Genomic DNA, 56,332 nt, shown 5'->3' on the forward strand with positions numbered 1-56,332 from the left:
TCCTGTCCCCGCAACCATTCCGATCCAACAAAACCCCCAAGCTCCCGCTTGCCGGGGCTTGCTTGCGTCCAGGGTGCAGGCCGCCGGTGCGTGCATTCACACCATCACGGGCTGCGCCACCCTGCCGCTATCCCCGAACACGCGCAGATAGCGGGCGATCTCGGCGGGATCGCCGGTCGCCTTGGCGGGATTGTCGGACAGCTTGACCGCCGGGCGACCATTGGCGGTCAGGACCTTCGCCACCAGCGAGATCGGCGCGAGCGCCGCCCCGCCAGCTGGGTCGCAGCCGCGGAAATCGTTGGTGAGATTGGTTCCCCAACCGAAACTCGTGCGCACGCGGCCATGGAAGTGGCGATAGGTCCGCTCGATCGTGTCGACATCCATGCCATCAGAGAAGATCAGCAGCCGGGTCGCCGGGTCGACACCGCGCGCGCGCCACCAGGCGATGATCTGCTCGCCGCCCTCGATCGGGGGGCTCGAATCCGGACGAAACCCGGTCCAGTCGGCCAGCCACGCCGGCGCATCCGCCAGAAAGGCCGTCGTCCCGAACGCATCGGGCAGCGCGATCAGCAGATTGCCGTCATATTGCGTCTGCCATTCGGCCAGCACGCGATAGGGAGCGGCGGCCAGGGCGGCGTCGTCCTCGGCGAGCGCGGCGAGCACCATCGGCAGTTCGTGCGCATTGGTGCCGATCGCCTCCAGATCGGCGTCCATCGCCAGGAGGACGTTGGACGAGCCGATGAAGCGGTCGCCCAGCCCCTCCTTCAGCGCCTCGACGCACCAGCGCTGCCACAGGAAACCATGGCGACGACGCGTGCCGAAGTCGGACAGGACGAGGTCGGGGAGGGCCCGCAGGCGCTCCACCTTCTCCCACAGCTTGGCCTTGGCGCGCGCGTAGAGGATGTCGAGCTCGAATCGCCCGCGTCCCTTGAGCGCGGCGCGCGAGCGGAGCTCGTTGACGAATGCGAGCGCCGGGATCTCCCACATGGTGGTGTGAGTCCAGGGGCCGGGAAAGCGCAGCTCGAATTGCCCGTCGACGGCGCGCAACTCATAGTCCGGCAGCCGGAAGTCGGCGAGCCAGCTCAGGAACGCCGGTTCGAACATCCGCTGGCGGCCATAGAAGCTGTTGCCGGCGAGCCAGATCAGCTCCTTCTTGGCGAACCGCAGGCTGCGGGCATGGTCGAGCTGGTCGCGCAGCTCGCGTTCGTCGATATCGTCGGCGAGCCTTACCGTCCTGGTCCGGTTGATGAGCGAGAAGGTCGCCTGCACGTCGGGATGGAGCCGCCAGATCAGCTGGAGCATCAGCAGCTTGTAGAAGTCGGTGTCGAGCAGGCTGCGGACGATGGGGTCGAGCCGCCAGCCATGGTCATAGGTGCGGGTCGCGATGTCGGTGACGGGCATGATGGCTCCTCAGTCGTGACGAGGGGAGGAAGGCAGACGGCGCGTGCGAGGGTCTTCGTCACGCCAGCCGTGGCGGTCCAGGGGCGATGGCGGATCGGGCCGGTCGGCCCCTACGCTGTTCGTGAGCGGCGCCATTAGCCTTGCCCGACATGACGGTAGAGCTCGGCCGGGCGGAAGGAGGCGCCGGTCTCGCGCTCGCCCGTCGCGGCGATCCGGCCGCTGTCGATCAGGCGTCGGCGAAAGGCCGGCTTGTTGAGCGGGCGTCCGAGGATCGCCTCATGGACGTCCTGAAGTGCGCGGAGGGTGAAGCGTTCGGGCAGCAGCGCGAAGGCGACCGGCGACCAGTCGAGTTTGCCGCGCAGCCGCCGGATCGCGAGATCGAGCATGGCGGCATGGTCGAAGGCCAGCGGCACGGGCTCTCCCGCGATCGAGGCCGTGGCGGTTCCGTCCTCGGGCCGATCGATCTGAGCCAGGGCCAGCGCGGCGGCGGTCATGAAGCGCTCGGCGGGCAGCAGGGCGAAATAGGCGGTGCTGACGATCCGCATTCGTGGATCGCGCTCCACCGCCCCGAACGTGTAGAGCTGTTCCAGATAAGCGCCGTCCATCTGCGCCTTGTCGACGAGGACGCGCCGGGCCGCGTCGTCCAGGCTCTCGCCGATGCCGACGAAACCGCCCGGCAAGGCCCAGCTTCCGGCGAAGGGATGATCGCGTCGCCGATGGAGCAACACCGCCGGCGCCCCGTTGACCACGCTGGTCAGGATCAGGTCGACCGCCAGCGACGGGCGCTCGAACCGGTCGGGGTCATAGCTGTCGAGAAAGGCCGCCTCGTCCATGCCGCTACCTTGAATGCGATATGCATGTTACTTATATGCAGCGTAACAATATGGTGCAAGGGTTAATGGGAGGCACGTGATGCGTTTTGCGATTGTCGTGGACATGCAGCGGGATTTCGTGGCGAGCGACGGGGCGCTCCCGGTGCCGGGGGGCGATGCGATCGTTATGCCGCTCGCGGCATGGCTGGCGGGCTTGCGGGCCGAGGACACGGCCGGCGTGCTGTTCACCGCCGACACCCATGTCCCCGCCGTCTACGCCCTGTCCGAGGAAGCCAAGCAGTTTCCGCCCCATTGCGAAGTCGGCACATCTGGATGGGCATTGGTAGTCGATCCAGCCGTCGTCGATCCCGCGATCCCCTGCTATCGCCTGGAGAAGGGCGTGTTCGACATGTGGGCCGAGCCGGGCCTGGTGATGGAGCGGCTCGGCACCGGCGAGCGGATCGACCGCGACGCCTTCTTCGCCGCGCTGCACCGGTCCGGTGTCGGGCAGATCGAGGTGGTCGGCGTCGCCGCCGATTATTGCGTCCGCTGGGCGGTCGAGGGCCTGCTCGCACGCGATTTTCGCGTCACGGTGCCGGCCGCGCTGACCCGGGGGATCGCGCGCCCGATCGAGGCGGTCGCCACCGAGGAGTGGCCCGGCGCGGCCGTCACCATCGGCAAGCATGGCTGATCGCCATTCCGGCGCCGCCCGCGCATCGGCCCCGTCGGGGCGGCAGGGGATGGCGTCGCGGGTCACCGCCCCCCGGCGGTCTTTCGCCCCCGCGACCGCCTGCCGGTCGATCTGAAAGCGGTGGATCGACCGGTCAGGTCGCACCCTCCTCATCGGCACCGGCGGTGAGGGCCGCTTCGATCGCGGTCATGATGGCGGGCGGGCGGGCGAGCAGGGGTTCGGCCGAGGGCGTGACGGCCCAGCCCAGGGTCCGCGTCAGGCCGAAGCCGGCGAGCGACGGCCGCACCACCCCGGCGTGCCGGTGGCCGCGCGGCATGACGGTGATGCCCAGGCCCGCCGCCACCATCTGCAACACCCGCTCGTCATGGGTCGAGCGGAGCGCGAAATGCGGGCGAACGCCGCGTTCGGTGAAATGGCGGCTGGTGTCGGCCAGCGCCTCGCAATGGCGGCGCACGATCATCGTCTCGCCAGCCAGCCGCTCCGCCGCGATCACCGACTCGCCCGCCAGCTCATGGGTCGCGGGCAGGGCGAGCGCATAATCCTCGGTTGCGACGGCATGCTCGACGAAACGGTGGGCGCCGCGTCCGACCAGCGTCAGCGCCAGGTCGATCCGCCCCTTGGCGAGATGGCCGGCGAGTTCGCGCTCGCTGCCGAACATCAGTTCGAAGCGATGCGTCTCGCCCGGCCGGGCCCGGGCGATGGCGGTGGCGATGCGGTCGCTGGCGATGCTCGCCAGCACCCCGAGCCGCAAGGCAGGACGCTCGCCGGGCATCCCGATCGACTGGAGCGCGGCGTTGAACTCGCGCTCGATCCGTCGGGCGTGGACCAGGAAGCGCGCGCCCGCCTCGGTCAGCTCGACCCGCTGGTTGGAGCGGACGAACAGCGCCTGGCCCAGTTCGCGCTCCAGCTTGGCAATTCCGATCGACAGCGTTGGCTGCGAGACGTTGCAGGCTGCCGCCGCGCGCGAGAAATTGCCCTGCTCGACCACGGCGATGACATAGCGAAGCAGATAGCGGTCGAGCATCGTGCATAGATAGGATCAATGCAGTCCCGCCGCGACTTTCAATTTTCGCCGGCGGGCGCGGGGCGGTACAAGGGGGCGACAGGAGAGAGGCATGACCCAGTTCGACTTCGCGCTCGGCGAGACCGCCGACATGATCCGCGACAGCACCGCGCGCTTCGCGGCCGAGCGGATCGCGCCGCTCGCCGCCGAGATCGACGCCCGGGACTGGTTCCCGCGCGAACTCTGGCCCGCAATGGGCGAGCTGGGCCTGCACGGCATCACCGTGGACGAGGCGGACGGTGGCCTGGGCCTGGGCTATTTGGAGCATGTCGTGGCGCAGGAGGAGGTGGCGCGCGCCTCCGCTTCGATCGGGCTCAGCTACGGCGCGCATTCCAACCTCTGCGTGAACCAGATCCGCCGCTGGGCTTCGCCCAAGCAGAAGGCGCGTTACCTGCCGAAGCTGATCTCCGGCGAGCATGTCGGCAGTCTGGCGATGTCGGAGGCCGGGGCGGGGTCCGACGTGGTGTCGATGAAGCTGCGCGCCGAGAAGAAGGGCGACCGCTATATCCTGAACGGCACCAAGTTCTGGATCACCAACGCCCCCTATGCGGATACACTGGTCGTCTACGCCAAGACCGGCGAGGGGTCGAAGGGCATCACCACCTTTCTGATCGAAAAGGATTTCGCCGGCTTTGCGATCGGGCAGAAGATCGACAAGGTCGGGATGCGCGGCTCGCCGACCGCCGAGCTGGTGTTCCAGGACTGCGAGGTGCCGGAAGAGAATGTCATGGGGCCGCTGAACGGCGGCGTCGGCATTCTGATGTCGGGGCTGGATTATGAGCGCACCGTGCTGGCGGGCATCCAGCTCGGCATCATGCAGGCCTGTCTCGACGTGGTGCTGCCCTATGTCCGCGAGCGACAGCAGTTCGGCAAGCCGATCGGCGCGTTCCAGCTGATCCAGGCCAAGGTCGCCGACATGTATGTCGCGCTCAATTCGGCGCGCGCGTACGTCTATGCGGTGGCGAAGGCGTGCGATGCCGGGCGGACGACGCGGTTCGACGCCGCGGGCGCGATCCTGCTGGCGTCGGAAAATGCGATGCGGGTGGCGCTGGAAGCGGTGCAGGCGTTGGGCGGGGCGGGCTATACGCGCGACTGGCCGGTCGAGCGGTTCATGCGCGACGCCAAGCTGCTCGACATCGGCGCCGGCACCAACGAGATCCGCCGGATGCTGATCGGCCGGGAGCTGATCGGGGCATGAGCGGGCCGGTGCTGGACAGCAAGGTCTCGCCCGAGGATGCCGGGTTCCGCGCCAATGCCGCGCACAATCGCGCACTGGTCGAGGCCTTGCGCGCACGCGTCGCGGCGGCGGCGGCGGGCGGGCCGGAGGCGGCGCGCGCCAAGCATGTCGCGCGTGGCAAGCTGCTGCCCCGCGAGCGGGTGGAGCGGCTGCTCGACCCCGGCAGTCCGTTCCTAGAGATCGGGCAATTGGCGGCAAACGGCCTGTATGACGATGCGGTGCCGGGCGCGGGGCTGATCGCCGGCATCGGCCGCGTGTCGGGGCGGCAGGTCATGATCGCCTGCAACGACGCGACGGTGAAAGGCGGCACCTACTATCCGCTGACCGTCAAGAAGCACCTCCGCGCGCAGGAGATCGCGCAGGAGAACCGGCTGCCGAGCGTCTATCTGGTCGACAGCGGCGGCGCGAATCTGCCCAACCAGGCCGAGGTCTTTCCCGACCGCGAGCATTTCGGACGCATCTTCTTCAACCAGGCGACCATGAGCGCGCTCGGCATCCCGCAGATCGCCTGCGTGATGGGCAGTTGCACGGCGGGCGGCGCCTATGTGCCGGCCATGTCGGACGAGACGGTGATCGTGCGCAACCAGGGCACGATCTTCCTCGCCGGCCCGCCGCTGGTGCAGGCGGCGACCGGCGAGGTGATCAGCGCCGAGGATCTGGGCGGCGGCGACCTGCATGGCCGGCGCTCGGGCGTGGTCGATCATGTCGCCGAGGACGACGATCACGCGCTGTCGATCGTGCGCGACATCGTCGCGACCCTGCCGCCGCAGACCGGGGCGGCGCTGAACCGGCAGACGCCCGAGCCGCCCCGCTACGACCCCGCCGAACTCTACGGCATCGTGCCGCAGGACGTGCGCGCGCCCTATGACGTGCGCGAGGTGATCGCACGGATCATCGACGGCTCGGCCTTCCACGAGTTCAAGGCGCTGTACGGCACCACCCTGGTCTGCGGCTTCGCGCATATCTGGGGGATGCCGGTCGCGATCCTGGCGAATAACGGCGTGCTGTTCAGCGAGAGCGCGCTGAAGGGCGCGCATTTCATCGAACTGGCCTGCCAGCGCCAGATCCCACTGCTGTTCCTCCAGAACATCTCGGGCTTCATGGTCGGCGGCAAATACGAGGCGGAAGGGATCGCCAAGAACGGCGCCAAGCTGGTGACGGCGGTCGCGACGGCGCAGGTGCCCAAGGTCACGGTGCTGATCGGTGGCAGCTTCGGAGCGGGCAATTACGGCATGTGCGGCCGCGCCTATCAGCCGCGCTTCCTGTTCAGCTGGCCCAATGCCCGGATCAGCGTGATGGGCGGCGAGCAGGCGGCGAGCGTGCTGGCCACCGTGCACCGCGACGCCGCGACCTGGACGCCCGAGCAGGCCGAAGCATTCAAGGCCCCGGTTCGCGCCAAATATGAGGAGGAGGGCAATCCCTATTACGCCACCGCCCGCTTGTGGGACGACGGCGTGATCGATCCCGCCCAGACCCGTGACGTGCTCGGCCTGGCCTTCGCCGCCGCGCTGAACGCGCCTGTGCCCGAAGCCGCGCGCTTCGGCCTGTTCCGGATGTGACCCGATGATCGCTTCGCTCCTGATCGCCAATCGCGGCGAGATCGCCTGCCGCATCATTCGCACTGCGCGGGCGATGGGCATCCGCACCGTCGCCGTCCATTCGGATGTGGATGCCGACGCGCTGCATGTCCGCATGGCCGATGCCGCCGTCCCGATCGGCGCGGGTCCGGTGCGCGAATCCTATCTGTGCGGGGATCGGATCATCGCCGCCGCGCTGGCCACGGGGGTGGAGGCGATCCATCCGGGCTATGGCTTCCTGTCCGAGAATGCCGGATTCGCGCAGAGCGTGATCGATGCCGGCCTGGTCTGGGTCGGGCCGGACCCCCGGTCGATCACCGCCATGGGGCTGAAGGACGCGGCCAAAGCGCTGATGCAGGCGGCCGGCGTGCCGACGACCCCCGGCTATCTGGGCGAGGACCAGTCGCCCGACCGGCTGGCGGCGGAGGCCGGGACGATCGGCTATCCCGTGCTCATCAAGGCGGTGGCGGGCGGCGGCGGCAAGGGGATGCGCAAGGTCGACGCGCCCGCCGACTTCGTCGAGGCGCTCGCCTCGTGCCGGCGCGAGGCGGCGTCCAGTTTCGGCAACGACCAGGTGCTGCTGGAGAAATGGGTCACCAACCCGCGCCATATCGAGGTGCAGGTGTTCGGCGACCGGCACGGCAACGTCGTCCACCTGTTCGAGCGCGACTGTTCGCTGCAACGCCGCCACCAGAAGGTGATCGAGGAGGCGCCCGCACCCGGCATGGACGACGTCACCCGCGCGGCGATCTGCGAGGCGGCGGTGCGCGCCGCGCGGGCCGTCGATTATGTCGGCGCGGGCACGATCGAATTCATCGCCGACGCCTCGGAGGGGCTGCGCGCCGACCGCATCTGGTTCATGGAGATGAACACCCGGCTCCAGGTCGAGCATCCGGTGACCGAGGCGATCACCGGGCAGGATCTGGTCGAATGGCAGCTCCGCGTCGCCGCGGGCGAGCCCTTGCCGCGCTCGCAAGCCGAGCTGGCGATCACCGGCTGGGCGATGGAGGCGCGGCTCTATGCCGAGGACCCGGCGCGCGGCTTCCTGCCGTCGATCGGCCGGCTCGACCGGTTCGAACTGGGCGAGTCCTGGCGCACCGATACGGGCGTCGAGCGGGGCGCGACCATCTCGCCCTATTACGATCCGATGATCGCCAAGCTGATCGCCTGGGGCCCGGACCGGGAGGCGGCGCGGCGGCGACTGGCGTCGACGCTGGACGGCGCGGCGATCTGGCCGCTCAAGACCAATGCCGGCTTCCTGCTCCGCGCGCTGAACCATCCCGCCTTCGTCGCCGCCGAGCTCGATACCGGTCTGATCGCGCGCGAGGGCGAGGCGCTTGTCCCGCCGGCCGACCCCTCGGCCGCGACCCTCCAGGCGGCGGCGGCGGCGCTTGCCGCGCCGGGGCCGCTCGCCGGCTTCCGCCTCAACGCGCCACCTTGGCGAGAGGGGCGGTTCCTGCTCGACGGCGTGGCGGTGACGGTGCCGCTCGCGCCGACGCCGGACCGCGACCGGCAAGGCGATGGGCTGATCGCCGAACAGGGCCAGGTCTGGCGGCTCCAGCCCTGGCGCGCGGCGGGCGCGGCGGGGGGCGAAGCGGCGGACGGCGCGATCCTGTCGCCCATGCCCGGCCGGATCATCGCCGTCGCGGTGGCGGCGGGCGACCGGGTGACCAGGGGGCAGACGCTGCTGACCGTGGAGGCGATGAAGATGGAGCACAGCCTGGTCGCGCCGTTCGACGGCGAGGTCGCGGCGTTGACGGCGGAGCAGGGCGGGCAGGTGACCGAGGGGTTGCTGCTCGCCCGCATCGCCCGGACCGAGGAGGCGGCCTGATGGCGGGGCGGCCCTATGACGGCTGGAACGTCGGCGACCGGCTGGAGCACGAAATCCGTCGCACGGTGACGGAGACGGACAACCTTCTCTTCTCGACCATGACGCACAATCCGCAGCCCTTGCATATCGACGCCGAGGCGGCGCGGGCCAGCGAGTTCGGGCAGATCCTGGTCAATGGCACCTTCACCTTCGCGTTGATGATCGGCCTGTCGGTCGGCGACACGACGCTCGGCACGCTGATCGCCAATCTGGGCTATGACACGCTGGTCATGCCCAAGCCGGTGTTCCTGGGCGATACGCTGCGCGCCGAGACCGAGGTGGTCGCGCTCAAGCCCAGCCGCTCGCGGCCGGGGGCGGGGATCGTGACCTTCGAGCACCGAATGCGCAATCAGCGCGACGAGATCGTCTGCCAGTGTCTGCGGATGGCCTTGCTGAAGGGGAGCGGCGGGGACGGGGTGAACTGAAGGTCCTTTCCCTGTCGAGGCGAAATCACCGCGGCCGCGTCTATCTTCTCGACACCGGTTCACGCTGTGGCGATCGCATTGTAAAAGACCCGACAAACGAGCGGGTTGGCGCCTGTAGCCCCCCGGAAAGGGAGAGCGATGCGACCGACCCGACGCGAGACGATCGGCCTTGCCGCCGCGACCGGCCTGGCCGCCGCCACTGGTGGCGAGGGCGTAGCCGCGCCCCTTGCGCCTGACGTGCCGATGCTCTGGTATCGCCAGCCCGCCCGATCGTGGACCGAGGCGCTGCCGGTCGGCAACGGCGTGCTGGCGGCGATGGTGTTCGGCGACGCCGCGCAGGAGCGGTTGCAACTGAACGAGGGCACGCTGTGGGCGGGCGGACCCTATGACCCCGTCAATCCGGCGGCGCTCGGCGCACTGCCCGAGGTGCGCAAGCTGGTGTTCGCGGACCGGATCAAGGAGGCGCAGACGCTGGTCGATCGCGCACTGCTCGGCACCCCGCCCAAGCAGATGCCCTATCAGGCGCTGGGCGACCTGACCCTCGACTTTCCGGGCTTGGGCGAGGTGTCAGCCTATCGACGCGACCTCGATCTCGACGCGGCGATAGCCTCGACTCGCTTCCGGACGGGGGCGGGGGAGCATCTCCGCCAGGTGATCGCCTCGCCCGGCGAGCGGGTCATCGCTCTGCGCCTGACCGCGCCGCGGGAGACGCTGTCGGTCGATATCGGGCTGACCTCTCCGCAGGCGGGCGCGACCACCCGCCCGGATGGGGCCGCCGGACTGCTGCTGACCGGTCGTAACGGCGCGTCGCAGGGGGTGGCCGGCGCGATGACCTTCGCTGCGCGGTTGCTGGCGGTGAACGAGGGCGGGCAGGTGAGCGTCGCGCCGGATGGTCGCCTGTCGATCCGCGATGCCGATGCGGTGACGCTGCTGGTCGCGATGGCCACCAGCTTCCATCGGTTCGACGATGTATCGGGCGACCCGCTGGCCGCCACCGCCGGGGCGATCGCGGGCGCGCGGGGGCGGTCCTTCGCCCGGATTGCGGCGGATGCCAGCGCCGCGCACCGTCGCCTGTTCCGCCGCGTATCGATCGATCTTGGCCGCTCCGCCGCCGCATCCCTGCCGACCGACATGCGTATCCGCGCCTCGCAGACGGCGGACGATCCCGCCCTGGCCGCGCTGTATTTCCACTATGGCCGCTATCTGCTGATCGCCTGTTCGCAACCGGGCGGGCAGGCGGCGACGCTGCAAGGCTTGTGGAACGACAGCCTGACGCCGCCCTGGGAGTCGAAATATACGATCAACATCAACACCCAGATGAACTACTGGCCGGCGCAGCCGACCAACCTGGCCGAATGCGTCGAGCCTTTGGTGCGGCTGGTGCGCGAGCTGGCGATCACCGGCGCGCGGACGGCGCGGACCATGTACGGCGCGCGCGGCTGGGTGGCGCATCACAACACCGACATCTGGCGTGCCACTGCGCCGATTGACGGCGCGCCCTGGGGCATGTGGCCGACCGGCGGCGCGTGGCTCTGCACCCATTTGTGGGAGCATTACGACTATGGGCGCGACCGCGCGTTCCTGGCCTCGGTCTATCCGCTGATGGCGGGATCGGCGCGCTTCTTCCTCGACACGCTCCAGACCGATCCGCGCACCGGCGCGCTGGTCACCAATCCCTCGCTCAGCCCGGAGAACGAGCATGGCCATGGCGGCGCGCTCTGTGCCGGGCCGACCATGGACATGGCGATCCTGCGCGACCTGTTCGACCAGACGGCGGCGGCGGCGGCTCTGTTGGGGCAGGACGCCGGGCTGGTCGCGGAGATGCGCGCCGCCCGCGCCCGGCTCGCGCCCTACAAGGTCGGGCGGCAGGGGCAGTTGCAGGAATGGCAGGCGGATTGGGATGCGGATGCGCCCGAGCAGAACCACCGCCACGTCTCGCACCTCTACGGCCTCCACCCCTCGCACCAGATCACGCCTGCGGCGACGCCCGAACTGGCGGCGGCGGCGCGGCGCAGCCTGGAGATCCGCGGCGACCGCGCGACCGGCTGGGCGACGGCGTGGCGGATCAACCTGTGGGCGCGGTTGCGCGAGGGGGATCATGCGCACGACATCCTGCGCTTCCTGCTGGGAGCGGAGCGGACCTATCCCAACATGTTCGACGCCCACCCGCCCTTCCAGATCGACGGCAATTTCGGCGGCACCGCGGCGATCGCCGAGATGCTGATGCAGAGCGTTGGCGACACGATCGACCTGCTCCCGGCGCTGCCCCGCGCCTGGCCGAGCGGCCGCATCACCGGGCTGCGCGCACGGGGCGGGTGCGAGGTCGACCTCGCTTGGGAGAGCGGCCGGCTGGCGCAGGCGACGCTCCGTCCCCGGATCGCGGCGCGGCGCATGGTGCGTGCGCACGGGCGGAGCATGACCGTCGAACTCCAGCCGGGGCGGGTGGTGACGCTCGCCGGCCGCGCCTTCGTCTGAGCCGCGCCATTCGCCTTGCCCCCCGCGCGCTTTCCCGGCAACGAGCGGGCAAACAGGCACGCGAGAGGAGAGTGGCATGGAGACGGTCGGAGTCATCGGGGCGGGGCAGATGGGTGCCGGCATCGCGCAGGTATCGGCGCAGGCCGGCTACCGCGTGCTGCTGTCCGACGTGTCGCGTGACCAGGCGGAGACGGGCAAGGCCGGCATCGCCCGGGCGCTCGACCGGCTCGTCGCCAAGGAGAAGATCGCCGCCGACGCCCGCGATGCCACGCTGGCCCGGATCGAGCCGGTCGCGAGCACCGACGCGATGGGCGAGGCGGCGCTGGTGATCGAGGCGGCAACCGAGCGCGAGGCGATCAAGCGCGCCATCTTCGAATCGGTCGGCAAGGTGCTGGGGCCGGAGGTGATCCTGGCGTCCAACACCTCGTCGATCCCGATCACCCGGCTGGCGCAGGCGACGCCCGATCCGGCGCGCTTCGTCGGCGTGCACTTCTTTAACCCCGTGCCGGTCATGGGGCTGATCGAGCTGATCCGCGGCCTCGCCACCGCCGACGCGACCGTCGCCCGGGTCGAGGCCTATGCCCAGGCGCTCGGCAAGCGGGTGGTGCGCGCCAATGACGCGCCTGGCTTCATCGTCAACCGCGTGCTGATGCCGATGCTCAACGAAGCGTGCTTCGCGCTCGGCGAGGGGGTGGCGACCATTCCAGACATCGACGCCGCCTGCCAGCTCGGCCTCAACCATCCGATGGGGCCGCTGACGCTGGCGGATTTCATCGGGCTCGATACCTGCCTGGAGATCACCCGCGTGCTGTTCGAGGGGACGGGCGACCCGAAGTTCCGGCCCGCGCCGCTGCTGGTCAAATATGTCGAGGCGGGTTGGTACGGCCGCAAGAACGGGCGCGGCTTCTACGACTATACGGGTGCGGAGCCGGTGCCGACGCGCTGACCTGTCGCGGATCGGTCGTCAAAGCGTCACGACGGCGTAACGGCTTTCCTGTCTAGCCAAATGGTTAACAGGGGAGAACCTCATGCGCCGTCCTTCGCTCGCGCCTGCCGCCGTCCTTGCCGTCCTGCTCGCCGCCCCGCCGGCGGGCGCGGCGACGCTCGTGTCCCAGTTCGCCGTGCCGGGCGGCGCCGTGGATCGATCGGGCCTGTCCGGCGCGGGGCAGAACCGCCTCGGCGGCTTCGGCTCCGACCTCAGCTATGATGCCGCGACGGGCACCTTCTACGGCACGACCGATCGCGGACCGGGCGGCGGCGTGCTGTCCTACCAGCCGCGCCTCCAGACCTTCACGCTCGACATCGACCACGCGACCGGCGCGATCCGGGGTTTCGACCTGCAGGCGACGACGCTGTTCACCCAGGCGAACGGCAATCCCTATACCGGCCTGAACCCGACGCTGGCGAGCGGCAGCATGGCGACGCTGGGCGGCTCGCTCGATCCGGAAGGGCTGGCGCGTCTGCCCAACGGGCATGTCCTGGTGTCGGACGAATATGGCCCCTCGGTCATCGAGTTCGACCAGACTGGCCGCGCGGTGCGGACCTTCGCCGTGCCCGCCAATCTGGTGCCGAAGCGCGCCAACGGCAATGTCGACTATACCGGCGACCGCGACACGGTGGCGACCGGTCGCCAGGACAATCGCGGGTTCGAGGGCCTGACGGTCAGCGCCGATGGCAAGACCGCTTATGCGATGCTGCAGGACCCGTTGTTCGAGGAAGGCGCGAACGGCAGCAAGGCCGATGGCCGCTACAGCCGCAACGTCCGCATCGTGCAATATGACGTCGCCACCGGCCAGCCGACCAAGCAATATATCTATCAGCTCGAAAGCCTGTCGGACATCAACAGCCGGATTGACGGCACCGCCCAGGATTTTGAGGCCAAGCATCAGGGCCGTTCGATCGGTATTTCGGCGATCCAGGCGCTGCCCAACGGCACGCTGCTGGTGCTGGAGCGGGACAATCGAGGCCTCGGCGTCGACGACCCTATCGGGGCGAACACCGTTGGCGAAAAGCGGATCTGGCAGATCGACCTGAGCAAGGCGACCGATGTCAGCACCATCAGCCTCAAGGGCACCAACGACCTGCCAGCCGGCGTCACGCCGGTGGCGAAGAGCGCGACGGCCTTTATCGACATCGCCGCCGCGCTGAAGGCGATGGGGCTGACCGTGCCCGAGAAGATCGAGGGCTTCGCCTTCGGCCCGCGCCTGGCGGATGGCAGCTACACGCTGATCGTCGCGACCGACAACGATTATTCGGTCACGCAGAATGGCGGCGGCACGCAGTTCGACGTCTGCACCAGCGGTGTGGGCGGGGCATCGTCGACGGTCGCGCTGGGCGCGGCCTGTCCCGAGGGACAGCATCTGCTCGACAGCTATCTCTACAGCTTCCGGCTGAGCGAAGCGGAATATGCCAGCCTGGCGGGCGTGGTGCCGGAGCCGGCGACCTGGGCGACGATGACGCTGGGCTTCGGCCTGATCGGCGCGGCTGCGCGGCGTCGGCGGCGCCGCGGGGCGGCGGTCACCGCCTGATTGCCGGGCTTTGGCTTGTCAGGGGTAAAGCCAAGGCCCGCACTCCCCTTACAGTCAATCGTTGCGGAACTGTTCATTTTGTCCAAAACTCCGCACTCTCCCCCGGACGGAGGCCGGGGTCCAGTTACGGAGCGGGGGTGATAAGCAACCAGCGCCTCCCAATTGGACCCTGGCCTCCGCCGGGGTGGCGAGGTGGATTGGCAACAATCGCCTCACGGGAACGGGCTCGGGCACATGCCGATTTGCGCGGCCGGCTGTGGCTATTCTATTCCACCCCGGTTTCCCGTCAGTCCGCGAACAGCAGGACCGGTGTCTCCAGCAGCTTCTTGAGCGCCTGGACATAGCTGGCGGCGTCCCAGCCATCGACGACGCGGTGGTCGCAGCTGATCGACAGGTTCATCAGCTTGGCGCGGACGATCGCATCGCCCCGGAAGACGGGGCGCTCGACGATCTTGTTGGGACCGATGATCGCCACTTCGGGGCGGTTGATGACCGGCGTGGTCGCGATGCCGCCGAGCGGACCCAGCGAGGTGACGGTGATGGTGCCGCCGCCCAATTCCTCCGGCTTGAGCTTGGCGGCCCGCGCCGCTTCCGCCAGCCGGCTGATCTCGGTGGCGAGCTGCCAGACGTTGCGGTCCTGCGCGTCGCGGATCACCGGCACGGTCAGGCCGGCATCGGTCTGCGTCGCCATGCCCAGATGGACCCGGCCGGAGCGGGTGACCACGCCCGCCTCGTCGTCATAGCGGGCGTTGAGCATCGGGAAGTCGGGCAGGGTGCGGCAGATGGCGACGATCATCAGCGGCAGCATGGTCAGCTTGGGCCGGCCGCCCCGATTGGCGTTCAGCTCGGCGCGGACGCGCTCCAGCTCGGTCACGTCGATCTCGTCGACATAGGTGAAATGCGGGATGTGGCGCTTGGCGGCGGCCATGTTCTCGGCGATGCGGCGGCGCATCCCGATGACGCGCACCTGCTGGTCGTCGCGCGCGCGGCTGGCGCCGGGGGCGGCATAGCCTTGGGACCCGTGGTAGCGCAGATAGGCGTCGAGGTCGGCATGGCGGACGCGGTCGCCGTCCGTCTTCACCTGGGCCAGATCGATGCCCAGGTCGCGGGCGCGGGCGCGGACCGCCGGGGAGGCGAGGACGGGCGCGGCCGGATCATGCGGCGCGGGGGCCGGCTCGCGCTGCGCCTCGGCGGCCGGCGCGGGTGGCGGCCCCTCTGTCGCGGGGGCGGGGGTGGGGGCGGGCGCTGGCGCGGTCGCCTGCTCGACGCCGGGATTCTCCGCGTCCAGCGCCGGTTGTTCAGTGGCGGGGGAGGCGGATTCCGTTCCCGCGACCTCGCCCTCGGTCTCGATCACCACCAGCGCCGCGCCGATCGCGACCTGGTCGCCGACCGCGCCGGCCAGTTCGACCACGGTGCCGGCGACGGGCGACTCCATCTCCACGGTCGCCTTGTCGGTCATCATGTCGGCGATGTTCTGGTCTTCCTCGACCCGGTCGCCGACCGCGACGTGCCAGGCGACGATCTCCGCCTCGGCGATGCCCTCGCCGATATCGGGCAGGCGGAAGGTGAAGCGAGCCATCAGAAATCTCCGTGGAGGGCGGCCGGGGGCACGGCAGCGGACTGGAACAGGTGGGGGGCGGGCATCACGCGTTGCTCATGATCTTCTTGAGCGCCTGACCGATCCGCACGGGGCCGGGGAAATAGGCCCATTCCAGGCTGTGCGGATAGGGCGTGTCGAAGCCGGTGACCCGCTCGATCGGCGCCTCCAGATGATAGAAGCAGCGTTCCTGCACCAGCGCCGACAGCTCCGCGCCGAAGCCCGAGGTCCGCGTCGCCTCGTGCACGATCATGCAGCGGCCAGTCTTCTTCACCGATTCCTCGATCGTCTCGATGTCGAGCGGCACCAGCGTGCGCAGGTCGATGATCTCGGCATCGACCCCGGCGTCCTCCACCACCGCGCGGCAGACATGGACCATGGTGCCATAGGCCAGGATGGTCAGCGCCTCGCCCGGCCGGACGATCGCCGCCTTGCCAAGCGGAATCCGGTAATAACCCTCGGGCACCGCGCCGCCGGGATGTTTCGACCAATTCTCCGCCGGCCGGTCCCAATGGCCGTTGAACGGGCCGTTATAGATCCGCTTCGGCTCGAAGAAGATGACCGGGTCATTGTCCTCGATCGATGCGATCAGCAGCCCCTTGGCGTCGTACGGCGTGGACGGGATCACGGTCTTCACGCCCGAGACGTGGGTGAAGATCCCCTCGGGCGATTGCGAATGCGTCTGCCCGCCGAAGATGCCGCCGCCGAACGGCGAGCGCACCGTCATCGGCGCGATGAATTCGCCCGCCGAGCGATAGCGCAACCGGGCCGCCTCCGAGACGAGCTGGTCCAGGGCGGGATAGATATAGTCGGCGAACTGGATTTCCGGCACCGGGCGCAGGCCATAGGCACCCATGCCGACCGCGACGCCGATGATGCCGCATTCGGTGATCGGCGTGTCGAAGACGCGGGTCTTGCCATATTTGGCCTGCAGTCCGGCGGTGGCGCGGAACACGCCGCCGAAATAGCCGACATCCTCGCCCATCACGACCACGTCCGGGTCGCGGTCCATCATCAGGTCAAGCGCGGAATTGATTGCCTGGATCATGTTCATGCGGAGGGTGTCGGCGGCCGGATCGGCCGGCTGTGCGGTGGCGGCGGTGTCGGTCATGATGGCAAGCCCATGCGGAACAACGGAGTCCTCCTCGGCGAGGGGAGGGAAACCAGCGAAGCTGGCGGAGGGGTGGAGCGGGTCGCGAGGCGCTGCGCCATCACTTGCGCGCCCAGGGCCGGCCGGAGGCGGCTTCCTCGGCCATCATCTGCGCGCGCTGTTCGCGCAGGTGCCAAGGCATCTCCTCGAACACGCCGTCGAACAGCGAGTCGAGCGGCTGGTGCAGGCCGTGGCCGAGGATGCCGTTCGCCTCCGCCGCCTTCTGCGCGGCGCGGACCTCCTCGGCGCATTCCTTGTCCTGCGCGGCGTGGCGTTCCTCGTCCCACTCGCCGATCGTGACCAGGTGATCCTTCAGCCGGCAAATCGGGTCGCCGAGCGGCCAGGCGGTCGGCTCGCCCGCCGAGCGATATTGCGACGGGTCGTCCGATGTCGAATGGCCCTCGGCCCGATAGGTGAAATGCTCGATAAGCGTCGGGCCCTGGTTGGTCCGCGCGCGCTCCGCCGCCCATTGCGTCGCGGCATAGACGGCGAGCGCGTCATTGCCGTCGACGCGCAGGCCCGCGATGCCATAGCCGACCGCGCGCGCCGCGAAGGTGGTCGACTCCGCCCCGGCGAAGCCGGAAAAGCTGGAGATCGCCCATTGGTTGTTGACGACGTTCATGACCACCGGCGCGCGGTAGACCGCGGCGAAGGTGCAGGCGTTGTGGAAATCGCCCTCGGCGGTCGATCCCTCGCCGCACCAGACGGCGGCGATCCGGGTATCCCCCTTGGCGGCCGAGGCCATCGCCCAGCCCACCGCCTGCGGATATTGGGTGGTGAGATTGCCCGAGATGGAGAAGAAGCCGGCCTCGCGCGCCGAATACATGATGGGCAGCTGCTTGCCCTGCAACCGGTCGGCGGTGTTCGAATAGATCTGGTTCATCATGTCGACCAGCGGCCAGTCGCGCACGATCAGCAGCCCTTGCTGGCGATAGGACGGGAAGCACATGTCCTCATAGTCCAGCGCATGCGCCGCAGCCACCGCCACCGCCTCTTCGCCCAGCGCCTTCATGTAGAAGCTGGTCTTGCCTTGCCGCTGCGCGCGGAACATGCGGTCGTCGAAGGCGCGCAGGCGAACCATATTGCGCAAAATGCGGCGCAGCACGTCCGGCGACAGGCGCGGGTTCCACGGGCCGACCGCCTGGTGGTCGTCGTCCAGCACGCGTACCAGCGTATAGGCCAGGTCGGGGAAGTCGGCGGCCAGCGCGGCCGTGTCGGGCCGGCGCGCGGCGCCCGCGGGGGGGATGTCGACGGCGGTGAAATCCACCGCGTCGCCGGGGCGGAATTTGGGTTCCGGCACGTGCAGCGACAAGCGCGGCAGGTTCGTCGGCAGCTCGTCGCGAGGCTCTTCGGCCACGATCATCTCTCCGGTTTGGCCGCGGTCAGGTCCGCGTGTCACGTTGGAATATGCTTTTGCGCGCCTGTTATAAAATTTCAAGCGGTGATCGTCGCCACCAGGCAGGCATGACGCAAATGCGCGGCTTTCGCCGGCGTGTCTACGCTATGTTAGGAACCCGTCGATATTCGTCCGAGCGAACGGAGTATCGCGAATGTACATGGAGGTGATCACCGCCGCACGACCGTCCAGCGGCCGGGTCGCGCGGGTCGCCATTGGCGTACCGGTGCTGCTGGTTGCAGGCGTGGCGATGATCCCCTGGCTGGCCGGCAATGGGCTGATCGCAGGCGCGGTGCTGGCGGGGCGGACTGTCACCAGGCTGCCACGCCTGATGGCCCAAGCGATCGACTATACGGGAGAGATCGCGATCGGGCGGTGACGGGGCGGCCGGTCGGACCAGCCGCCCCGTCGCGGTCAATCCCCGACGCTCTGCTCAATCACCCCGAAGATCGGATGGTGGCGATCGTCCTCCATCCAGATCCGCACCGTGTCGCCCCGCTTTAGGAACGGGGTGGTCGCCGCGCCGTCCAGGATCGTCTCCACCGTCCGCTGCTCCGCCAGGCAGGCATAGCCGACACCGCCCGCCGCGATCGGCCGGCCCGGGCCGCCATCGGCGTCGCAATTGGACACGGTGCCCGACCCGATGATCGTGCCCGCGCCCAGCGCCCGCGTCTTGGCGGCGTGCGCGATCAGCGTGCCGAAGTCGAAGGTCATGTCCTCGCCCGCCGCGATCCGACCGAAGGGCCGGCCGTTCAGGTCGACCATCAGCGTCCGGTGCAGCTTGCCGGCCTGCCACCAGTCGCCAAGCGAATCGGGGGTGACGAAGACCGGGGAGAAGGCGCTGGCCGGCTTGGACTGGAAGAAGCCGAAGCCCTTGGCCAGTTCGCCGGGGATCAGCGCGCGCAGCGACACGTCGTTGGTCAACCCGACCAGCCGGATCGCCGTCAGCGCCGTGTCGCGGTCGGCGCCCTGGGGCACGTCGCCGGTGACAACCACCACTTCGCCCTCCAGGTCGCAGCCCCAGCGCTCGTCGGCGAGCGGGATCGGGTCGCGCGGGCCCAGAAAGCCGTCCGATCCGCCCTGATACATCAGGGGATCATGCCAGAAGCTGTCGGGCAGCTCCGCCCCGCGCGCCTGCCGCACCAGCGCGACATGGTTCACATAGGCCGAGCCGTCCGCCCATTGATAGGCGCGGGGCAGCGGGCTGGCGGCGTCATGCTCGTGGAACCGGCCGCGCGGGATCGCCTCATGCTCCAGGTCGGTCGCCAGGTTCGCGAGCGCGGGCGCGATGCGGTCCCAATCGTCCAGCGCGGCCTGCAGGGTGGGCACGATATGACCGGCATCGGCATACCAGGCGAGGTCGTTGGACACGACGACGAGCGTCCCGTCGCGGCGGCGACCGCTGGCATCCTTCAGACTGGCGAGCTTCATGGCTTCTCCTCTTCCCAAGCCGTCAGTCTAGGCCGGGCCGTACCGCCGGGCAACGAGGCTGCGCGCGAGTCATCGAACCGTCACCTCCGGTGAACCCGCGGTTTACGGATTTGATCTAAGGCAAGTGGCACGGGGGGTATCATGTCGAGGCATCATGCTGGCGAATGACGAACGCATCGGGCGCGCGGCCGACTGGATCGGCGAACGTCGCATGCTGGGCGTCGACCAGCCGTTGCTGGCGGCGGCGGAGATGTTTCGCCACCATGCCGCGCTGCGGATGCTGGTTGTCGTCGATGCGCAGGATCGGCCGGTCGGGGTGCTGCACGACAGCGACATGCGGGTCCTGCTGTACAGCCCGCACGGCTATGCGCTGCTCAGCAATCCTAGCTTCGGCGCGACGTTGCGATCGATGATGCGGCCCGTGGCGCTGGTCGACGCCGCCGCCACGCCGCTGGCGGCCTTTGCGGCCTTCACCGCCGCGCCGGAGGGGTGCGAGGGGCTGGTGGTGGTGCGGGATGGCCGGTACCTGGGCACGATCGGCCAGCCGACTTTGCTCCGGCTGGTGGCGGAGAGCGATGCGGCGGAAGCGCGTCGTCGCGCCGCGCGCGCGGATCGGATCGATGCCGCCAGCCGCCGCTTCCAGGCGGATGCGCGCGAACTGGCGCGGCGGCTGACCGAGGCGTCGGACCAGGTGGCGACCATGTCCGGGCGGATGGCGGAGCGCGCGGAGCATATCGGCCGCGGCATCGCCCAGGTCGCCAGCGCGTCCGACCAGGCGGCGCGGAACATGCGGCTGGTGGCGGATCGCGGCGAACTGCTCGCCGCTGCGCTGGCGACGGTCGAGGCGCGGACCGGCGACACGCATCACGCCACCTGCGCGGCGGTGCGGCTGGCGGCGCATGGCGCGGACGAGGTCGAGTCGCTGCGCCTGGCGGCCGGGGCGATCGAGGCGGCGGTCAACGAGATCGAGGAGATCGCCCGCCACACCGCAACGCTGTCGCTCAACGCCTCGATCGAGGCGGCGCGCGCCGGCGCGGCGGGGGTCGGCTTCGCGGTCGTGGCGGGCGAGGTGAAGGCGCTCGCCACCAAGACGCGGGCGGCTGCGCGCACCATCCACGACCGCGTCGCGCAGATCGGCGCGGCGGTCAGCGGCGTGCACGACGTCCAGTCCGGACTGGGCGCGGCGGTCGGCATCGTCGAGACGCTGTCCGCCGCGGTCGACGACGCGGTGCGGGCGCAGACGCTGGCCAGCCGCGACATCAGCGTGACCGTGCAGGAGGTCGGCGCCGCCACCCGCCATATCGGCGACCATGCCGTCGGCATCCGGGACGGGGCCAGCGCCGCGCGCGACGACGCCGGCTTCATGCACGGACTGGCCGATGCGCCGGTGGTCCGCGCCCGGACGCTGGAGGAGCAGCTCGGGCGGCTCGTGGACGCGTTGCAAGCCGCGTGACGCGGTGCAGCATTGACCTATGCGGTAACCTGTGGCATAGGCCCGCCATCGAGGCGTCATGCAGCGTGGACGAACCTTCCGGTTCGAGCTCCGCCTCGGTCGTTAAGCCAGGGCTTCCCTATTCACGCGGGGTGTCATTTCTCCCCCGCCACCCGTGCGTTCATCGAACGCATGGTCCGTGGCCTGTTGCAAGGTTACTCATTCTATGTCGTTTCAGACACTCGGCCTGTCCGAGCCGCTCGTCCGCGCGCTCGAAGCCAAGGGCTATACCACCCCCACGCCGATCCAGGCCCAGTCCATTCCCATCCTGCTCGAGGGCGGCGACCTGCTCGGCATCGCGCAGACCGGCACCGGCAAGACCGCGGCCTTCGTGCTTCCGTCGATCCAGCGGCTGGCGGAAAGCGCCAAGCGCGTGCTGCCGACGCACTGCCGGATGCTGGTGCTCGCGCCGACCCGCGAACTGGCCAGCCAGATCGCCGACAATGCGCGCGGCTATGGCAAATTCTCCAAGCTGTCGGTCGCGACCGTGTTCGGCGGCACCAGCCTGAACAAGAACCGCCAGGACCTGTCGCGCGGCGTCGACATCCTGGTCGCGACGCCGGGCCGGCTGATCGACCTGGTCGAGCAGGGCTTCCTGAACCTGTCGACGATCGAGATTCTGGTGCTGGACGAGGCCGACCAGATGCTCGACCTGGGCTTCATCCACGCGCTGCGCCGCATCGTGAAGATGCTGCCGCGCCGTCGCCAGACGCTGTTCTTCTCGGCGACGATGCCGCCGTCGATCCGCGAGCTGGCCGACCAGTTCCTGCACCAGCCCAAGACCGTGTCGGTGGTGCCGCAGTCGACCACCGCCGAGCGCGTCGACCAGTGCGTCACCTTCGTCAACCAGACCGAGAAGCAGGCGCTGCTGACCTTGGTCCTCCAGGACCCGACGATCGACCGCGCGCTGGTCTTCACCCGCACCAAGCATGGCGCCGACCGCGTCGTGAAGCTGCTGGCCGGCAACGGCATTGCGGCGAACGCGATCCATGGCAACAAGAGCCAGGCGCAGCGCGAGCGGGCGCTGGGCCAGTTCAAGTCGGGCGAGGTCCGCATCCTGGTCGCGACCGACATCGCCGCGCGCGGCATCGACGTGTCGGGCGTCAGCCATGTCGTCAATTTCGAGCTGCCCAACGTGCCGGAGCAATATGTCCACCGCATCGGCCGCACCGCGCGCGCCGGCGCCTCGGGCATGGCGATTGCCTTTTGCGCCGAGGATGAGCGTCCCTATCTGCGCGACATCGAGAAGCTGACGCGCCAGAAGGTGCCGGTCCAGCCGCTGCCCGACGATTTCACCAAGAAGGCGGCGGCGATCAAGAGCGCGCGCGTCGCGGCGGTCGGTGCCGATCCCGCCCCGCGCGAGGATCGTCCGCGCGGTCCCCGCCCGCTGCCCAAGCCGCGCGCGACCCATGCGCCCTCGCCGCTGGGTCAGCAGGCGCGCCATCGCGGCCGTCCGGGCCAGCGCGGTCGCGGCGGCCGGCCGGGCGGCGGTCGCCAGCAGGCGGGAGCCTGAACCTGGACCAGCAGGCGGGAGCCTGAGGAAACCAGCGGCCTCCTTCGCCCGTTGACCCGGGTGAAGGAGAGCCGCTGATGGACGTGTCCACTACCCCGATCGCCGAACGCATCGCCCGTGTCCTCGCCGGCGAGCGGCTGAGCGCCAATGCGCAGGGCCAGGAGGAATCCGCGGGTGCGCATGTCGACGCGGTCTGGCGTGACCACCTGCCCGAGGCGCTGGCGGTGCTGCGCACGCTGCGCGAGCCCGACCAGGCGATGGCCGAGGCGGGCGACGTCGCCATCTGGGAAAAGATGGTGCGCGCCGCGATCGAAGGCTCGAAACCGCGGACGGTGGTGTTGTAGGCTCGTCGGGGTGCGATGGGTCGACGATGCGCGTGTGGCGCGATTGCAGTCTGCCCGATCTTCGAGCATTTCACCGTTCCGGCGAAGGCCGCGATCCGATCCCGCGACGCTTGCCCTCCATCATGATCGTTCCGTCATCGCGACCTGGCCTCCGCCGGGGCGGCGGACAATTGCGGGGACGTCCTGATCGCCGAATCGCCCCAATGCGCGACGGGAACGGTGCGCGTCCTCCCGCGCCTCACGCCGTACCGGGCGCCTTCGCCGGCCGGGCGCCGGTCTTTGGCGTGGCGGGCGGCGGCGTGGCGAGCGCCTGCATCGCCGCTTCGCCCCGGTCGATCAGGTCGCCGACGTCGCCCGCCGGCGTGGCCGAGGGCAGGGCGGTCATCGCCTTGCCCAGTCGGGCCGGATCGACCGGCGTGCGCGTATCGGTCAGCATCGCGAAGACGGGCGCGGTCGGCAGGTTGGTGAAGGCGGCGGCATAGCGGCCGCGCAGCCGGTCGAGCGCCGCGTCGCGGCCGAGCATTGACAGGGCGATGGCATGGCACAGCACGATCGCCTGGCCGACATCCGACAGGTTGCGCGGCGCGGGCAGCAGCGGCTCGCCGGTCGCGATCAGATGCGTCCAGTCCCGCTCGCGCCAGTAAATTTCACTGGCGATGCCGCGCGCATTGGGTACGTCCTGCAAGGTCGCCATCGCGTCCGCCGGCTTGCCGAGCAGGGTCAACGCCGCCGCCTCCACCCGGTGGCGATCCGCGGTCATGCCGGCGGGATAGCGGATGGGCGCGGTTCGGCGCAGCAGCCGCACCGCCTGGTCTGGCGTCCTCGCCAGCACCCGCAACGTCGCCACCCGGATCGACAGGGGGCCGGTCTCGATGTCCTGTGCGCGCTGCTGCAACTGATAGTCGAGCAGGTCCGCGGCGCGGCCGTACAGCCCCGCATCCTGCAATCGGTTGGCGAGCACATAGGCCAACGTGTCGCCGCTGTTGCCGGCCGGGGCGAGATCGCGATAGTCCCAGAGCAGACCCGCGGACTGGTCGAGCGGCAGGCCGGAGCCGGGCGACAGCGCCGCCACCAGCATGGATTGCAGCGTGGCGAGCAGCGCGCCCGTGGTCGCGGTCGGCCCGCCATAGCGGAACAGCGCCGCGCCCGCCCGCAAGGCTTGACGCGTGTCGTTGCGCTGCTCGGCCAGATCCATCCACAGGCGCAGCGTCGCGCGTTCGGTCTCGTCGCCGCGCCAGCGAAAGGCGAGCGCCTCCAGCCGCGTCGTCGCGTCGCTCCCCTTCAGCGTCCCCGCCTTCAGCCCCGCCTGGATCAGCCCGAGTTCGGCTTGGGCGCGCTGTCCGGGGTCGCCGCTGATCGTCACGCATTCGAGCCGCAACCGCGCCTCCTGCGGATCGCCCAGCGCCATATGGATGCGGCCGCGCAGCAGATTGGCGGCGGGGTCGCCATCCGGCGCGGCCTTCAACCAGGCGAGCGCGGCGGCGTAGCCGCCCAGCGCCACCGCCGCGCCGGCGGCGGCGTCGACGACCTCCGGCGGACAAATGGATGCCTCCATTGTAGATTGCCGATCGGCCCTATGGTCCGGCGGGCGGCCGACTTTTGCATCCGGGATGAGGAAAATCGCCGCCGCCGCCGGGCACCGAGCACCGCCGCAGCGGTCGCGTTCCTATAGAGAGGGGGTATCAGTTGTTGGAGAGGCCATGTCCCTCAATGCTTACCAGCGCGCGCGCACCATTGCCGAGACGCCGCGCCACACCGAATGCCGCCTGATCCGCGAAATCACCGGCGAGATGATCGCCGCGCGCGATGCCGGGGTGACGGGCGTCGCGCTGATGCCGGTGCTGTCGCGCAATCGCGAGATGTGGGTCGTGTTCCAGACGGATTGTTCGTCGCCGGGCAACGGCTTGCCGGCGCCGGTGCGGGCCGGAATCATCTCGCTCGCCCTGTGGGTCGGGCGTTATACCAGCGATGTGGTCGCGAGTAAGGATGACATCGGCGCGCTGATCGACGTCAACCGCATGATGATCGAGGGACTGGAGGGGACGGTCCACTGATGACCGGCTCGGCCGCCGCAGGGCCGGGCGGGTATCGGAAGCCCCGCCGGGCGGGGCGGGAAACCCCGCCGCCGTTCAGCGACTGGCGGACTGGAAGGCCAGGAACTGGTCCTGCACGTCCTGGGTCATCAGATGCTGCATGACCACCCAATAGCCGGCCACCGCCTCCTCGCCCGCGCTGGTATAGGCGCGGGCCATGTTCTCGCGCAGGTCGGCAAACAGGCGATGTTCCAGCGCGCTGCCGTCGGCGGTCAGGAACAGGTGGCGCTGGCGACGATCCTGCACTCCGGCGCGGCGCTCGATCAGGTTCTGCGCCAGCAGCTGCTTCAGTACCCGCCCGATCGACTGTTTGGTGATCGCCAGCACCGCCAGCAGCTCGCCCACCGTCATGCCGGGGCGGCGCGACAGGCAGTAGAGCACGCGGTGGTGCGCCCGGCCCAGGCCCATCCGCTCCAGCTCCTCGTCCGCCCGTTGCAGGTGCGATCGATGCGCGAAGAACAACAGGTCCATGCCGCCGCGCACCGCATGGTCGCGCAGGAACTGCTTGGCTGGCGGGAGTATAACATCCGTCATGATCGCTGCATGGACAGGAATCGCACCGTCTGCAACGCTTTGCTTATCGTCGTCAGCATATTGTTGCGGCAACGCGCGCCGCCCGGCGAGACGGGCCTTATAGTCCCTCCTCCAGGAAATCGTCGGCGACCGCGCGCGAAGGCCACCCGCAGGGCGTCGGACAGGCTGCGCACCTCCAGCTTGGTCATCATGTTGGCGCGATGCACCTTGATGGTGCGCGGGCTGACCCCCAGTCGATGCGCGATCGCCTTGTTCGATCAACCGCAGACCAGGCCGCGGAACACGTCCATGTCGCGCGCGGACAGGCGGGAGATCCGCGACCGGCGGTTCGCAAGATCGACATCACGAGCTTCAGCCAGCCGATCAAGCCCTTGCCTGCGGCTGCCGTCTTGGCCCTGACGCCGACGGGCAACGACGACGACTGGCAGGAATTCTGATCGTGCCGCCGTCCGTCACGCTGACGCCGGGAGGGCGGCGCGAGCGGACGGCGGACCGATCAGCGGTCGTCGCGGCGGGCGGTGGCAGCACCGCCCGCCGCGACGCATCAGGGATAGGCGGGCGTCCACATGGCAGAGGCCAGCGCGTCCTCCCAGCCGGGCTGGGCGGGCGGGGCGACGCCATCCGCGCGGGCCTGTTCGGCCACCGCCTTGGCGACCTGCAAGGCGACGTCGCGCAGCGCGGCGATCGGCGGCAGCAGTCCGTCGCCAGGGCCGGCCAGTCCGCCCAGCGTGCGGGCGGCGGCCATGAACATGGTCTCGGTCACGCGGGTCGCCCCGGCCGCCAGCGCGCCCAGGCCGACGCCGGGAAAGATATAGACGTTGTTCACCTGCGCCAGCGCCTGGGGCGTGCCGGACAGGTGCGGATAGGGACTGCCGGTGCCGACGATCGCATGGCCGTCGGTCCAGGCGAGCAGATCGGCCGGATTGGCTTCGGATCGCGACGTCGGGTTCGACAGGGGGAAGATCACCGGATGGCGCGTCCCCGCCGCCATGCGCCGGACGATCGCCTCCGAAAAGGCGCCCGGCTGGCCGGACACGCCGATCAGCACGCCCGGCGCGACCCGCTCGACCGTCTCCGCCAGGCTGATCGATCCGGGCGGCGACCAGCCGTCCAGTTCGGCCGGATCGCGCGCCAGCGCCGCCTGTCCGTCGCTGAGGTCCGCCATGCCGCGCACCACCAGCCCGTTGCGGTCGATCGCCCAGATCCGCTGACGCGCCTCCGCCTCGGTCAAGCCGTCGGCGACCAACAGCCGCACCAGCATCCCGGCGATGCCGCAGCCGGCCGCGCCCGCGCCGTACAGCACGACGCGCTGGTCGGTGAGCGGCCGGCCGGTGCGCCGCACCGCCGACAGCAGCGTGCCGACCGCGGTGGCGGCGGTGCCCTGGATATCGTCGTTGAAGGTCAACAGCCGGTCGCGATACCGGTCGAGCAGGCGATAGGCGTTGGTGCCGGCGAAATCCTCCCATTGCAGCAGGACATTGGGCCAGCGCGCCTGGACCGCCGCGACGAACTGCTCGACGAAATCGTCATAATCGGCGCCGCGCACGCGCGCGTGCCGCCAGCCGACATAAAGCGGATCGTCGCGCCGCGCTTCGTTGTCGGTGCCGACATCGAGCAGGATCGGCAGCACCTCGGCCGGGTGAATGCCGGCGCAGGCGGTGTACAGCGCCAGCTTGCCGATCGGGATGCCCATGCCGCCCGCGCCCTGGTCGCCCAGGCCCAGGATACGCTCGCCGTCCGACACCACGATCACCTTGACCCGGTCGAGCGCAGGGTCGGCGAGGATCTGGTCGATATGGTCGCGATTGGGCCAGGATAGGAACAGGCCCCGGGACTTGCGCCAGATCTCGCTGAACCGCTCGCACCCCTCGCCGACCGTCGGCGTGTAGACCAGGGGCAGGAAGCGCGGCAGGTCGCTCGCCACCAGCGCGTGGAAGAGCACTTCGTTGCTGTCCTGCAATTCGCGCAGGAAGGCATAGCGGGCGAACGCGTCCGGCAACCGGTCGAGCGCCCGCATGCGTCGCTCGATCTGGCTGGCCAGCGTGCCGACATGCGGCGGCAACAAGCCGTGCAGGCCGAAGGCGTCGCGCTCCGCCTGGGTGAAGGCGGTGCCCTTGTTCGTCAGCGGATCGGCAAGGAGCGCGCGGGCGGCGATGTGCGAACTGGCGATGGGATCGTCTCCGTCAAAAGCGCAGGCTGATCCAGCCTGCCAGGAAATCCGAGCTCTTGTATCCGGCATTGGTCAGCGCCGGGCCCGCCATCAGATGCTCGTAGCGGCCGGTCAGGCTGACCCGCGGGGACACGGTGTAGACCGCCTGCAAGCGCGCGGTGTCGGCGATCTTGCGCCCGGCGACCAGCTGCGTACCGGCGAAGGCAGTGCCATTGGCGCGGTAGACCGCATCGGTCACCGTGTCGCGCCAGCTCAGCTGATATTCGGCCGACACGCGCAGCTTGGCCAGGGGATTGAAGGTGAAGGTAGGCGCGAAGGCGATCAGATTGGTTGGCGTCGCGTAGAGCTGGTAGCTGTAGTAGATATTGTTGCCGAACGGCGCGAGCGCGTTGCGCAGCTTGCCGGTGCCATAGGCGCCGCCGCCGCTCGCATAGTCGAAATGGAAGCCGACGCGCGGCGCGCTCTTGCTCTTGCCGATGCGGTAGTTCTGGGCGAGCAGCACCAGCCAGGCGTCGATCGAGCGGCCGTTATAGTTGCCGCCCTGGTAATTGACCGTCCAGTCGAGATTGACCGGGCCGATATCCCCCAGCGTGTGCAGGCCGTAGAAGAAGCGCTCCTCACGCGCGGTGCGCGGGCCCCAGGTGGCATTGTCGTTGCGCAGCCGCCAGAAGAAGGGGTCGAGATAGAGCTTCGACCCGCCGAACAGCGTCTTGGGCAGGACGATCCCGCCCGAGATGCCGGAGAAGCGGCGGCCGCGCTCGCTGATGTCGTCGCCGGTGCCGCCGACGCCCAGCCGCGTGGTGCGGAAATCGAACAGGTCGACGCGCACCGACTTGGCCCGTGCCCAGGCGCGGGTGCCGTTATAGACGAAGAAGATCGTGTTGTTGTCGCGCGGCACCACCAGCAGGTTGGGGCCGTCGGCGAAGGTCTGGCGGCCATAACGGATGCCGACATCGGCTTGGGCGACCGTGCCGGTCACGTCGACGAACGACTGTTGCACGACCAGGTCGTTGCGCATCTGCGGCGTGATCGTGCCCAGGTTGCGCCCGGCGAGGCCGCCATGCGCCAGTTCGCCGAACAGGCGGACATGCTGGCCCAGGTGCAGGTCGGCGCCGCCGACGATGCGCGTGATGTCCTGGCGCTGCGCCTCCGCGTCGCGCAGGTTCGGGTTGGTCGTCTCGTTGACCCGGAAGCGAAGCTCGCCCGACAGCGTCAGATAGATGTTGCCGTTCGCATCGAAGGGGATGAACTTCAGCCGGTCGAGCGGATCGTCGCGCTTGGCGGGGTCGCGATAACGGGTCCAGTCCTCGACCCAGCGCGATTGATTGTAGCCGCCCGCGGTCACCCCGTCGCCCACCGCCTCGATCGGATAGGCCTCCTGGACCGGCGAGGCGATGGTCTGATTGCCGCCTTCCTTGGGACCCAGCGCCTGCGGCGCGGGGGCGGGGGCGGTGGAGGCGGTCGGGGTGGGGGGGGCGGATTCCGCCAGCGCCGGCACGGCGGCGATCAGGGCGAGCGGGGCGGTGGCGAGGGCGAGGCGCGTTGCGATCGGCATTGGGGCTTCTTTCACTGGCTGTCGGTGGCGGCGCACGCGCCGCCCATGAATGTCACATGCCCGCATCACTCGGCGGGGATGGCACCGACCCCCATCTGATCCACGCGCAGGCTCTCTCCCTTCATAGCGCGATCGAGCTGCGCATGGTCAAGCACGCCCTCCCACCGCGACACGACGATCGTCGCGACGGCATTGCCGATGAAGTTGGTCAGGCTGCGGCACTCGCTCATGAACCGGTCGACGCCTAGGATCAGCGCCATGCCGGCGACTGGCACGGTCGGCACGATCGACAGCGTCGCCGCCAGGGTGATGAAGCCCGCGCCGGTCACGCCCGCCGCGCCCTTGGACGACAGCATGGCCACCGACAGCAGCAGGAGCTGCTGGCCGAGCGTCAGGTCGACATTGCAGGCCTGGGCGATGAACAGCGCCGCCAGCGTCATGTAGATGTTGGTGCCGTCCAGGTTGAAGGAATAGCCGGTTGGCACCACCAGCCCGACCACCGACTTCGGGCAGCCGGCGCGCTCCATCTTCTCGATCAGGGCGGGCAGCGCGCTTTCCGACGAGGAGGTGCCCAGCACCAGCAGCAGCTCGGTCTTGAGATAGGAGATCAGGCGGAAGATCGAGAAGCCGCACAGCCGCGCGACCACGCCCAGCACCACCACGACGAACAGCAGCGCGGTCAGGTAGAAGGTGCCGACCAGCATCGCCAGGTTGGCGAGCGTGCCGACGCCGTACTTGCCGATGGTGAAGGCCATCGCGCCGAACGCGCCGATCGGGGCGGCCTTCATGACGATGGCGACGACCTTGAACACGGCGGTCGACAGTTCCTCCAGCGCGGCGGTGATGCGCTCGCCGCGCTCGCCGATCATCGCCAGGCCGATGCCGAACAGGATCGCGACGAACAGCACCTGCAGGATGTTGCCCTCGGTCAGCGCCGACAGGAAGGTGTCGGGGATGATGCCGGTCAGGAAGCCGGTGATCGTCGTCTCATGCGCCTTTTCGGCGAATTCGGTCACCTTGCTGGTGTCGAGCGAGGCGGGATCGATGTTCAGACCCGCCCCCGGCTGCACCACATTGGCGACGACCAAACCGACGATCAGCGCCAGCGTCGAGAAGAACAGGAAATAGATGAAGGCCTTGCCCGCGACCCGGCCGACCGAGGCGAGGTCGCGCATGCCGGCGATGCCGGTGACGATGGTCAGGAAGATGACCGGCGCGATGATCATCTTGACCAGCTTGATGAAGGCATCGCCGACCGGCTTCAGCGCGGCGCCGGTGGTCGGGTAGAAATGGCCGAGCAGCACGCCCGCGGTGATCGCGATCAGCACCTGGACATAGAGATGCGCGTACCAGGGCTTGGCGGCCGGTGGCAGGGCGGGTTGGGCAGCGAAGTGCATGGGCGAGCCTTTCATCCTCTCGAACGCGCCGCCGTATTCGGCTTGGGCGGTGGTGTGGGGGGACAGCATCTCCGTTCCGGGACACGGATGCAATGTGGAGCAGGAATCGCGGAAATCCGCCACTTCCTGCCCGGGCGGGCGATGATCTGGGTGAAATCCCGCACAGGACGGGGCAAAGGTTGAGCGAGCTTTCGCCACGGGGCGCGACGCTCCTCCGCCGGCGGGGAAGGGGGCGCGGTCTCCACGCCGGGGATCGCGCGCACCTCATGAGCGGTGACGCCTTCCGTCCAGCCGGTGGCCTGCCCCTGCCCCCGCAAGGGTGGGCTCAGACGCCGCTACTCCACCCGGCGGAAGGCATCGAGCGACAGCCCGTGGCGCGCGACCTTGTCGTAGAAGGTCTTGCGTGGGATGCCGAGCCGCTCCAGCGCCGAGCGCACGTCGCCCTGCACCTCCTCCAGCACGCCCCGGATCACGTCGCCCTCGAACCGCTCGACCCGCAACGGCAACGGCTCCAGCTCCGGCGCGGTGACGCCCTGGTCGGCCAGGCCCAGCGCGACGCGTTGCGCATAGTTGCGCAGCTCGCGGACATTGCCGGGCCAGTCGTGCGTGTCGAGCCGGGCGCTGACGGCGGCGTCGATCGTCGGCACCGGCCGGCCGAACCGATCCGCCGCTTCGCGCAGGAAGGCCGCGAACAGCAGCGGCACGTCGCCGCGGCGTTCGCGCAAGGGAGGCACGCGCAGCCGCACCGCATCGAGGCGATAGAGCAGGTCGGCGCGGAACCGGCCGGCCGCCACCGCTTCGGTCAGGTCGGTCTTGGCGGCGGCGACGATGCGCAGGTCGACGACCCGCGGCCCCTCGCCGCCGCCGCGCACCTCGCGCTCCTCGACGACGCGAAGCAGCCTGCCCTGCAACGCGGGCGACATGCTGTCGATCTCGTCCAGGAACAGGGTGCCGCGATCGGCGGCGACGATCCGCCCTTCCGCCCCGCGCCGGCCGGCAACCGCGCCCAAACCGAACAATTCCTCTTCCGCCACCGCATCGGGCAGCGCGGCGCAGTCGATCGCGACGAAGGGCCGCGCCCGTCGCGCGCTGGCGCGGTGGAGCAGGCGCGCCACCAGTTCCTTGCCGGTGCCGGTCTCGCCCTCGACCAGCACATCCACCTCGGCGGGCGCGACCTGGCGAATGGTGGCGCGCAGCCGATCGATCGCGGGCGACTGGCCGATCAGCGGCGAGGCATGGTCGGCATCCTCGGCCAGTCGCCGCAGCCGGCGATTCTCCAGCACCAGCCGGCGCAACTCCAGCGCGCGATGGGCACTGGCGACCAGCCGTTCGGGCGCGAAGGGCTTGGCGATGAAGTCGAACGCCCCCTCCTTCAGCATCGCCACGGCCATCGCCACATCGCCGTGCCCGGTCATCAGCAGCACCGGAATCTCGCTGTCGATCGCGGCGGTGCGCTGGAACAGCTCGGTGCCGGTCATGCCGGGCATCCGGACGTCGGTGACGAGGATGCCGGGAAAGTCCGCACTCAGCCGCGCCAGCGCGCTGTGCGGATCGGGATGCGCCTCCACCTCCAGCCCCGCCAGTTCGAACGTCTGGACCAGCGCGGTGCGCAACGCGTCGTCGTCATCAACCAGCAGGATCTGAAGCTCGCTCATGCGGCGCTACTATCGCAAGCCCGGGGCAATATCACGCGAAAGGCCGCCCCGCCCAGCGGCGAAGGGACGAGGTCGAGCGTGCCGCCGAACTCCACCACGATGTCGCGCGCGATGCCCAGGCCCAGGCCCAGGCCGTCGGGCCGACCGGTGACGAAGGGGGTGAAAATCTCGCATTCGCGATCTGCTGCGATGCCGGGGCCGTTGTCGGCGACGGTCAGCCCGACGGTGTCCGGCCCGGCGGACACGATCAGCGCGACGCGCGGGGCCGCATGGCCGGCGAGCGCGTCGACCGCGTTGGTCAGGAGGTTGACCAGCACCTGTTCCAGCCGCACCCGGCCCGCCACCACCATCGGCAGGTCGTCCGGGTCCGGCAGGTCGAGCGCGATCCCGGCGGCGCGCAGCCGGTCGCCGACCAGCAGCATCGTGCCCTCGATCACCTCGGCCAGCGGGATCGGCCCCAGGCTGCGGCTGCCGCGCCGGGCGAAGCGGCGCATCTCGCTGACGATGCTGCCGATCCGCTCGGTCAGCGCGGCGATGGTGGCCAGGTTCTCGGCGGTCCGCTCCGGCCGGGCGCGGTCCAGGAACAGGCGGCCATTCTCCGCCAGCGTGCGGATCGTCGCGACCGGCTGGTTGATCTCATGCGCGATGCCGGCGGTGATCTGGCCGAGTGAACCGAGCCGGTTGGCCTGAGCCAGTTCCTCGCGCGCGGCGCGGAACCGCTGGTCGGCGGCCATCCGCTCGGCGATCTCGATGCGCAGCCGGTCGTTGGCGAGGCGCAGGTCGACGGTGCGCTCGGCGATCTCAGCCTCCAACGCCTCGCGCCGCGCCGCCGTCCGCTCGCCCCGGCTGGTGCGCCATAGCCAGGCGCCCGCCAGCCCTGCCGCGATCAGCGCGAAGGACAGCGTCGCGGTATGCGACCAGGCGTCCGCCGAGCGCAGCGCGGGCGCGAGCGGCTCGACATGCAGCAGGCGCCAGCCGGGCAAGGGGGCGGGCAGGGTCGCGCTCGCCATCGCCGTGCGCAGCGCCGTGCCCTCGCGCAGGCGCGACAGCGGCAGCGGCTGGTCGGCGAACTGCCGGTCCGCGCGGATCACCTGCCGCTCCGCGGGGGTCAGCGGCCGCATGGTGGTGAAACGGTCGGCCGGGTCGCTCGCCACCACCGAGACGCCGGTCGCATCGGTCAACACCGTGCTGCCGGCATCGCCGCGCCAGGCGCGCGCCAGCCCGTCGAATTCCATCTTCACCACGATCACGCCATCGGGACGGGCGGGCGATCCGATCCGGCGCGCCAGGAACAGGCCGGGCCGGTGGCTGGTGGTGCCGATCGCGAAATATTCCGCCGCGCCGTCGCGCCGGGCCTTCAGGAAATAGGGACGGAAATCGTAGCGCTGTCCCGCGAAGCTGTCCGGCTCGGCGGCATTGGAGGCGGCCACCGCCAGGCCGTTGCGATCGATCAGGTAGATGACCGGCGCGCCGGTCCGCTCAGCGAGCAGCTTCAGCTTGCCGTCGAGCCGTGTCGCCGCCGCGCCGCCCCCCGAGGTGAGTGCCGGGCGCAGCTCGGCGAACTCGCGCAGCACGATCGGCAGCAGGCGGAATTTGCGCAATTCGCTGTCCAGCAGCCGCAGTTGCTGGCGTGCGGTGCGCTCCACCTCGACCGCCAGCGTCGCCCGCGCTTGATCGCGGGCGTAGCGGCCGGCGATCAGCGCGAAGACGATCGTCGCCGCCACGACCAGCAGCACCGCAACGATCGCGCGGCGCGCGGCGGGGCTGGCGAACGGGCTGGCGGGGGCAGACACCCCAGCGGAGTGCCGCAAGGCCGGGTGGCTTGGCAAGCGAATCCCCCATGGGCCGCCCGGGCCTGTCGTCGGCGGCTCGACCGCCATGGCTGGAGGCGCCGACCCCGTATGCGAACGGGGCGGGGGATTGCTCCCCCGCCCCGACGGCGCAACTGGTCGCCCTGTCGGCCGTTCAGGCCGCGATGGTCGCCCGGCGGCTGCGACGGCGCAGGCCGATCCCCATCAGGCCGAAGCCGCTCAGCATCATCACCCAGCTCGACGGCTCAGGCACCACGCTGGCGAGATAGCTGTTGATGAAGCCGGTATAGGGCTTCACCCAGGTGTCGCCCATGATCTCGCCGACCGAGGAGTTGGTGCAGCGGCCCTGGGCACTGGCATAGGGGTCGATGCTGTCCGCCCCGCCGCAGCCGCCGCCGAACACCGCGCCGGTCGCGCCGAACGAGGTGATGCCGACGATCTTGCCGTCGATGAAGATCGGACCGCCCGAATCACCCGGCGACGAACCGCTCTCGTTGGCGACACCGGTCTGCCGCTTGCCCATGCCGCGCCCGAACACGTCGTGCGTGGCGGTGCCGTCGTCGAAGTCGGACAGCAGGACGTTGTGACTGACGTCGGTGAAGATGTCGTCGCCATAATATTCGTAGAGGTTGTTGCCTTCGCGCTGCTTATAGTCATTGGCGACGCCGCCCGTGCCCGTCCCGGCGGGGCCTCCGACAGTGCCCGTGCCGACCCGCGTATAGGCCTGCAGCGGATCGCCTTCGTATATGCCGTAGACATCATGGCCGGTCGCCTCGCGCGACAGCGCGAACATCGCGATATCGTTCCCTGCGCCGATGTTGTCGGAGTCGTAGCCCTCGTGCACCTTCCACGAGCCGGCGACCGCCGTGAAGGTGTTGTCGACGGTCCGTTCCCCGCGCGAAGGGAGATAGAAGGTGACCGAGGTCACCTTGTCGAGCTTGCCGTTGACCGTTTCGTCGGCCAGGCAGTGACCTGCGGTCAGCACCGCACCGCTCGACACCAGCGCGCCGGTGCACAGCGAGCCGAAGCCGGTCGTAGCGGTCGACTCATAGCTGACGAACAGCGAGCCGACGCCGGTATAGGAGCCGCCAGTCAGTCCCTTGGCGACTTGGTCGACCGTGGTGTAGGTCATCACCGGCACGGCCTGGCCGGCCAGGGAAATGGCGGCCTGCGCGGGCATCGCGCCAGCCACCAGCGCCAGCGTCGCCGCAGCGAGCATCGTCCACGTCTTCGTCATCATTCCCCCTTGTCCTGGTCAGCATGTCCCATGGGCCTGCCGCGATCTCGCGTGCGTCCCGGAAGCAAATCTGTCCGGATGGAAGACGCTTAGCAAGATGCTGGTTCATCCATCATTCACGATGAACGAATTTTCATTGATTGGCATCGGCGGCCGGAATCGAGCTCTCCGCCAATTGTAGCTGAGGATAAATTTACATCGAAATTTCAACTTATTGAGCAAATGCGTCGCTGCCATCGAAGCGTCATCGCGGTGAGACATGGGCGTCATCCGCAGCGGCTACCGCGTCCCGATACGAGACAGGGGATGCATGCATGCGGATCGCGATCGTCACCGATGCCTGGACGCCACAGGTCAACGGGGTGGTCCGCACGTTGGGCGCGACGCGGGCGCAGCTGGAGGCGATGGGCCATCAGGTGCTGGTGGTGTCGCCCGATCGCTTCCTGTCGCTGCCCTGTCCGGGCTATGCCGAGATCCGGCTGGCGCTGGCGGGCGCGCGCCGGGTCGGCCGGATGATCGCCGGTTTCGCGCCGGAGGCGGTGCATATCGCCACCGAAGGGCCGCTGGGCTGGGCGGCGCGCGCCTGGTGCCGGCGGCAAGGACTCCCCTTCACCACCGCCTATCACACCCGCTTTCCCGAATATGTCGCCGCGCGCACGCCGCTCAGCGCCGAGCGGATCTGGTCGGTCATCCGCCGCTTCCACGCGCCAGCGCACGCGATCCTGGCCGCGACGGCCAGCGTCGAGGGGGTGCTGGCCGACCGCGGCCTGACCCGGGTGCGGCGCTGGGGGCGGGGCGTCGACCTGGACCAGTTCGACGCGATCGGGCCGGTCGACGCATCGATCCGGTCGCTGGGCGGCGAGGGGCGGCCCGTGCTACTCTATGTCGGACGCGTCGCGGTGGAGAAGAACATCGCCGCCTTCCTGTCCGGACGCCATCCGGGGGTGCGGGTCGTGGTCGGTGACGGGCCGGCCCGCGCCGGGCTCGCGCGGCGGTTCCCGGACGCGCATTTCCTGGGCGCGCGCCATGGCGCGGCGCTGGCAGCCGCCTATCGCGCCGCCGACGTGCTGGTCTTTCCCAGTCTGACCGACACGTTCGGGCTGGTGATGGTCGAGGCGCTGGCCTGCGGTACGCCCGTCGCCGCCTTTCCGGTGACGGGGCCGGTCGATGTGCTGGTGCCGGGTGTGGGAGGAATGCACGACGATCTGGACCGCGCGATCGCCGTGGCCCTGCCGTGCGATCGCGGTGCCTGTGCCGTTTATGGCCAGGGATTTACCTGGGCCGCCAGCGCCCGGCAGTTCCTGTCCGCGCTGGCCCCGATCCCGGTCGAGCGATGGCCCGCGACCATGGTTCCGGCGCTCGCCTGACGATTCGGCATGGACCCGGAGCCTCCGCGCCCTTAAGCGGCGCGCGGACAGCGAAGGAAGAACTGTGGCGAACGTAGCGGTCATCGGCGCGCAATGGGGCGACGAGGGCAAGGGCAAGATCGTCGACTGGCTGGCAAGCCGAGCCGACATGGTCGTGCGATTCCAGGGCGGACACAATGCCGGGCACACGCTGGTGGTGGGCGACAAGACCTATAAATTGTCGCTCCTCCCATCCGGCCTGGTGCGCGGCACGCCGTCGGTGATCGGCAACGGCGTGGTGCTGGACCCCTGGGCGTTGAAGGCGGAGATCGAACGGCTGGGCGAACAGGGGGTGGTCGCCACGCCCGACACGCTGCGCATCGCCGACACCTGCCCGCTGATCCTGCCCTTCCACCGCGACCTGGACGGGTTGCGCGAGGATGCCAGCGGCGCCGGCAAGATCGGCACGACGCGGCGCGGGATCGGCCCGGCCTATGAGGATAAGGTCGGCCGCCGCGCGATTCGCGTGTGCGACCTGGCGCATCTGGGCGCGCTGGAGCCGCAGCTCGACCGGCTGCTGGCGCATCACGACGCGCTGCGCGCCGGCTTCGGCGTCGGCCCGATCGACCGCGCCGCGCTGGTCGCCGAGCTGGAGGCGATCGCGGGCTTCGTCCTGCCCTTCGCCAAGCCGGTTTGGCGCGACCTGAACGAGGCGCGCAGCAACGGCAAGCGCATCTTGTTCGAGGGCGCGCAGGGCGTGCTGCTCGACGTCGACCACGGCACCTATCCGTTCGTCACCTCGTCCAACACCATCGCCGGCGCGGCGGCGGGCGGTTCGGGCCTGGGCCCGTCGGCGGTCGGCTTCGTGCTGGGCATCGCCAAGGCGTATACGACCCGCGTCGGCTCCGGCCCGTTTCCAACCGAGCTGGAGAACGAGACGGGCGAGCGGCTGGGCACGCGCGGCCATGAGTTCGGCACCGTCACCGGACGCAAGCGGCGCTGCGGCTGGTTCGACTCGGTGCTGGTGCGCCAGTCGGCGGCGGTGGGCGGCATCACCGGCATCGCGCTGACCAAGATCGACGTGCTCGACGGCTTCGAGGAAGTGAAGATCTGCACCGGTTACCGGCTGCGCGGTGAGGTGCTGGACTATTTCCCGTCGCATGCCGCCGACCAGGCGCTGGTCGAGCCGGTCTATGAGACGATGGAAGGCTGGAGCGAATCGACCGCGGGCGCGCGCAGCTGGGCTGACCTGCCGGCGCAGGCGATCAAATATATCCGCCGCATCGAGGAGCTGATCCGCTGCCCGGTCGCGCTGGTGTCGACCAGCCCGGAACGGCTCGACACGATCCTGGTTCGCGATCCTTTCGCGGACTGATCGCATGGCGCGGCGATATGGCCGCGCGTCAAGGGTGATGACCGCCGACGGGGCCTTGCGCCTCTACGGCGGTCGCACGGCCCGCGGAAGCTGGTGGCGATCTACCCCGTGCCGCTGGACCCGGCGCGCATCGGCCGATCGGCCTTTTCCTCGGCCAGCCCGTCCTGCCCCCCCCAGGTGGAGAGATGCGGTTGTCGCCCGTATGGGCCAGGCGGGCATGGCCCGGCCGCACCACCGTCCCAGGCCATCGGGGTTTCCCGCGGCGCGGCCGACCGGTAACAGGGGCGACGTCGATATCCGCCGACGGGGAGCCGCCATGCCGACGCCATTCCGATTATTCTACAGCAACGGCGCCTGCTCGCTGGCGCCGCATATCGCGCTGGAGGAGACCGGCGCGCCGTTCGAGCCGGTCCGCATCGACATGGCGTCGGGCGAGCAGCGCGGCTCCGACTATCTCCGCATCAATCCCAAGGGGCGGGTGCCAGCTTTGGCGGTCGGGGACTGGGTGCTGACGGAGAATCCCGCCATCCTCCAGTTCATCGCCCGGTCGCATCCCGATGCCGGGCTGTGGCCGGAGCATCTGCGCGACCAGGCGCGGGTGGTGGAATGGCTCGGCTGGATCGCCTCCACCGTCCATGTCGCCTATGCCCATGTCCGCCGTGCGGAACGCTATGCCCAGAGCGATGCCGGCCTGGCGGAGGTGCGCGCGAAGGGGCTGCAGACGTGTCGCGATCTATGGCAGGCGGTCGACGCCCGCCTGGGCGACGGGCCTTGGGCCATTGGCGACCGATATAGCGTCGCGGACCCCTATCTGCTGGTGTTCTGGACCTGGGGCGGCGGCTCGGTGCTCGGCTTCGACATGGCGAAGCAGTGTCCGGGCTGGACCGCGCATGCGCAGCGCATGGCGCGACGGCCCGCCGTGCAGCGAGCCTTTGAGCGCGAGGGTCTGGTCCTGCCCGCGACGACGTGATCCGGCCATCGGGCGTTCGCCGATACCGGCTTGATGCCTGGGCGGGATCGTCTGGAACAGGGGCCGGCCATGGCCGGCCCCGGTCGGTCAGGCGAACGCGACTCGACGCCGCCGCAGCGCGTAGCCGGTCATCGCGAAGCCGGCGAGCATCAGCGCCCAGCTAGCCGGTTCGGGGATCGCCGACGGCTCGAAGCTGGCCTGGCCACCATAGGCGCCGTTGCCACGTGAGAACCCGGTGACGGTGATCGTGTTGAGCTGCCCGGCGGTGATGGGGATGAGGTTCTGGAACGCCGATTCGAACACGCCGCCACCCGCAACAAACAACTGGGCGGCCACGCCATTGATCAGGACCGAAGTAAAGTCGAGATCGTTTGCGTTGCCCAAGAAGTTTGCGCTCGTCGTCACGGTGCCGCTGCCAAAGCCGTCGGCAGGCAGCGTGAAGGTGAAGGTGTCGGTAAATTCACCTGCGGCAATGCCGGTGTTGAAAAAGGCGCCGGCAAAGGTGCCATTCGGCCCGGCAGAGGCTTTGAAATTTGCGCTGCCCACCGGGAAGGTTGCCGCTTGCGCCGACGAGGCGGCAATAAAGCCGCTCATCGCAATCCCTGCGGCGAGTAGAACCGTTTTCATTTCAGATGCCCCTGCTGGCAAAATTGCCATCGGGCCTGTGAGCGCAAACGCTCTGATAACCAAGGAAGATTTTCGTAATTAACCGTAGGTTAATGCGATTTAACCTAGTCCCCCGCTGCCGCTCGGGCCCACAGGGTGAGCGATGCCGGGATTGCGCGCCGTCAGCCCCCCCCCTGGCGAATGACGCGACGGCCCCCGCCACCGGTTCGCGGTAACAATGGCCTGTCGGCACAAGCGGTTAGGCAGGCCGGAGCCTTCGCGGGAGGCCGGCGTTCGCCGCGTGGAACGACAAGGGATGCGCCATGACGGGGATGTGGGCCGCAGGCTTCTGGGGCTTAATCGGAGGATCGGCATTGGTCCTTGGCGCATGCGTCGCATGGTTCGCGACTCTGCCCCAACGCCTTATCGCGTCGGTGATGGCGATCGGCGCGGGCGTGCTGATCTCCGCCGTTGCGTTCGACCTGATGGACGAGGCGTTCCACCAGGGCGGCTTCGATGCCACGGCGATCGGCTTCCTTGGTGGAGCGATCGCCTATACCGCCGCCAACATCGTCGTCTCCAGGCGCGGCGCCCGGCATCGCAAGCGGTCGGGCTCCAACCCTGCCGAACGCCAGCCCGACGCGCAGGGCGACTCCGGTGCGGCCATCGCGATCGGCGCACTCCTCGATGGCATTCCAGAGTCGGTGGTCATCGGCGTCAGCCTGCTCAGCGGTGGCGGCGTCAGCGCGGTGACGGTGGCGGCCGTATTCCTGTCGAACGTGCCGGAGGGGCTGTCCAGCGCCGCCGGCATGAAGGCGGCCGGTCGCTCGCCCGGCTATGTGTTCGGCGTCTGGGGTGGCATCGCCATCGCCTCCGCCATCGCCGCCATGATCGGCAACGTGGCGCTGGCGGGCAGCAGCCCGGACCTGATCGCCGGGGTCACCGCCGTCGCAGCCGGCGCGATCCTCGCCATGCTGGTCGACACGATGATCCCCGAGGCGACCGAAGCCACGCATGACTATTCCGGCCTGATCGCCGTTGTCGGCTTCCTGCTGGCGTTCGTCCTGACGAAGAGCGGCTGAACGGGGGCGGCATTTGCGCCGGTGGCGAAGCACCCGCGCGTCATGGCGGACGGGAAGGCCGCGTCCCGCTCGCCATGGCGGCCGGGGCGTCACTCCACCGAGCCTGTCGTCGTGCCCGCCCGCGAAGTCGATCGCCTAGTCGGTGGCGGGAACGGGACGCGCAGGCGGGGAGGATCCTGCCGTTCGATCCTCACGGCGCTTCCGCCGCCGGCCCTGGTAAATTGACGTGCCATTCGCCGCGCCGACGATCGACGGCATAGAGGCGTCATCGTCCGCGATCATGATCGCGATCTGGGACCGTGCGATGCGTTCCGGCATCGCCGTCCTTGAACGGCCGTTCGATGCCGGCGATCGGCGAGTCACGCCCGCGATCATGGCATCCCAGATGCCGGGTGCTGCAGGGGCCAAAACTGAATGGAAATGGCGCACCCGACAGGATTCGAACCTGTGGCCTCTGCCTTCGGAGGGCAGCGCTCTATCCAGCTGAGCTACGGGTGCCTGGAGGGCTCGCCTAGCAAAGCCTTTGGCGGAGCGCCAGCCCTAACGTGCAGGGAATCGACGCGTTGGCGCGAGGGTGACGGGCTGGAAGGGGGCGAGGCCGCAGGCGGCGCCGGTCTGGATCGGCGCGGTGGTGACGACCGTCAGGATATCGGTCGAGCAGAGCCGGTTGCCGATCGGGCGATAGCTGATCCGCCGCTCGTACCCCAGGCCGGGACAGCCCTGCGCCAAGGTGGTGCGGAAGACGCGGCGGTCGCGCATCAGAAAATCGATCACCCGGTCGCTGCGCACCTGGCTTTCGCGGATGAGGTTGGCCGGGATGCAGTCCACCGCCGCGCCCGCCGGTTCGGCCGGGGGCGGGGTGCCATGGTCCCGCCCATGGTCGCGATCCGGAGTGGCGGCGATCGGTGGCGCGACCGTTAGCATCAGGGGAAGCAGCAGCCAGGATCGCATCGTCGCATCGCCTCCGTCAGGCCGCCGCGCGCGCCGGGGCGGCGGGCGGCGGGGTCTTGGGCTTGAACGCGCAGAGATCGGCGACGATGCAGCGCCAGCATTCGGGCCGCCGCGCCTTGCACACATAGCGGCCGTGCAGGATCAGCCAGTGATGCGCGTGCTGGCGGAACGGGGCGGGGGTGGCCTTGTCGAGCTTCAGCTCAACCGCCAGCGGCGTCTTGCCGGGGGCGAGGCCGGTGCGGTTGCAGACGCGGAAGATATGCGTGTCGACCGCGAAGGTCTCCGCGCCGAACGCCACGTTGAGCACGACATTGGCGGTCTTGCGCCCGACGCCGGGCAGCCGCTCCAGCGCCTCGCGGGTGGCGGGCACCTGGCTGCCGAAGTCGTCGATCAGCATCTGCGACAGCGCGATCACGTTCTTGGCCTTGGCATTGTACAGGCCGATCGTCTTGATGTGCGCCTTCAGCCCCTCCTCGCCCAGCGCCACCATCGCCTCCGGCGTGTCGACGGTCTCGAACAGTGCGCGGGTCGCCTTGTTGACCGATACGTCGGTCGCCTGTGCCGACAGCGCCACCGCGACGACCAGCGTGAAGGGGTTGCGATATTCCAGCTCGGTGACCGGATGCGGATCGGCCTCCGCCAGCCGGTGATAGAAATCGACGACGGCAGCGCGCTTCACGGTCAGAGGCCCAGCACGTCGCCCATGCGATAGCGGCCGGCGGGCTGCCCGGCGAGCCACAGCGCCGCCTTCACCGCGCCGCGCGCGAAGATGCTGCGGTCCTGCGCCAGATGGCTGAGCTCGATCCGTTCGCCCTCGGTCGCCAGGATCACGCTGTGGTCGCCGACCACCGATCCGCCGCGCAGCGCCGCCAGGCCGATCGTGCCCTCGCTGCGCGCGCCGGTCAGGCCGACGCGGCTGTCGACGCGCAGTTCGGACAAGGTCGAGCCGCGCCCCGCCGCCGCGGCCTCGCCGAGCAGCAGCGCGGTGCCGGAAGGGGCGTCGACCTTGTGGCGGTGGTGCATCTCGACGATTTCGATGTCCCAGTCGGGCCCGAGCCGGCTGGCGGCCTCCTGCACCAGCATCGCCAGCAGCGTGACGCCCAGTGAGGTGTTGCCGGTCTGGAGGATGGCGATGCGGGTCGCGGCGGCGTCGATTGCGGCATGGTGCGCGGGCGACAGGCCGGTGGTGCCGATCACGATCGGCGTGCCCGCCGCGATCGCCGCGTCGAGATGCGACTCCAGCGCGGAAGGCGTGGAAAAATCGACCAGCACGTCGGCGGCGCGCGCCACAATCGCCGGATCGTCCTTCGCCTCCGATCCGCCGGCCAGCCGAGCGCCGGCCTCGACCAGCGCGTCGGCGATGGCGCGGCCCATCCGGCCGGCGCTGCCATAGATGCCGATGGCGGTCATGCGAGCGGGGTCTGGTGCTGGGAGTGCGGCATGGGCTCCCCTTCGCACGAAGCGCAGCCGGCCGGAACCGCAAATCGCCAGGGCCGGCAACGCGGCAACGCCGCCGGCCTCGCGACCGACGGCGTTGCGACATGGCCGGGGCGGGGGCGATGGTCCCGCCGCCCCGCCCGGCTTCAGGCGAAGCGGACGGCCGTGTTGCGGCGGCGATAGCGCGCCGCACCGGCGACCATGCCGAAGCCGAGCAGCATCAGCGCCCAGGTCGCAGGCTCGGGCACCGCCGAAATGGTGACGGTCGCGCCGTTCACAGTCGGCAGGACGTAGCCGCCGGGGGTCGCCAGGTCGGCATCGGTGATGTTCAGCTTCAGGCCGCCGGTGTAGAGCGGCTGGGCGGCGGTGAACTGGTCGTCGAACCACGGCTCGACCGAGTCCTGGCCGTCACGCTTGAGGCCGACGCCGAAGTTATAGGCGCCGAAGCCGGCATCGGCATTGCCGAAATACGCGGCATTGTTGCCGTTCAGGCTGTTGGAGATGGTGAAGAAGACATAGTTGGCGATGCTGTTCTGGATGCCGGCGTCCGAATCCAGGTCGAAGGAGTCGACCAAGCCCGAATTGTCCGTGATCTTGAAGTTCAGAATGGCGGCCGAAGCGGGAGCGGCGGCCAAAACAGTCAGAGCGGCGGTGCCGGCGAGCAGGGTCTTGATGATCTTCATTTAGGCCTCCGTGTATGACGATTACTTGAGTTCGCCTTTGATCTATCGGTCAGAACCTATCAACAGACAGCCTAGGTTAATAATGTCCTGAAATGGGACTTGTCGTCTGAGTCTACAATAATCATAGGTGAATCATGATGTTAGGCATCTAACCTAATTTCCTCCATCGCCCGTATTGGCCGGATTCCACGGGCGGACCGGCAAAGGCGTCGGTCTGGCCAGCGCCGCTCGCCGCCTCTATCCTGACGTCATGGACCAGCATGGCGCGATCGTCGTCCTGACCGGCGCGGGGATTTCGGCCGAATCGGGAATCGCCACCTTTCGTGGGCCGGGCGGCCTTTGGGAGGGGCACCGCGTCGAGGATGTGTGCACGCCCCAAGCTTTGACGGCCGATCCGGCGCTGGTGCATCGCTTCTACGACGGGCGCCGCGCGGCGCTGCCCGACGTCCGGCCCAATCCGGCCCATGAGTCGCTGGCGCGGCTGGACCGGGCATGGCCGGGCGACGTGCTGATCGTCACGCAGAATGTCGACGACCTGCACGAGCGGGCCGGAACGCGTCGTCTGCTGCATATGCACGGCGCGCTGACGTCCGCGCTGTGCGCCGCCTGCGGGGCGCGGGCGCCCCATGCCGGGCCGCTGCCGCCGGGCAGTCGCTGCGATGCCTGTGGTGCGGCCGCGCTACGGCCCGACATCGTTTTCTTCGGCGAATATCCGTACGAAATGGAGCGGATCGAGGCGGCGCTGGCCGCCTGCGACCTGTTCGTGTCGATCGGCACGTCGGGGGCGGTCTATCCGGCGGCGGGGTTCGTCGCGCTGGCCGCCGCCTATGGCGCGCGCACGTTGGAGCTCAACCTGGAGCCCTCCGCCGGCAGCGACCGGTTTGACGAGACGCGGCTCGGCCCCGCCAGCCGGCTGGTGCCCGAATGGGTCGATTCGCTGCTTCAGTCGACCCAGTCAAGCCCGATGTCGCGATAGAGCGTCCGGTCCTCGTCCCAGCCGGGCCGGACCTTGACGTGAAGGTAGAGATGCACCGGCCGGTCGAGCAGCACAGCCAGTTCGGTGCGCGCGCGGGCGCCGATCTCGCGGATGCGGCTGCCCCCCTTGCCCAGCACGATCGCGCGCTGGGTCGGGCGCTCGACCAGGATCTGCTGGTGGATCTCGACCGACCCGTCCTCGCGCTCCTTGAACGCCTCGGTCTCGATCGCGCTGGCATAGGGCAGCTCGGCGTGGAGCTGGAGATAAAGCTGTTCGCGCGTCACCTCGGCGGCCATCGCCCGCTCGGTGGCGTCGGACACCTGGTCCTCCGGATAGTGCCAGGGGCCGACCGGCATCGCCCGGGCCAGCGCCCGCTTCAGCTCGGGCAGACCGTCGCCGGTCTGGGCAGAGACGAACCAGGTCTCAGCAAAGGGCAGCAGCGCGTTCAGCCGCTCGGCATGGATCAAGAGCTTGGCCTTGTCGGCGAGATCGACCTTGTTGAGGATCAGGTGCTTGGGCTCGGGCCGGTCGCGCAGGGATTCGGCGATGTCGGTCACCTTGCTGCCCAGGCCGCCCTTGGCGTCGACGACCAGCGCCAGCACGTCGGCCCCCTCGGTCCCGCCCCAGGCGGCGGCGACCATCGCCCGGTCCAGCCGGCGCTGCGGCTCGAAGATGCCGGGCGTGTCGACCAGGAGAAGCTGCGCGTCCTCCTCGATCGCGACGCCCATCAGGCGCGCGCGCGTCGTCTGCGCCTTGGGGCTGACGATCGCCACCTTCTGCCCGACCAGGGCATTGACCAGAGTGGACTTGCCCGCATTGGGCGCGCCGAGGACGGCGACGAGGCCGCAACGTTGTTCGCTCATGCGCGTGGCGTAGAGGCGGGACGGGGGGCGGGGCAAGCCCCGAGCTTCCGCACGGCAAATGGCGGCGCGCTGCTTGGCCCCGGCCCCCTGCGGTTGCGGGAGCACGAAGGCGTGCCCCCTCCCCGAGCCGGGAAGGGGGCCGGCCGTCTTACAGGAAGCGGTTGATCAGGTTCTCGATCCGCTCCTGCCGGCCGGAACGCGGCTTGGGGTCGATGTTCCGCTCCACCGCCAGGTCAGCGATGCCCGCGAGGTCGAGGCCGCCGACCTGCTGGCCGAACGCGCCGTCCCAACCGGCATAGCGCTCCGCCTTGATCGAATCGAGCCGACCGTCCTCGATGATCGCGGCGGCGTTGAGCAGGCCCTTGGCGACGACGTCGATGCCGCCGACATGGCCGTAGAACAGGTCGACCGGCTCCATCGACTGGCGGCGCACCTTGGCGTCGAAGTTGAAGCCGCCGGTGGTGAAGCCGCCCGCCCGGATGATCTCGATCATCGCCAGCGTCAGTTCCTCGACCGAGTTGGGAAATTGATCGGTGTCCCAGCCATTCTGCGGATCGCCGCGATTGGCGTCGATCGAGCCGAAGATGCCGAGCGCGGCGGCCGTCGCAATCTCATGCTCGAAGGTGTGGCCCGACAGCGTGGCGTGGTTCGCCTCGATGTTGACCTTGACCTCGTTCTCCAGGCCGTAGCGCTTCAGGAAGCCGTACACGGTCGCGGTGTCGAAGTCATACTGGTGCTTGGTCGGCTCGTGCGGCTTGGGCTCGATCAGGATCGTGCCGGTGAAGCCGATCTTGTGCTTGTGCTCGACCACCAGGCTGAGGAAGCGGCCGAAATTGTCCAGCTCGCGCTTCAGATCGGTGTTGTGCAGCGTCTCATAGCCTTCGCGGCCGCCCCACAGCACGTAGTTGCTGCCGCCCAGGCGATGCGTCGCCTCCAGCGCGTCGCGGACCTGGAGCGCGCCGAACGCATAGACCTCCGGATCGGGATTGGTGGCGCCGCCGGCGGCGAAGCGCGGATGGCTGAACAGGTTGGCGGTGCCCCAGAGCAGCTTGCGGCCCGACGACGCCTGGAGCTTCTCCAGATGGTCGACGGCTTCGGCGAAATAGCGGCGATGCTCGGTGACGTTGGCGGCGTCCGCCATCACGTCGACGTCGTGGAAGCAGTAATAGGGCACGTCGAGCTTCTGGAAGAAGTCGAACGCCACCTCGCGCTTCTCGGCGGCCGCCGCGCTGTCATTGGCGCCGCGATGCCAGGGGCGGTTGAAGGTGCCGCCACCGAACACGTCGGAGCCGGGCCAGCAGAAGGTGTGCCAGAAGCAGGCGGCGAAGCGGAGATGCTCCTCCATCGTCTTGCCCAGCACGACGCGGTTCTTGTCGTAGTAGCGATAGGCCAGCTCGTTGGTCGACTCCGGACCTTCGTAGCGGATCTGGGGAATGTCGGCGAAGAAATCGGACATCAGGCGTTCCTGTCGAGGGGGGTGGGGGTGATGCGGGAATAGGCGTCGCGGAAGGCGGCCTTCTTGGCGGCGAGCCGGTCGACCAGATCGGGTTCGGGCGCGATGCTGCGCGCCACCGGCGGCGCGGCGCAGACGCTGGCGGGATCGCCGCCGTCGACGGCGAGCTGCGCCAGCCGGGCGGCGCCCAGCGCCGGGCCGACCTCGCCGCCCTGGAGATAGACGAGTTCGACCTCCATCGCGCTGGCGAGGATGCGGCCCCAATAGCCCGAGCGCGCGCCGCCGCCGATCACCGCCATGCGGTCGATCCGCGTGCCGGCATCCGTCAGCGCGTCGAGGCCGTCGGCGAGCGCGAAGGCGACGCCCTCCAGCACCGCCTGGGCCAGCCGGCCGCCATCGGTGTCGTGGTCGAGCCGCAGGAACGCGCCGCGCACCTCGGCATCGTTGTGCGGGGTCCGCTCGCCCGACAGATACGGAAGGAAGAGCTCGGGGCCGCAGGCCGGGCCCGCCGCCTCGGCGCGCGCGAACAGCTCCGCCGCGCCGCCGGCCCCCGTGATCCGCGCCACCCAGTCGATGCAGGACGCCGCGGACAGGTGGACCGACATCTGGTGCCACAGGCCGGGCAGCGCATGGCAGAAGGCATGGACGGCGCGCGCCGGGTTGGGGCGGAATTCCTTGGTCGCGACGAAGATCACGCCCGAGGTGCCGAGCGACAGCAGCGCGTCGCCGTCCCGCACCACGCCGACGCCGACCGCGCCCGCCGCATTGTCGCCGCCGCCGGCCGCGACCGGCACGGGCGGCACGCCCCACAGCTCGGCGACCTCGGCCAGCAGCGTGCCGGTGACCGCCGAGCCTTCGTGCAGACTCGGCATCTGCGCCTCGGTCAGGCCGCAGGCGTCCAGCACCGCGTCGCTCCAGCGCCGGCCGGCGACGTCCAGCCAGATGGTGCCGGCGCTGTCCGACAGGTCGGACGCCTTGTCGCCGGTCATCTTCAGCCGGACATAGTCCTTGGGCAGCAGCACGGTGCGCACCGCCGCGAACACGTCCGGCTCATGGTCGCGGACCCACATCAGCTTGGGCGCGGTGAAGCCGGGCATCGCGAGATTGCCGGTGATCGCATGGAGATCGGGCACCGCCGCCTCCAGCGCCCGGCACTCGGCGGCGCTGCGGCCGTCGTTCCACAGGATCGCCGGGCGCAAGGGGCGGTCGTCCGCCCCCAGCAGCGTCGCGCCGTGCATCTGCCCGGCGAGGCCGATGCTGCGCACCGCGCGCCGCACCGCCGGATCGATCGCCTGGACGGCGGCGGTCGTCGCCTTCCACCAGGCGTCCGGGTCCTGCTCCGACCAGAGCGGGTGCGGACGCTGGACGGTCAGCGCGGCCGTGCCCTGTCCGGCGACCGCGCCGCTGTCGTCGAGCACCACCGCCTTGACGCCGGAGGTGCCGATATCGATGCCGAGGAACATGGGCGGGTCAGTCCTTGAACGGGTTGATCGTCTGGATCGTGCCGTCCGGGTTGAAGCGCAACTCGGTCATCTTGGCGGAGCGGAGGTGATTCTTCCCGGACAGTTGCGTGTCATGGTAGAAGAGATACCAGCGACCCTTGAAGTCGATGATCGAATGATGCGTCGTCCAGCCCTGCACCGGCTCCATGATCCGGCCGGTATAGCGGAAGGGACCATAGGGATTGTCGCCGATCGCATAGGCCAGGTAATGCGTGTCGCCGGTCGAATAGGTGAAGTAATATTTGCCGTTCCGCTTGAACAGCCAGCTCGCCTCGAAGAAGCGATGGTCATGGTCGCCGCCCAGCACGGGCTTGCCCTGCTGGTCGAGGATCTGCACGTCGCGCGGCGCCTCGGCGAAGCTCTTCATGTCGGGCGACAGGCGGGCGACCTTGGCGGACAGCGCCGGCTGGTCGTCGCGCTTCAGGTCGGTGTCGCCGCCGTTCGGGTCGTAGCGGCCGGTCGCCCAGCGCTGGAGCTGCCCGCCCCAGATGCCGCCGAAATACATGTAGCTCTGGCCGTTGAAGTCGGTGAACACGGCCGGGTCGATCGAATAGCTGCCGGCGATCGGGGTCGGCTCGGCCTTGAACGGGCCGGTCGGCGACTTGGAGGTGGCGACGCCGATCCGGAACACGCCCTGTTTGTCGCGCGCTGGGATATAGAGATAATAGGTGCCGTTCTTGTACGCGGCGTCGGGCGCCCAGGTCTGCTTGGAGGCCCAGGGGATGTCCTTCACGTCGAGCGCGACCGGGTTCACCGTCACCGGGCCGCCTGGCCGGTCCATGCTCAGCACCTGATAGTCGTGCATCGCATATTGGTTGCCCAGATCGTCGTCAGGGATGCCGGCGTCGACGTCATGGCTGGGATAGACATAAATCTTGCCGTTGAAGACATGCGCGGACGGGTCGGCGAAATACAGGTTCCGCACCAGTGGCTGCGCCAGGTACCGCTTGCCGTCCGGGCTGCGCGGCTCGGAGCCCCCCTGGCCGGCCTGGCCGGCCTGGCCCGTGGTGCCCTGGGCGATCGCATAACCGCCGCCGGCGAGCGTCAGCGCGGCCGCGGCGAGGAGGGTGGAGAGATGGCGTGGCACGACCTTTGCGATCCTTTCCTGTTGTTCGAACGCCTTCTGATGAGGCATTTCTGCGGCCCAAACCGCGTCGATAGCGCTACCATATGGAAGCCGGGGGGCGGGGGCAAGCGCTGTGGCGTCGAAATCGCCCTGTCCGGTGAAATGGTTTGCGATCCTAGGTCCTTAACCTTCTCCTAAGCGCGTGGCCACTAGAGGTGGCCGCGCGTTGCAACGGAACCCTGGCGTGCTGTCATCCCATCCCCGACCCACCCACGACCGGCCGCCGTCCCGGGGGAGCAAGATGGCGATCGCCGCCGCGGTGTTCGGCGCCATCGTGGGCGGCCATGTCGCGATCGCGCAGGTGCAGGCGGCGCGCGCGCCGCTGCCGGGCGCGGGCGAGCCGACGGGTGCATGCAGCCTGTGGTTCATCGGCAGCTCGACCGTGTACAAATGGTCGACGTTGGCGCGCGACATGGAGCCGTGGCAGGCGCATAATCGCGGCATCGACGGCGCGCTCATTCCCCGCATCGTCCAGGCGCTCCGCCACGAGCCGCCCGGCCCGGCCCCGGCCGGCATCGTCTATTATTCGGGCGAGAATGACATCGCGCGCGGCGCCAGCGCCGAACAGACGCTGTCCGATTTCCGCGACTTCCTGGCCGCGAAGACGGCGCGCTACGGGGCGCTGCCGGTCGTCGTGCTGGCGCTCAAGCCCAGTCCGACGCGGTGGAGCAACCGGCCAACGCAGACCCGGTTCAACGCCGATCTGCGCCGACTGGCGGCGACGCGTCACGATCTCCACTATCTCGATCTGCGGCCGCTGTTGCTGGTGGATGGCCGGCCCGGCCCGTTCTACGTCGAGGATGGCGTGCATCTGAACGCGGAAGGCTATGCGCGCTGGTCGGCCCGGCTGCGGCCGGCGCTGGCGCACATGCTGTCGCCCGCGCGGGTGCGGCACTGCGTCGGCGACCAGCCGGCGTGACGGCGCCAGGCCTCGACCGCATCGGGTCCGGAGGGGCGGCGCGAATCGAGGGCCTGTCCGTGTGGCGGGCGCTGCTCATGCTGGCCGGCATCGCGCTCCACGCGACGATGGGGCGGGAGGATTATCCGCCCTTCGCCGCGATCAACATCGCCTCGGGCGCGTTTCGCATGGGCACCTTCTTCATCATCTCGGGCCTGCTGACCGGTTTTGCGCTCATCCGCCAGCCGGCGGCCGGGGCGTGGCTGCGGAGACGGGTGGTCCGCCTGGTGCTGCCGCTGATGGTGGGGCTGGGGCTGGTCTTCCCGGCCGTGGCCGTGGTTTCGGGGACCCGAGCGGGCGCGTGGTGGACGCGCAATCCGCATCATCTCTGGTTCCTGGGCGCGCTGATCCTCTACACGATGATCGGCCATGTTCTGTGGCGCAGCGCGCTGGCCGCGCGCCTGCTCGGCCGGATCGAGCGAGCGGCCGCGCGGAGTGACGGGCTGCAGGCCCGGATGGTGCTGGTGGCGGGGTTGCTGTCCTTCCTGCTGATCACGCTGACCCTGCCGGTTCGGATCGCCGCGCCGCCCGCCTGGCAGCCCTTGGCTCGGCCGCTGCCGCTGATTGCGGGCTATGCACCCATGTTCCTGCTGGGACTGGCGATGGCGCGCATGCCGGTGCTGCGCCACGCGCTGACCCGCCGGTCGCGGCTGCCCGTGGCGGTCCTGCTCGCCGCCGCGACGATCGCCCTGGCCTCGCACCAGCGGCTCTGGCCCGCCATGCCGGCGGCGCGGCTGAACTGGTGGGGCGACCTGATCGACCTCGCCTGCGCCGCCTGGTGCCCGCCCGCGGCGGCGGCGCTGGTCCTGCGCTCCGCGCTGGCGATCCGGCGCGTGCCGCCGCTGCTCGTGCGGCTAAGCGACGCCTCGTTCACCATGTACCTGCTGCACTATCCGGTCATCCTGGCGGTCAAGACGGTCGCGAACCCCTGGCATCTCGGTCCGTGGACCGACTTCGACCTGGCGCTGATCGTCGGCGGCGGCCTGTCCTATCTGGTCCACCGCCTGGGGGTGGAGCGATCGGCGACGCTGGCCTGGCTGCTGAACGGCCGGCCGCTGCGATCGCGCGCCGCCGCCACCCCCATGTTCGCGCCGAAACCGGTCTAGCCCTTCCCCAAGGGCCGGCGAGCGCGTACCCACGGGAACATGGCTGCCGAACCCCCTTCGCCGATCGCTGTCCCCACCCCGTCCAAGCCGTCCACCCGCACCGCCCGCCGCGCCCGCTCCGCACCGACGATCAGCGACGTCGCGCGCCAGGCCGGCGTGTCGCCGATGACCGTGTCGCGCGTCATCAACGGCGAGGCGAGCGTCCGCCCGACGACGCGCGAGACGGTGAAGGCGGCGATCGCCGCGCTCAACTATGCGCCCAATCCGGCGGCGCGCAGCTTGGCCGGTGCGCGCCAGCTCCGCGTCGCGATGCTGTACAGCAATCCGTCCGCCGGGTTCCTCAGCGAGTTCCTGCTCGGCAGCCTCGACCAGGCATCGCGGTCCGACGTGCAGATCGTGGTCGAGAAATGCGAACTGGGCGACCATGAGGTGGAGGTGGCGGCCCAGGTGGTGGCCAGCGGCATCGACGGCGTCGTCCTGCCGCCCCCCTTGTGCGAATCGGAAGCGGTGCTGGAGCTGTTCGCCAGAGCCGGCGTGCCCACCGTCTCCGTGGCCACCGGGCGACCGGCCGCCGACATGCTGGCGATCCGCATCGACGACCGCGCCGCCGCGCTGACCATGACGCGGCACATCATGTCGCTCGGCCATCGCCGCATCGGCTTCATCATGGGCAATCCCAACCTGACTGCCTCGTCCCGGCGCTTGTCCGGCTACACGGCGGCGCTGGAGGAAGCGGGACTGGCGGTGGACGAGGCGCTGATCGTGCAGGGCCTCTATTCCTATCGCTCCGGCCTCGACGCCGCCGAACAATTGCTCGACCTGTCCGACCCGCCGACCGCGATCTTCTCGTCCAACGACGACATGGCGGCCGCCACGGTCGCGGTCGCGCACCGGCGCGGGCTGGACGTGCCCGGCGACCTGACGGTGTGCGGCTTCGACGACACCACCTTGTCGACCGCGATCTGGCCCGAGCTGACCACCATCCACCAGCCGATCGCCGACATGGCCCGCGCGGCGGTCGAGCTGCTGGTCGCGGTGCTGCGCCACAAGGACGGCGAGGTGGCGGACCGGCACCTGTTGCTCGACTATACCTTCATTCGCCGCCAGTCGGATGCACCGCCCCGGATGCGGCCCAAGGCGCTTCCGGCTTGACCAGAAACCGGTAACTGATAGCGATAACAATATTGGGGGCGGGCCGGTTGTCGGCGACGCGCCAGCAGGAGAGGGTCCCATGACCGATTATATGCGGGGGACGGGGAACGCGAGTGACGCCGCCACCGTCAACCATGGTTTCATCGCCGCGATCGTCGCCGTCGCGACCATCGGCGGCTTCATGTTCGGCTATGATTCGGGCGTCATCAACGGCACGCAAAAGGGGCTGGAAGCGGCCTTCGACCTCGGCCGGCTCGGCATCGGCGTCAATGTCGGCGCGATCCTGGTCGGCTCGGCGATCGGCGCGTTCGGTGCGGGCCGGCTGGCCGACCGGATCGGCCGGCGCAACACGATGATGCTGGCGGCGGCATTGTTCCTGGTCTCGGCGCTGCTGGCCGGCGCGGCGAGCAGCTCGGCGGTGTTCATCCTGGCGCGCATCATCGGCGGCCTGGGCGTCGGCGCGGCGAGCGTCATCTCGCCCGTCTATATTTCCGAAGTCACCCCGGCCTCGATCCGCGGCCGCCTGACCAGCGTGCAGCAGGTGATGATCATCACCGGCCTGACCGGCGCGTTCGTCGCCAATTTCGCGCTCGCCCGCTATGCCGGCGGCTCGACCGCGCCCTTCTGGCTGGGCTTCCCGGCCTGGCGCTGGATGTTCTGGCTCCAGGCGATTCCGGCGCTCATCTATCTGGTCGCGCTGTTCGTCATTCCGGAAAGCCCGCGCTTCCTGGTCGCCAAGGGCCGCGAGCAGCAGGCGCATGACGTGCTGACCCGGCTGTTCGGCCGCGCCGAGGCGGACCGCAAGGTCGTCGAGATCCGCAACTCGCTCGCCGCTGACCACCACAAGCCCAAGCTGTCGGACCTGGTCGACAAGACCACCGGCAAGATCCGCCCGATCCTGTGGGCGGGCATCGGTCTCGCCATCTTCCAGCAGCTCGTCGGCATCAACGTCGTCTTCTATTACGGCGCGACCCTATGGGAGGCGGTCGGCTTCTCGGAGGATTATGCGCTTCAGACCAACATCCTGTCGGGCGTGCTGTCGATCGCGGCCTGCCTGTTCACGATCGCGACCGTCGACAAGATCGGCCGAAAGCCGCTCCTGCTGATCGGCTCGGCCGGCATGGCGGTGACGCTGGCGCTGGTCGCCTACGCCTTCTCCACCGCCGTCACCGGCGCGAACGGGGCGGTGTCCCTGCCGGGCAACAACGGCATCCTGGCGCTGGTGTCGGCCAATCTCTACGTCATCTTCTTCAACGCCAGCTGGGGCCCGGTGATGTGGGTGATGCTGGGCGAGATGTTCCCGAACCAGATCCGCGGCTCGGGCCTGGCGGTGTCGGGCTTCGCGCAGTGGATCGCCAACGCCGCCATCTCGGTCAGCTTCCCGGCGCTCGCCGTGTCGCCCGGCCTGGCGGTGACGTACACGGGATACGCCTTCTTCGCGGCGATCTCGTTCTTCTTCGTCAAGGCGCTGGTCAACGAGACCAAGGGCCGCGAGCTGGAGGACATGGCCGGCTGATCCCCGGTCCGTCATCGACGAAAAGAAAACGGCGCGGGGAGCGATCCCCGCGCCGTTTTGCCATGTGCGGCGATGGGAACGCTATTGGCAAAGCCCGGCCGGCGGTCCCTTGAGCACGTTCGGCCCGTTCAGCGTCGCGGTCGGCCCCGGCCGGCGCGGGTGGAGGGCGGCGGCGTAGAAGGGATCGGCCTCCGCCTGGTCCAGCGTGGTGAAGCGGAAGCCCATCGCGCGATATTGCGCCAGGATCCGGGGCAGGAGCTGCGCATCGAACGCGCCGACATGCATCAGCAGCACATAGGGGATGTCGTGCCCGACCTGCGCCTGCGCCCGCGACCGGGCGGCGAGCGCGGCGGCGCGGGCGTCGGCCAGCATCCCCGTCTCCAGCCGTGCGATCGCGGCCCGGTCGCCCTTGGCGGCGCAGGCGGCATAGACGGGGTTCCAGGCGAAATCGTCGAAGCTCATCGTCACGCCGGCGATGCGATAGCCGTCCGCCGCCAGCCGCGCGCGGACCGCGTCGCGCGCCGCCGGGTCGCGCCCCTCCGCCAGGAAGGGATAGCGGAACCAGTGCCAGTCGCTCCGCCCGGCGGCGGCCGCCAGCGGCGCTTCGTTCGCCTTCACCGAGGCGAGAAAGGCGGGCGCCCCGACCTGGTCCAGATTCTCGTGCGCGAAGCTGTGGTTGCCGAGCGGGAAGCCCGCCGCCCGCCACGCCCGGATCGCCGCCGCCGAGGTCGGATCGTCCAGCCCGAAGCCGGCATTGAGGAAGCCATGCGCCGGCGCGCCCGCGTCGCGCAGCGCCTTGGTGATGCGGCGGATCACGTCCAGCCGGGTCATGCCGGGCGGCAGGGGGCCATGCGCCGGGATATCGTCGAAGGTGATCGCGATCGTCGGGGCGGGGGCGGGGGCGGCTCGTGCGGGGGCGGGGGCGACCGGGACGGGAGCGACGGCCGCCGCGACCGCGACTGGCCGCCGACGCGCGGTGAACAGCGTCAGCGGCACGGCGTCGCCCATGGCCTTGTAGCCCGCCTCGGACGGGTGGAGATGGTCGCCGGAATCATAGGCAGGCAACAGCCGCTCGGGATGCGCGGGGTCGCGCAACAGCCGGTCGAAATCGACGACGGCATCGAACGTGCCGCTGGTGCGGATGAAGGCGTTGATCGCCTGCCGGTCCGCCTCCGTCGCCGCGCCGGGATGGTAATAGGTGTTGCCGCCAAACGGCGTGATCGTGCCGCCGATCAGCGTGATGCCATGCGCATGGGCGCGATCGGCGAGTTGGCGGTAGGCGGCGGTGATCCGCTGCACGATCGCGCGGTGCTGGTCCGGCGTGGCGGGGGCCTCGCGGGTCAGCACGCCCAGATCGTTGACTCCCTCCAGCAGGATCGCCCAGCGCACATCGGTGCGCGCGATCACGTCGCGGTCGAAGCGCGCCATCAGATTGGGGCCGTTGCCATCGAGCAGCACGCGCCCGCCGCCGATGCCGGCATTGACCAGCCCGATCCCCCGCGTCGGCGCATCGCCGCGCAGCCGTCCGGCGAGGATGTCGGTCCAGCGCGTGTTGCGGTTGCCGGTGACGCCGTATCCGTCGGTGATCGAATCGCCGATCGCGACCAGCGTTCCCTGCGTTGCCGCGTCCGCCACCTCGACATCGGCGATGCCGTACCAGCGGGTCATGGTCGTGGCGGCGGGCAGGTCGGGATCGGCGACGTGATTGCCGGCGAGGACGAAGTTCGCGCCGCGCGCGCCGGGGTGGCCGGTCTGCACGCTAGGCAGGTCGGGCCA

The 56,332-nt window shown here is 69.6% G+C and carries 48 protein-coding genes, 1 tRNA gene and 1 pseudogene (1 of these 50 cut by a window edge); 23 read left to right on the forward strand and 27 right to left on the reverse strand.

Annotated features, from left to right (window positions below; all coding sequences use genetic code 11):
* Positions 1-96 precede the first annotated feature (96 nt).
* Together pncB and GGQ96_RS07655 are read right to left on the reverse strand one after the other, a co-directional pair.
* The gene (pncB, locus tag GGQ96_RS07650; RefSeq protein ID WP_184113273.1) at positions 97-1,401 is read right to left on the reverse strand and encodes a nicotinate phosphoribosyltransferase; all 1,305 of its coding nucleotides are present in this window, start codon (positions 1,399-1,401) and stop codon (positions 97-99) included.
* Between the two features lie 134 nt (positions 1,402-1,535).
* Complete coding sequence (locus GGQ96_RS07655) at positions 1,536-2,234, reverse strand: NUDIX hydrolase (protein WP_184113275.1); 699 nt, start codon at positions 2,232-2,234, stop codon at positions 1,536-1,538.
* Between the two features lie 79 nt (positions 2,235-2,313).
* Between GGQ96_RS07655 and GGQ96_RS07660 the strand changes: the two genes are divergently transcribed.
* Positions 2,314-2,904 (forward strand): cysteine hydrolase family protein, encoded by a 591-nt coding sequence (locus tag GGQ96_RS07660; protein ID WP_246360326.1) that lies wholly within the window; start codon positions 2,314-2,316, stop codon positions 2,902-2,904.
* A gap of 133 nt (positions 2,905-3,037) precedes the next feature.
* Here GGQ96_RS07660 and GGQ96_RS07665 read toward each other — a convergent pair whose 3' ends face one another.
* Entirely contained in the window at positions 3,038-3,928 is an 891-nt protein-coding gene (locus GGQ96_RS07665; protein ID WP_184113279.1) for a LysR family transcriptional regulator, read from the reverse strand.
* A gap of 91 nt (positions 3,929-4,019) precedes the next feature.
* On the opposite strand from GGQ96_RS07665, the gene GGQ96_RS07670 reads away from it, so the two are divergent.
* The 7 genes from GGQ96_RS07670 to GGQ96_RS21365 all read left to right on the forward strand — a co-directional run bounded on the left by GGQ96_RS07670 (position 4,020) and on the right by GGQ96_RS21365 (position 14,079).
* Positions 4,020-5,165: an isovaleryl-CoA dehydrogenase gene (locus GGQ96_RS07670; protein ID WP_184113281.1), complete on the forward strand. Its 1,146-nt coding sequence runs from the start codon at positions 4,020-4,022 to the stop codon at positions 5,163-5,165.
* Positions 5,162-6,763, forward strand: a complete 1,602-nt coding sequence (locus GGQ96_RS07675) for a carboxyl transferase domain-containing protein (RefSeq protein WP_184113283.1) — start codon at positions 5,162-5,164, stop codon at positions 6,761-6,763. The genes GGQ96_RS07670 and GGQ96_RS07675 overlap by 4 nt, the downstream gene beginning before the upstream one ends.
* A gap of 4 nt (positions 6,764-6,767) precedes the next feature.
* On the forward strand, positions 6,768-8,612 hold the full coding sequence (locus GGQ96_RS07680; RefSeq protein ID WP_184113285.1) for an acetyl/propionyl/methylcrotonyl-CoA carboxylase subunit alpha: 1,845 nt from the start codon (positions 6,768-6,770) through the stop codon (positions 8,610-8,612).
* A complete protein-coding gene (locus tag GGQ96_RS07685; protein WP_184113287.1) occupies positions 8,612-9,076 on the forward strand; it encodes a MaoC family dehydratase in 465 nt (154 codons plus the stop codon). The genes GGQ96_RS07680 and GGQ96_RS07685 overlap by 1 nt, the downstream gene beginning before the upstream one ends.
* Positions 9,077-9,214: 138 nt before the next feature.
* Entirely contained in the window at positions 9,215-11,551 is a 2,337-nt protein-coding gene (locus GGQ96_RS07690) for a glycoside hydrolase family 95 protein (protein WP_184113289.1), read from the forward strand.
* A gap of 76 nt (positions 11,552-11,627) precedes the next feature.
* Positions 11,628-12,497, forward strand: coding sequence for a 3-hydroxybutyryl-CoA dehydrogenase (locus GGQ96_RS07695; RefSeq protein ID WP_184113291.1), 870 nt, complete (start codon positions 11,628-11,630; stop codon positions 12,495-12,497).
* An 82-nt stretch (positions 12,498-12,579) separates the two neighbouring features.
* Positions 12,580-14,079, forward strand: a complete 1,500-nt coding sequence (locus GGQ96_RS21365; protein WP_184114142.1) for an esterase-like activity of phytase family protein — start codon at positions 12,580-12,582, stop codon at positions 14,077-14,079.
* A 286-nt stretch (positions 14,080-14,365) separates the two neighbouring features.
* Here the strand turns inward: GGQ96_RS21365 and GGQ96_RS07705 are convergent, their stop codons facing one another.
* The 3 genes from GGQ96_RS07705 to GGQ96_RS07715 all read right to left on the reverse strand — a co-directional run bounded on the left by GGQ96_RS07705 (position 14,366) and on the right by GGQ96_RS07715 (position 18,189).
* Positions 14,366-15,658 carry a dihydrolipoamide acetyltransferase family protein gene (locus tag GGQ96_RS07705; protein WP_184113293.1) on the reverse strand — a complete coding sequence of 431 codons (1,293 nt, stop codon included), beginning with the start codon at positions 15,656-15,658 and terminating at the stop codon, positions 14,366-14,368.
* A 64-nt stretch (positions 15,659-15,722) separates the two neighbouring features.
* Positions 15,723-16,730, reverse strand: coding sequence for an alpha-ketoacid dehydrogenase subunit beta (locus GGQ96_RS07710; protein WP_184114144.1), 1,008 nt, complete (start codon positions 16,728-16,730; stop codon positions 15,723-15,725).
* 157 nt (positions 16,731-16,887) lie between these two features.
* Positions 16,888-18,189 carry a 3-methyl-2-oxobutanoate dehydrogenase (2-methylpropanoyl-transferring) subunit alpha gene (locus GGQ96_RS07715; RefSeq protein WP_184113295.1) on the reverse strand — a complete coding sequence of 434 codons (1,302 nt, stop codon included), beginning with the start codon at positions 18,187-18,189 and terminating at the stop codon, positions 16,888-16,890.
* Positions 18,190-18,376: 187 nt separating this feature from the next.
* Between GGQ96_RS07715 and GGQ96_RS07720 the strand changes: the two genes are divergently transcribed.
* Positions 18,377-18,601, forward strand: coding sequence for a hypothetical protein (locus tag GGQ96_RS07720; RefSeq protein ID WP_184113297.1), 225 nt, complete (start codon positions 18,377-18,379; stop codon positions 18,599-18,601).
* A 35-nt stretch (positions 18,602-18,636) separates the two neighbouring features.
* Here the strand turns inward: GGQ96_RS07720 and GGQ96_RS07725 are convergent, their stop codons facing one another.
* Entirely contained in the window at positions 18,637-19,653 is a 1,017-nt protein-coding gene (locus GGQ96_RS07725; RefSeq protein ID WP_184113298.1) for a fumarylacetoacetate hydrolase family protein, read from the reverse strand.
* Between the two features lie 154 nt (positions 19,654-19,807).
* On the opposite strand from GGQ96_RS07725, the gene GGQ96_RS07730 reads away from it, so the two are divergent.
* The 3 genes from GGQ96_RS07730 to GGQ96_RS07740 all read left to right on the forward strand — a co-directional run bounded on the left by GGQ96_RS07730 (position 19,808) and on the right by GGQ96_RS07740 (position 23,002).
* On the forward strand, positions 19,808-21,106 hold the full coding sequence (locus tag GGQ96_RS07730; protein ID WP_184113300.1) for a methyl-accepting chemotaxis protein: 1,299 nt from the start codon (positions 19,808-19,810) through the stop codon (positions 21,104-21,106).
* Positions 21,107-21,311: 205 nt separating this feature from the next.
* The gene (locus GGQ96_RS07735) at positions 21,312-22,658 is read left to right on the forward strand and encodes a DEAD/DEAH box helicase (RefSeq protein WP_184113302.1); all 1,347 of its coding nucleotides are present in this window, start codon (positions 21,312-21,314) and stop codon (positions 22,656-22,658) included.
* A 77-nt stretch (positions 22,659-22,735) separates the two neighbouring features.
* Positions 22,736-23,002: a hypothetical protein gene (locus tag GGQ96_RS07740; protein ID WP_184113304.1), complete on the forward strand. Its 267-nt coding sequence runs from the start codon at positions 22,736-22,738 to the stop codon at positions 23,000-23,002.
* Between the two features lie 238 nt (positions 23,003-23,240).
* On the opposite strand, the gene GGQ96_RS07745 is transcribed toward GGQ96_RS07740, so the two are convergent.
* Positions 23,241-24,557: a hypothetical protein gene (locus GGQ96_RS07745; protein WP_184113305.1), complete on the reverse strand. Its 1,317-nt coding sequence runs from the start codon at positions 24,555-24,557 to the stop codon at positions 23,241-23,243.
* A gap of 145 nt (positions 24,558-24,702) precedes the next feature.
* Here GGQ96_RS07745 and GGQ96_RS07750 point away from each other — a divergent pair, with 145 nt between their 5' ends.
* Positions 24,703-25,056, forward strand: a complete 354-nt coding sequence (locus GGQ96_RS07750; protein ID WP_184113307.1) for a flagellar biosynthesis regulator FlaF — start codon at positions 24,703-24,705, stop codon at positions 25,054-25,056.
* 75 nt (positions 25,057-25,131) lie between these two features.
* Here GGQ96_RS07750 and GGQ96_RS07755 read toward each other — a convergent pair whose 3' ends face one another.
* Positions 25,132-25,629 carry a MarR family winged helix-turn-helix transcriptional regulator gene (locus tag GGQ96_RS07755; RefSeq protein WP_184113309.1) on the reverse strand — a complete coding sequence of 166 codons (498 nt, stop codon included), beginning with the start codon at positions 25,627-25,629 and terminating at the stop codon, positions 25,132-25,134.
* Positions 25,626-25,820 (reverse strand): hypothetical protein, encoded by a 195-nt coding sequence (locus GGQ96_RS07760; protein ID WP_246360327.1) that lies wholly within the window; start codon positions 25,818-25,820, stop codon positions 25,626-25,628. Before GGQ96_RS07760 ends, GGQ96_RS07755 begins: the two co-directional genes overlap by 4 nt.
* Positions 25,821-25,865: 45 nt before the next feature.
* Between GGQ96_RS07760 and GGQ96_RS07765 the strand changes: the two genes are divergently transcribed.
* The gene (locus GGQ96_RS07765) at positions 25,866-26,066 is read left to right on the forward strand and encodes a hypothetical protein (protein WP_184114248.1); all 201 of its coding nucleotides are present in this window, start codon (positions 25,866-25,868) and stop codon (positions 26,064-26,066) included.
* A 107-nt stretch (positions 26,067-26,173) separates the two neighbouring features.
* Here the strand turns inward: GGQ96_RS07765 and GGQ96_RS07770 are convergent, their stop codons facing one another.
* From GGQ96_RS07770 to GGQ96_RS21375, 6 genes are all read right to left on the reverse strand, one after another.
* Positions 26,174-27,868 carry an NAD-dependent malic enzyme gene (locus GGQ96_RS07770; protein WP_184113311.1) on the reverse strand — a complete coding sequence of 565 codons (1,695 nt, stop codon included), beginning with the start codon at positions 27,866-27,868 and terminating at the stop codon, positions 26,174-26,176.
* Positions 27,813-29,354: an alginate export family protein gene (locus tag GGQ96_RS07775; protein ID WP_184113313.1), complete on the reverse strand. Its 1,542-nt coding sequence runs from the start codon at positions 29,352-29,354 to the stop codon at positions 27,813-27,815. Before GGQ96_RS07775 ends, GGQ96_RS07770 begins: the two co-directional genes overlap by 56 nt.
* 65 nt (positions 29,355-29,419) lie before the next feature.
* Positions 29,420-30,751, reverse strand: a complete 1,332-nt coding sequence (locus GGQ96_RS07780; protein WP_184114146.1) for a dicarboxylate/amino acid:cation symporter — start codon at positions 30,749-30,751, stop codon at positions 29,420-29,422.
* A 335-nt stretch (positions 30,752-31,086) separates the two neighbouring features.
* Entirely contained in the window at positions 31,087-32,406 is a 1,320-nt protein-coding gene (locus GGQ96_RS07785; protein WP_184113315.1) for a sigma-54-dependent transcriptional regulator, read from the reverse strand.
* A complete protein-coding gene (locus GGQ96_RS07790; RefSeq protein ID WP_246360328.1) occupies positions 32,403-34,235 on the reverse strand; it encodes a sensor histidine kinase in 1,833 nt (610 codons plus the stop codon). Before GGQ96_RS07790 ends, GGQ96_RS07785 begins: the two co-directional genes overlap by 4 nt.
* Before the next feature lie 136 nt (positions 34,236-34,371).
* Complete coding sequence (locus GGQ96_RS21375) at positions 34,372-35,454, reverse strand: trypsin-like serine protease (protein WP_184113318.1); 1,083 nt, start codon at positions 35,452-35,454, stop codon at positions 34,372-34,374.
* 314 nt (positions 35,455-35,768) lie between these two features.
* Between GGQ96_RS21375 and GGQ96_RS07800 the strand changes: the two genes are divergently transcribed.
* The 3 genes from GGQ96_RS07800 (at position 35,769) to GGQ96_RS07810 (ending at position 39,145) form a co-directional block, all read left to right on the forward strand.
* The gene (locus GGQ96_RS07800) at positions 35,769-36,821 is read left to right on the forward strand and encodes a glycosyltransferase family 4 protein (protein ID WP_184113320.1); all 1,053 of its coding nucleotides are present in this window, start codon (positions 35,769-35,771) and stop codon (positions 36,819-36,821) included.
* A gap of 64 nt (positions 36,822-36,885) precedes the next feature.
* The gene (locus GGQ96_RS07805) at positions 36,886-38,175 is read left to right on the forward strand and encodes an adenylosuccinate synthase (RefSeq protein WP_184113322.1); all 1,290 of its coding nucleotides are present in this window, start codon (positions 36,886-36,888) and stop codon (positions 38,173-38,175) included.
* A gap of 316 nt (positions 38,176-38,491) precedes the next feature.
* Positions 38,492-39,145, forward strand: a complete 654-nt coding sequence (locus GGQ96_RS07810; RefSeq protein WP_184113323.1) for a glutathione S-transferase family protein — start codon at positions 38,492-38,494, stop codon at positions 39,143-39,145.
* An 87-nt stretch (positions 39,146-39,232) separates the two neighbouring features.
* Here GGQ96_RS07810 and GGQ96_RS07815 read toward each other — a convergent pair whose 3' ends face one another.
* Positions 39,233-39,739, reverse strand: a complete 507-nt coding sequence (locus GGQ96_RS07815; RefSeq protein ID WP_246360329.1) for an FxDxF family PEP-CTERM protein — start codon at positions 39,737-39,739, stop codon at positions 39,233-39,235.
* 449 nt (positions 39,740-40,188) lie between these two features.
* Between GGQ96_RS07815 and GGQ96_RS07820 the strand changes: the two genes are divergently transcribed.
* Entirely contained in the window at positions 40,189-40,833 is a 645-nt protein-coding gene (locus GGQ96_RS07820) for a ZIP family metal transporter (RefSeq protein WP_246360330.1), read from the forward strand.
* Between the two features lie 421 nt (positions 40,834-41,254).
* Here the strand turns inward: GGQ96_RS07820 and GGQ96_RS07825 are convergent.
* The 5 genes and pseudogenes from GGQ96_RS07825 to GGQ96_RS21835 form a co-directional block, all read right to left on the reverse strand.
* Positions 41,255-41,331, reverse strand: a tRNA-Arg gene (locus GGQ96_RS07825).
* A gap of 42 nt (positions 41,332-41,373) precedes the next feature.
* Positions 41,374-41,784 (reverse strand): hypothetical protein, encoded by a 411-nt coding sequence (locus GGQ96_RS07830; RefSeq protein ID WP_184113325.1) that lies wholly within the window; start codon positions 41,782-41,784, stop codon positions 41,374-41,376.
* A 16-nt stretch (positions 41,785-41,800) separates the two neighbouring features.
* Positions 41,801-42,463, reverse strand: coding sequence for an endonuclease III (gene nth / locus GGQ96_RS07835; protein WP_184113326.1), 663 nt, complete (start codon positions 42,461-42,463; stop codon positions 41,801-41,803).
* A gap of 2 nt (positions 42,464-42,465) precedes the next feature.
* On the reverse strand, positions 42,466-43,194 hold the full coding sequence (gene dapB, locus GGQ96_RS07840; RefSeq protein ID WP_184113327.1) for a 4-hydroxy-tetrahydrodipicolinate reductase: 729 nt from the start codon (positions 43,192-43,194) through the stop codon (positions 42,466-42,468).
* Positions 43,195-43,367: 173 nt separating this feature from the next.
* Positions 43,368-43,475, reverse strand: a pseudogene (locus GGQ96_RS21835) (PEPxxWA-CTERM sorting domain-containing protein); the annotation flags it as partial.
* A gap of 679 nt (positions 43,476-44,154) precedes the next feature.
* On the opposite strand from GGQ96_RS21835, the gene GGQ96_RS07850 reads away from it, so the two are divergent.
* The gene (locus tag GGQ96_RS07850) at positions 44,155-44,880 is read left to right on the forward strand and encodes an NAD-dependent deacylase (RefSeq protein WP_184114150.1); all 726 of its coding nucleotides are present in this window, start codon (positions 44,155-44,157) and stop codon (positions 44,878-44,880) included.
* Here the strand turns inward: GGQ96_RS07850 and era are convergent.
* The 4 genes from era to GGQ96_RS07870 all read right to left on the reverse strand — a co-directional run bounded on the left by era (position 44,847) and on the right by GGQ96_RS07870 (position 49,785).
* A complete protein-coding gene (era, locus tag GGQ96_RS07855; RefSeq protein ID WP_184113329.1) occupies positions 44,847-45,743 on the reverse strand; it encodes a GTPase Era in 897 nt (298 codons plus the stop codon). The two genes, GGQ96_RS07850 and era, sit on opposite strands and share 34 nt — an antisense overlap.
* A 148-nt stretch (positions 45,744-45,891) precedes the next feature.
* A complete protein-coding gene (gene xylA, locus GGQ96_RS07860) occupies positions 45,892-47,202 on the reverse strand; it encodes a xylose isomerase (RefSeq protein ID WP_221239885.1) in 1,311 nt (436 codons plus the stop codon).
* Positions 47,199-48,659 carry a xylulokinase gene (gene xylB, locus GGQ96_RS07865; RefSeq protein WP_184113332.1) on the reverse strand — a complete coding sequence of 487 codons (1,461 nt, stop codon included), beginning with the start codon at positions 48,657-48,659 and terminating at the stop codon, positions 47,199-47,201. The genes xylA and xylB overlap by 4 nt, the downstream gene beginning before the upstream one ends.
* 7 nt (positions 48,660-48,666) lie before the next feature.
* Positions 48,667-49,785 carry a glycoside hydrolase family 43 protein gene (locus GGQ96_RS07870; RefSeq protein WP_425506691.1) on the reverse strand — a complete coding sequence of 373 codons (1,119 nt, stop codon included), beginning with the start codon at positions 49,783-49,785 and terminating at the stop codon, positions 48,667-48,669.
* A gap of 280 nt (positions 49,786-50,065) precedes the next feature.
* Between GGQ96_RS07870 and GGQ96_RS07875 the strand changes: the two genes are divergently transcribed.
* The 4 genes from GGQ96_RS07875 (at position 50,066) to GGQ96_RS07890 (ending at position 54,556) form a co-directional block, all read left to right on the forward strand.
* Positions 50,066-50,743: a GDSL-type esterase/lipase family protein gene (locus tag GGQ96_RS07875; protein ID WP_184113334.1), complete on the forward strand. Its 678-nt coding sequence runs from the start codon at positions 50,066-50,068 to the stop codon at positions 50,741-50,743.
* Positions 50,740-51,888, forward strand: a complete 1,149-nt coding sequence (locus tag GGQ96_RS07880) for an acyltransferase family protein (protein ID WP_184113336.1) — start codon at positions 50,740-50,742, stop codon at positions 51,886-51,888. The genes GGQ96_RS07875 and GGQ96_RS07880 overlap by 4 nt, the downstream gene beginning before the upstream one ends.
* 39 nt (positions 51,889-51,927) lie before the next feature.
* Positions 51,928-53,040, forward strand: a complete 1,113-nt coding sequence (locus tag GGQ96_RS07885; RefSeq protein WP_184113338.1) for a LacI family DNA-binding transcriptional regulator — start codon at positions 51,928-51,930, stop codon at positions 53,038-53,040.
* Positions 53,041-53,119: 79 nt separating this feature from the next.
* Positions 53,120-54,556 (forward strand): sugar porter family MFS transporter, encoded by a 1,437-nt coding sequence (locus GGQ96_RS07890; RefSeq protein WP_184113340.1) that lies wholly within the window; start codon positions 53,120-53,122, stop codon positions 54,554-54,556.
* Between the two features lie 81 nt (positions 54,557-54,637).
* Here the strand turns inward: GGQ96_RS07890 and GGQ96_RS07895 are convergent, their stop codons facing one another.
* Positions 54,638-56,332, reverse strand: the 3' portion of a protein-coding gene (locus GGQ96_RS07895) for a GDSL-type esterase/lipase family protein (protein ID WP_184113350.1). It continues 438 nt past the right edge of the window; the window shows 1,695 of its 2,133 coding nt (coding positions 439-2,133); its start codon lies beyond the right edge, outside the window; it ends in the stop codon at positions 54,638-54,640.

The organism is Sphingomonas abaci (assembly GCF_014199625.1).
GTDB classification, from domain to species: Bacteria; Pseudomonadota; Alphaproteobacteria; order Sphingomonadales; family Sphingomonadaceae; genus Sphingomonas; species Sphingomonas abaci.

What these genes read in the sequence shown, in the direction of transcription:
- pncB (WP_184113273.1), bottom strand. Translation starts at nt 1,401, where the DNA reads ATGCCCGTCACCGACATCGCGACCCGCACCTATGACCATGGCTGGCGG.
- GGQ96_RS07655 (WP_184113275.1), bottom strand. Translation starts at nt 2,234, where the DNA reads ATGGACGAGGCGGCCTTTCTCGACAGCTATGACCCCGACCGGTTCGAG.
- GGQ96_RS07660 (WP_246360326.1), top strand. Translation starts at nt 2,314, where the DNA reads ATGCGTTTTGCGATTGTCGTGGACATGCAGCGGGATTTCGTGGCGAGC.
- GGQ96_RS07665 (WP_184113279.1), bottom strand. Translation starts at nt 3,928, where the DNA reads ATGCTCGACCGCTATCTGCTTCGCTATGTCATCGCCGTGGTCGAGCAG.
- GGQ96_RS07670 (WP_184113281.1), top strand. Translation starts at nt 4,020, where the DNA reads ATGACCCAGTTCGACTTCGCGCTCGGCGAGACCGCCGACATGATCCGC.
- GGQ96_RS07675 (WP_184113283.1), top strand. Translation starts at nt 5,162, where the DNA reads ATGAGCGGGCCGGTGCTGGACAGCAAGGTCTCGCCCGAGGATGCCGGG.
- GGQ96_RS07680 (WP_184113285.1), top strand. Translation starts at nt 6,768, where the DNA reads ATGATCGCTTCGCTCCTGATCGCCAATCGCGGCGAGATCGCCTGCCGC.
- GGQ96_RS07685 (WP_184113287.1), top strand. Translation starts at nt 8,612, where the DNA reads ATGGCGGGGCGGCCCTATGACGGCTGGAACGTCGGCGACCGGCTGGAG.
- GGQ96_RS07690 (WP_184113289.1), top strand. Translation starts at nt 9,215, where the DNA reads ATGCGACCGACCCGACGCGAGACGATCGGCCTTGCCGCCGCGACCGGC.
- GGQ96_RS07695 (WP_184113291.1), top strand. Translation starts at nt 11,628, where the DNA reads ATGGAGACGGTCGGAGTCATCGGGGCGGGGCAGATGGGTGCCGGCATC.
- GGQ96_RS21365 (WP_184114142.1), top strand. Translation starts at nt 12,580, where the DNA reads ATGCGCCGTCCTTCGCTCGCGCCTGCCGCCGTCCTTGCCGTCCTGCTC.
- GGQ96_RS07705 (WP_184113293.1), bottom strand. Translation starts at nt 15,658, where the DNA reads ATGGCTCGCTTCACCTTCCGCCTGCCCGATATCGGCGAGGGCATCGCC.
- GGQ96_RS07710 (WP_184114144.1), bottom strand. Translation starts at nt 16,730, where the DNA reads ATGAACATGATCCAGGCAATCAATTCCGCGCTTGACCTGATGATGGAC.
- GGQ96_RS07715 (WP_184113295.1), bottom strand. Translation starts at nt 18,189, where the DNA reads ATGATCGTGGCCGAAGAGCCTCGCGACGAGCTGCCGACGAACCTGCCG.
- GGQ96_RS07720 (WP_184113297.1), top strand. Translation starts at nt 18,377, where the DNA reads ATGTACATGGAGGTGATCACCGCCGCACGACCGTCCAGCGGCCGGGTC.
- GGQ96_RS07725 (WP_184113298.1), bottom strand. Translation starts at nt 19,653, where the DNA reads ATGAAGCTCGCCAGTCTGAAGGATGCCAGCGGTCGCCGCCGCGACGGG.
- GGQ96_RS07730 (WP_184113300.1), top strand. Translation starts at nt 19,808, where the DNA reads ATGCTGGCGAATGACGAACGCATCGGGCGCGCGGCCGACTGGATCGGC.
- GGQ96_RS07735 (WP_184113302.1), top strand. Translation starts at nt 21,312, where the DNA reads ATGTCGTTTCAGACACTCGGCCTGTCCGAGCCGCTCGTCCGCGCGCTC.
- GGQ96_RS07740 (WP_184113304.1), top strand. Translation starts at nt 22,736, where the DNA reads ATGGACGTGTCCACTACCCCGATCGCCGAACGCATCGCCCGTGTCCTC.
- GGQ96_RS07745 (WP_184113305.1), bottom strand. Translation starts at nt 24,557, where the DNA reads ATGGAGGCATCCATTTGTCCGCCGGAGGTCGTCGACGCCGCCGCCGGC.
- GGQ96_RS07750 (WP_184113307.1), top strand. Translation starts at nt 24,703, where the DNA reads ATGTCCCTCAATGCTTACCAGCGCGCGCGCACCATTGCCGAGACGCCG.
- GGQ96_RS07755 (WP_184113309.1), bottom strand. Translation starts at nt 25,629, where the DNA reads ATGACGGATGTTATACTCCCGCCAGCCAAGCAGTTCCTGCGCGACCAT.
- GGQ96_RS07760 (WP_246360327.1), bottom strand. Translation starts at nt 25,820, where the DNA reads ATGATGACCAAGCTGGAGGTGCGCAGCCTGTCCGACGCCCTGCGGGTG.
- GGQ96_RS07765 (WP_184114248.1), top strand. Translation starts at nt 25,866, where the DNA reads ATGCGCGATCGCCTTGTTCGATCAACCGCAGACCAGGCCGCGGAACAC.
- GGQ96_RS07770 (WP_184113311.1), bottom strand. Translation starts at nt 27,868, where the DNA reads ATGCCGGATACAAGAGCTCGGATTTCCTGGCAGGCTGGATCAGCCTGC.
- GGQ96_RS07775 (WP_184113313.1), bottom strand. Translation starts at nt 29,354, where the DNA reads ATGCCGATCGCAACGCGCCTCGCCCTCGCCACCGCCCCGCTCGCCCTG.
- GGQ96_RS07780 (WP_184114146.1), bottom strand. Translation starts at nt 30,751, where the DNA reads ATGCACTTCGCTGCCCAACCCGCCCTGCCACCGGCCGCCAAGCCCTGG.
- GGQ96_RS07785 (WP_184113315.1), bottom strand. Translation starts at nt 32,406, where the DNA reads ATGAGCGAGCTTCAGATCCTGCTGGTTGATGACGACGACGCGTTGCGC.
- GGQ96_RS21375 (WP_184113318.1), bottom strand. Translation starts at nt 35,454, where the DNA reads ATGACGAAGACGTGGACGATGCTCGCTGCGGCGACGCTGGCGCTGGTG.
- GGQ96_RS07800 (WP_184113320.1), top strand. Translation starts at nt 35,769, where the DNA reads ATGCGGATCGCGATCGTCACCGATGCCTGGACGCCACAGGTCAACGGG.
- GGQ96_RS07810 (WP_184113323.1), top strand. Translation starts at nt 38,492, where the DNA reads ATGCCGACGCCATTCCGATTATTCTACAGCAACGGCGCCTGCTCGCTG.
- GGQ96_RS07815 (WP_246360329.1), bottom strand. Translation starts at nt 39,739, where the DNA reads ATGAGCGGCTTTATTGCCGCCTCGTCGGCGCAAGCGGCAACCTTCCCG.
- GGQ96_RS07820 (WP_246360330.1), top strand. Translation starts at nt 40,189, where the DNA reads ATGGCGATCGGCGCGGGCGTGCTGATCTCCGCCGTTGCGTTCGACCTG.
- GGQ96_RS07830 (WP_184113325.1), bottom strand. Translation starts at nt 41,784, where the DNA reads ATGCGATCCTGGCTGCTGCTTCCCCTGATGCTAACGGTCGCGCCACCG.
- dapB (WP_184113327.1), bottom strand. Translation starts at nt 43,194, where the DNA reads ATGACCGCCATCGGCATCTATGGCAGCGCCGGCCGGATGGGCCGCGCC.
- GGQ96_RS07850 (WP_184114150.1), top strand. Translation starts at nt 44,155, where the DNA reads ATGGACCAGCATGGCGCGATCGTCGTCCTGACCGGCGCGGGGATTTCG.
- era (WP_184113329.1), bottom strand. Translation starts at nt 45,743, where the DNA reads ATGAGCGAACAACGTTGCGGCCTCGTCGCCGTCCTCGGCGCGCCCAAT.
- xylB (WP_184113332.1), bottom strand. Translation starts at nt 48,659, where the DNA reads ATGTTCCTCGGCATCGATATCGGCACCTCCGGCGTCAAGGCGGTGGTG.
- GGQ96_RS07875 (WP_184113334.1), top strand. Translation starts at nt 50,066, where the DNA reads ATGGCGATCGCCGCCGCGGTGTTCGGCGCCATCGTGGGCGGCCATGTC.
- GGQ96_RS07885 (WP_184113338.1), top strand. Translation starts at nt 51,928, where the DNA reads ATGGCTGCCGAACCCCCTTCGCCGATCGCTGTCCCCACCCCGTCCAAG.
- GGQ96_RS07890 (WP_184113340.1), top strand. Translation starts at nt 53,120, where the DNA reads ATGACCGATTATATGCGGGGGACGGGGAACGCGAGTGACGCCGCCACC.